Source organism: Agrobacterium deltaense RV3 (assembly GCF_900013505.1).
In the GTDB taxonomy this organism is placed as follows: Bacteria; Pseudomonadota; Alphaproteobacteria; order Rhizobiales; family Rhizobiaceae; genus Agrobacterium; species Agrobacterium leguminum.
The window spans coordinates 984,202-1,029,512 of sequence record NZ_LT009746.1; the positions used below are offsets into that span (position 1 = coordinate 984,202).

37 protein-coding genes (2 of these 37 only partly in view) are annotated in these 45,311 nt (G+C 59.7%); 13 read left to right on the plus strand and 24 right to left on the minus strand.

Annotated elements, in window-relative coordinates:
* The 11 genes from AGR7B_RS18880 to AGR7B_RS18930 all read right to left on the minus strand — a co-directional run.
* Positions 1-67: the 5' portion of a DeoR/GlpR family DNA-binding transcription regulator gene (locus AGR7B_RS18880; RefSeq protein ID WP_020812079.1), read on the minus strand. It extends 707 nt beyond the left edge of the window; the window shows 67 of its 774 coding nt (coding positions 1-67); it begins with the start codon at positions 65-67; its stop codon lies off the left edge, out of view.
* Positions 68-207: 140 nt separating this feature from the next.
* Entirely contained in the window at positions 208-1,668 is a 1,461-nt protein-coding gene (gene cysG, locus AGR7B_RS18885) for a siroheme synthase CysG (RefSeq protein ID WP_162934200.1), read from the minus strand.
* The gene (locus tag AGR7B_RS18890; protein WP_080857576.1) at positions 1,640-4,288 is read right to left on the minus strand and encodes a nitrate reductase; all 2,649 of its coding nucleotides are present in this window, start codon (positions 4,286-4,288) and stop codon (positions 1,640-1,642) included. The genes cysG and AGR7B_RS18890 overlap by 29 nt, the downstream gene beginning before the upstream one ends.
* Before the next feature lie 238 nt (positions 4,289-4,526).
* The gene (gene nirD / locus AGR7B_RS18895; RefSeq protein WP_003519747.1) at positions 4,527-4,862 is read right to left on the minus strand and encodes a nitrite reductase small subunit NirD; all 336 of its coding nucleotides are present in this window, start codon (positions 4,860-4,862) and stop codon (positions 4,527-4,529) included.
* Between the two features lie 5 nt (positions 4,863-4,867).
* Positions 4,868-7,315 carry a nitrite reductase large subunit NirB gene (gene nirB, locus AGR7B_RS18900; RefSeq protein ID WP_080857577.1) on the minus strand — a complete coding sequence of 816 codons (2,448 nt, stop codon included), beginning with the start codon at positions 7,313-7,315 and terminating at the stop codon, positions 4,868-4,870.
* Between the two features lie 5 nt (positions 7,316-7,320).
* Positions 7,321-8,118, minus strand: a complete 798-nt coding sequence (locus AGR7B_RS18905) for an ABC transporter ATP-binding protein (protein WP_078052189.1) — start codon at positions 8,116-8,118, stop codon at positions 7,321-7,323.
* 13 nt (positions 8,119-8,131) lie between these two features.
* Complete coding sequence (gene ntrB / locus AGR7B_RS18910; protein ID WP_080857578.1) at positions 8,132-9,025, minus strand: nitrate ABC transporter permease; 894 nt, start codon at positions 9,023-9,025, stop codon at positions 8,132-8,134.
* Positions 9,026-9,139: 114 nt separating this feature from the next.
* The gene (locus AGR7B_RS18915; RefSeq protein ID WP_080857579.1) at positions 9,140-10,432 is read right to left on the minus strand and encodes a CmpA/NrtA family ABC transporter substrate-binding protein; all 1,293 of its coding nucleotides are present in this window, start codon (positions 10,430-10,432) and stop codon (positions 9,140-9,142) included.
* A gap of 381 nt (positions 10,433-10,813) precedes the next feature.
* Positions 10,814-12,100, minus strand: coding sequence for a CmpA/NrtA family ABC transporter substrate-binding protein (locus tag AGR7B_RS18920; protein WP_080857580.1), 1,287 nt, complete (start codon positions 12,098-12,100; stop codon positions 10,814-10,816).
* Between the two features lie 34 nt (positions 12,101-12,134).
* A complete protein-coding gene (locus tag AGR7B_RS18925; protein WP_003519752.1) occupies positions 12,135-12,722 on the minus strand; it encodes an ANTAR domain-containing response regulator in 588 nt (195 codons plus the stop codon).
* A gap of 101 nt (positions 12,723-12,823) precedes the next feature.
* Positions 12,824-13,489 carry a GntR family transcriptional regulator gene (locus AGR7B_RS18930; protein ID WP_065656665.1) on the minus strand — a complete coding sequence of 222 codons (666 nt, stop codon included), beginning with the start codon at positions 13,487-13,489 and terminating at the stop codon, positions 12,824-12,826.
* Between the two features lie 266 nt (positions 13,490-13,755).
* On the opposite strand from AGR7B_RS18930, the gene AGR7B_RS18935 reads away from it, so the two are divergent.
* The 6 genes from AGR7B_RS18935 to amyA all read left to right on the plus strand — a co-directional run bounded on the left by AGR7B_RS18935 (position 13,756) and on the right by amyA (position 21,618).
* Positions 13,756-14,997: an NRAMP family divalent metal transporter gene (locus AGR7B_RS18935; RefSeq protein WP_065656666.1), complete on the plus strand. Its 1,242-nt coding sequence runs from the start codon at positions 13,756-13,758 to the stop codon at positions 14,995-14,997.
* A gap of 79 nt (positions 14,998-15,076) precedes the next feature.
* The gene (locus AGR7B_RS18940; RefSeq protein WP_078052195.1) at positions 15,077-15,844 is read left to right on the plus strand and encodes a LamB/YcsF family protein; all 768 of its coding nucleotides are present in this window, start codon (positions 15,077-15,079) and stop codon (positions 15,842-15,844) included.
* An 11-nt stretch (positions 15,845-15,855) separates the two neighbouring features.
* Positions 15,856-16,665, plus strand: a complete 810-nt coding sequence (locus AGR7B_RS18945) for a putative hydro-lyase (RefSeq protein ID WP_080857581.1) — start codon at positions 15,856-15,858, stop codon at positions 16,663-16,665.
* Positions 16,666-16,672: 7 nt separating this feature from the next.
* Positions 16,673-18,289 (plus strand): 5-oxoprolinase subunit B/C family protein, encoded by a 1,617-nt coding sequence (locus AGR7B_RS18950; RefSeq protein ID WP_080858171.1) that lies wholly within the window; start codon positions 16,673-16,675, stop codon positions 18,287-18,289.
* Positions 18,286-20,019 carry an acetyl/propionyl/methylcrotonyl-CoA carboxylase subunit alpha gene (locus AGR7B_RS18955; RefSeq protein ID WP_080857582.1) on the plus strand — a complete coding sequence of 578 codons (1,734 nt, stop codon included), beginning with the start codon at positions 18,286-18,288 and terminating at the stop codon, positions 20,017-20,019. Before AGR7B_RS18950 ends, AGR7B_RS18955 begins: the two co-directional genes overlap by 4 nt.
* 111 nt (positions 20,020-20,130) lie before the next feature.
* Positions 20,131-21,618 (plus strand): alpha-amylase, encoded by a 1,488-nt coding sequence (gene amyA / locus AGR7B_RS18960; protein ID WP_080857583.1) that lies wholly within the window; start codon positions 20,131-20,133, stop codon positions 21,616-21,618.
* A 30-nt stretch (positions 21,619-21,648) separates the two neighbouring features.
* On the opposite strand, the gene soxR is transcribed toward amyA, so the two are convergent.
* Both soxR and AGR7B_RS18970 read right to left on the minus strand, forming a co-directional pair.
* Entirely contained in the window at positions 21,649-22,104 is a 456-nt protein-coding gene (gene soxR, locus AGR7B_RS18965; RefSeq protein ID WP_078052237.1) for a redox-sensitive transcriptional activator SoxR, read from the minus strand.
* 159 nt (positions 22,105-22,263) lie between these two features.
* Complete coding sequence (locus AGR7B_RS18970; protein ID WP_080857584.1) at positions 22,264-24,372, minus strand: TonB-dependent receptor plug domain-containing protein; 2,109 nt, start codon at positions 24,370-24,372, stop codon at positions 22,264-22,266.
* A gap of 147 nt (positions 24,373-24,519) precedes the next feature.
* Between AGR7B_RS18970 and AGR7B_RS18975 the strand changes: the two genes are divergently transcribed.
* Entirely contained in the window at positions 24,520-25,989 is a 1,470-nt protein-coding gene (locus AGR7B_RS18975) for a glycosyl transferase family protein (RefSeq protein WP_080857585.1), read from the plus strand.
* Between the two features lie 7 nt (positions 25,990-25,996).
* On the opposite strand, the gene AGR7B_RS18980 is transcribed toward AGR7B_RS18975, so the two are convergent.
* From AGR7B_RS18980 to repA, 6 genes are all read right to left on the minus strand, one after another.
* Entirely contained in the window at positions 25,997-27,196 is a 1,200-nt protein-coding gene (locus AGR7B_RS18980; protein WP_080857586.1) for a low temperature requirement protein A, read from the minus strand.
* A 46-nt stretch (positions 27,197-27,242) separates the two neighbouring features.
* Positions 27,243-27,527 carry a hypothetical protein gene (locus tag AGR7B_RS18985; RefSeq protein WP_080858172.1) on the minus strand — a complete coding sequence of 95 codons (285 nt, stop codon included), beginning with the start codon at positions 27,525-27,527 and terminating at the stop codon, positions 27,243-27,245.
* Between the two features lie 98 nt (positions 27,528-27,625).
* Positions 27,626-27,808, minus strand: coding sequence for a hypothetical protein (locus AGR7B_RS18990; RefSeq protein ID WP_080858173.1), 183 nt, complete (start codon positions 27,806-27,808; stop codon positions 27,626-27,628).
* A gap of 463 nt (positions 27,809-28,271) precedes the next feature.
* Positions 28,272-29,549 carry a plasmid replication protein RepC gene (gene repC / locus AGR7B_RS18995; protein ID WP_080857587.1) on the minus strand — a complete coding sequence of 426 codons (1,278 nt, stop codon included), beginning with the start codon at positions 29,547-29,549 and terminating at the stop codon, positions 28,272-28,274.
* A 185-nt stretch (positions 29,550-29,734) separates the two neighbouring features.
* A complete protein-coding gene (repB, locus tag AGR7B_RS19000) occupies positions 29,735-30,748 on the minus strand; it encodes a plasmid partitioning protein RepB (protein WP_065656675.1) in 1,014 nt (337 codons plus the stop codon).
* Complete coding sequence (gene repA, locus AGR7B_RS19005) at positions 30,745-31,959, minus strand: plasmid partitioning protein RepA (RefSeq protein WP_026363408.1); 1,215 nt, start codon at positions 31,957-31,959, stop codon at positions 30,745-30,747. Before repA ends, repB begins: the two co-directional genes overlap by 4 nt.
* Before the next feature lie 434 nt (positions 31,960-32,393).
* Here repA and AGR7B_RS19010 point away from each other — a divergent pair, with 434 nt between their 5' ends.
* The 4 genes from AGR7B_RS19010 (at position 32,394) to AGR7B_RS19025 (ending at position 37,205) form a co-directional block, all read left to right on the plus strand.
* Entirely contained in the window at positions 32,394-33,779 is a 1,386-nt protein-coding gene (locus AGR7B_RS19010) for an FAD/NAD(P)-binding protein (protein WP_080857588.1), read from the plus strand.
* Between the two features lie 360 nt (positions 33,780-34,139).
* Positions 34,140-34,535 (plus strand): RidA family protein, encoded by a 396-nt coding sequence (locus AGR7B_RS19015; RefSeq protein WP_065656677.1) that lies wholly within the window; start codon positions 34,140-34,142, stop codon positions 34,533-34,535.
* Between the two features lie 31 nt (positions 34,536-34,566).
* On the plus strand, positions 34,567-35,655 hold the full coding sequence (locus AGR7B_RS19020; RefSeq protein WP_065656708.1) for a D-TA family PLP-dependent enzyme: 1,089 nt from the start codon (positions 34,567-34,569) through the stop codon (positions 35,653-35,655).
* 71 nt (positions 35,656-35,726) lie between these two features.
* A complete protein-coding gene (locus AGR7B_RS19025; protein ID WP_080857589.1) occupies positions 35,727-37,205 on the plus strand; it encodes a M81 family metallopeptidase in 1,479 nt (492 codons plus the stop codon).
* A gap of 58 nt (positions 37,206-37,263) precedes the next feature.
* Here the strand turns inward: AGR7B_RS19025 and AGR7B_RS19030 are convergent, their stop codons facing one another.
* From AGR7B_RS19030 to hutI, 5 genes are all read right to left on the minus strand, one after another.
* Positions 37,264-37,833, minus strand: a complete 570-nt coding sequence (locus tag AGR7B_RS19030) for a HutD/Ves family protein (RefSeq protein WP_080857590.1) — start codon at positions 37,831-37,833, stop codon at positions 37,264-37,266.
* Positions 37,834-37,894: 61 nt separating this feature from the next.
* A complete protein-coding gene (hutU, locus tag AGR7B_RS19035) occupies positions 37,895-39,568 on the minus strand; it encodes a urocanate hydratase (RefSeq protein ID WP_080857591.1) in 1,674 nt (557 codons plus the stop codon).
* 11 nt (positions 39,569-39,579) lie between these two features.
* Complete coding sequence (gene hutG, locus AGR7B_RS19040) at positions 39,580-40,380, minus strand: N-formylglutamate deformylase (RefSeq protein ID WP_080857592.1); 801 nt, start codon at positions 40,378-40,380, stop codon at positions 39,580-39,582.
* A 1-nt stretch (position 40,381) separates the two neighbouring features.
* On the minus strand, positions 40,382-41,926 hold the full coding sequence (hutH, locus tag AGR7B_RS19045) for a histidine ammonia-lyase (RefSeq protein ID WP_080857593.1): 1,545 nt from the start codon (positions 41,924-41,926) through the stop codon (positions 40,382-40,384).
* Entirely contained in the window at positions 41,923-43,182 is a 1,260-nt protein-coding gene (hutI, locus tag AGR7B_RS19050) for an imidazolonepropionase (RefSeq protein WP_080857594.1), read from the minus strand. The genes hutH and hutI overlap by 4 nt, the downstream gene beginning before the upstream one ends.
* 114 nt (positions 43,183-43,296) lie before the next feature.
* Here hutI and AGR7B_RS19055 point away from each other — a divergent pair, with 114 nt between their 5' ends.
* Complete coding sequence (locus AGR7B_RS19055; RefSeq protein ID WP_078052208.1) at positions 43,297-44,643, plus strand: formimidoylglutamate deiminase; 1,347 nt, start codon at positions 43,297-43,299, stop codon at positions 44,641-44,643.
* Between the two features lie 51 nt (positions 44,644-44,694).
* On the plus strand, positions 44,695-45,311 hold the 5' portion of the coding sequence (hutC, locus tag AGR7B_RS19060; RefSeq protein WP_078052209.1) for a histidine utilization transcriptional repressor HutC. Its footprint extends 109 nt past the window's final position; only the first 617 of its 726 coding nucleotides appear in the window; the start codon lies at positions 44,695-44,697; its stop codon lies beyond the right edge, outside the window.

The window sequence follows — 45,311 nt, forward strand, 5'->3', positions numbered from 1 at the left end:
CGACCAGCACCCGCCCGTTCGCTTTCGCCAGCGCAACGATTTCATCCTGACGCGGTGTGAGCAGCATTTCACCCTCCCTCCTCTTTCAATTTTTTCGTTTTATTGAAGAGCGAACGAAAAACCAATGTCAAGGGACGGTTTTGCAGCAGCGATAGTGGCGGGATGAAAACAGGTCGTGAACCCCACGACGCCATTTGACGATATTATTTAGCCGACTTTCTGAATGAGCGGGCTGGAACGGGACATCGCCGAAGACGCGGCACCAAATGCATCGCCGATGCCGATTAGCACCGGTTCGTTTACACCCAGCCTCTCAACGGCCGCAGCCAATTGCGTAAGCGAACCGCACCAGCGCTGTTCGTTTGAGCGACTGACGGAAATCATGATGGCAACGGGCGTTAATGCAGGCATTCCATGGGCAAGCAGGGCAGCTTCGATCTCGGCTGCGGTGCGCCCACCCATGTAAAAGACCGTGGTTACGGAAGGGTCAGACAGCGATTTCCAGTCGATATTCTCCGGCAGCCTTCCCTGTCGGGAATGGCCGGTGATGAAGCGTACCGACTGGGCATGGTCGCGATGGGTCAGGGACACACCCAGGCGCGAGGCCATGGCGCTTGCGGCGGTAATGCCGGGCACGATCTCGACCGGGATATTTTCAGCCTCCAGCGCAGCGATTTCCTCGCCGGCGCGCCCGAAAATCATGGGATCGCCGGATTTCAACCGCACCACCCGTTTGCCGGCCTTGGCGAGACGGATCATCATGTCATTGATATCTTCCTGCCTGCAGCTTTCCCGGCCGCCACGCTTTCCGACCAGCATGCGTTTCGCCTCCCGCCGCGCCAGTTCCAGCACTTCCGCCGAGACGAGATCGTCGAACAGGATGACATCGGCCGCCTGCAAAGCGCGCACCGCTTTCAGTGTCAGCAGTTCGGCATCGCCCGGTCCGGCGCCCACAAGAGTCACAAGGCCGCGCCCCGATCCTGCCCGCGCAGCCTGCATTCCGATATCCGCAACCAGCCGTTCCTCGCTGCCCTCATCCAGCCTTTCGGTAAAAGCCCGATCGACGAATTTTTCCCAGAAAGAGCGCCGCGACGCACCGGGAGCGAGCCGCAGATTGACGCGCTCGCGGATTGTCTGGGCAAGCGCGCCCCAATCCTTCAGCGAAAGCGGCAGCAATGTCTCAATGCGTCGGCGGATAGCCTGCGCCAGAATGGGTGCTGCGCCATCGGTGGAAATAGATACCACCACCGGCGAGCGATTGACGATGGAGCCGAACTGGAACTGGCAGAATTCCGGCTTGTCGATGACATTGACGGGAACGCCGGCCGCGCGCGCGGCATCGTAGAAGCTCGCGGCTTCCGCATCGGTCTCGCAATCCGCCAGAGCCAGTTCCGCGCCGCCGAAGATATCCGGACCCCACGGACGGTCATGCCATCTCAGCATCTGGCTTTTTGCGACAAGCACTGCAAAGCTTTCCGAAAGCCCGCTCTCCTCGCAATAAAGATGCAATTCCGCCCCGCAGGCCAGCAGCAGTTCCGCCTTCCAGGCGGCCCCGTCCGATCCGCCCGCCAGCACCACGCGCTTGCCCTCAAGCCCCCAGAAGACCGGCAACTTGGCTAATCTTTCCATGCGGGCCGGTTCATTCCGCTGCGGTTTTAAGGCATCCATCGATGATCCCCCTGATTTCAGCGCGGCAGGAGCCGCAATTGGTTCCGGCATTCAACGCCTTGCCTATGGCTTCGACGCTGCGGCAGCCTTCGCGGATGGCCGCGGTAATCTGGTTCACTCCGACGTTAAAGCAGGAGCAGACGGTGGCGCCCGGATCGGCGCGGCCGGCACCGGGGCGACCAGCGACCAGCGCAAAACGCATGCGCAGATCCTCATGACGCTCGGCAAGTTGCGAGATCGCCCAGTTGCGGGCGACGGCCACCGGCTGCCTGGCGACGAACAGCGCTGCCAGCAGGATATCGCCGTCGAAGAAGGCGAGGCGCAGGTCGCCCGTCTGCCGGTCACTATAACCCAGCGGCTCGACCCTGGCCTCGATGCCGAAGACCTGTCGCGCCCAGAGTGTCCAGTCCTGCGGCTCCTCGGCAAAGGCGAGCTCCATGCGATAACCGCCATCCGCTTTGGCCGTGGCCCAGTAAGCACAATCCGGTGCATCCGGCCGGACGCGGGAGATGGCGAAACCATAGGCTTTAGCTTCGAAGCGCCTTGCCCTTACTGCCACGTTTTTCGAGGCGGGCTGGCCTGAATATGGGTCCGTCACCGGCGCAACCACAACATCGATGCGCGCCTGCGAGGCGAACTGGTCGTTCCAGTGCATCGGCGCAAACACCGAGCCGCGCGCCTGCCTTTCGCTCACCAGCGCCCGCAGCAGAACCTTGCCATGGGGGCTTTCCAGTTCCACCAGATCGGCGCTTTCTATTCCCAGCGTCTGCGCATCGCGCGGATGAAGCTCGGCGAAAGGTTCGGCGATATGGGCAGTAAGGCGCGCACTTTTGCCCGTGCGGGTCATGGTGTGCCATTGATCGCGGATGCGGCCGGTATTCAGCGTCAGCGGATAATCCGCCGATGTTCTGCCCGTCTCCGGCAGGGTGGTGACAATAAACCGCGCCTTGCCATCGGCATGGTAAAACCGGCCATCGGCGAAAAAGCGGGTAACGACGGCGTCGCCCGGCCCGGCTTTCGGCCATTGAAACGGCGTCATCGCATCGTAGGAATTCCGCTCGACACCGCTGATATCGAAATCGCGACTGCCCGCGTTCTCAAAGCCGGAAAGAGCGGCATGTTCGGCAAAAATCTCCGATGGCTGGCCATAGGCGAAGGCCGTGCCGAAACCCATGCGCCGGCCCACTTCCGCCATTTGCCACCAGTCCGCTTTCGCTTCGCCCGGCACATCGAGAAAACCGCGCTGGCGGGAAATGCGCCGCTCGGAATTGGTGACGGTGCCGTCCTTTTCACCCCAGCCAAGCGATGGCAGAAGCACATGGGCATGGCGGGCCGTATCGGTACTCGCCATGACATCGGACACCACGACGAAAGGACAGGCCTTGATGGCCGCCTCGACGGTACCGGCATCCGGCATGGAAACCACCGGATTGGTCGCCATGATCCACAGCGCCTTGATGCGGCCATCGGCCACGGCCCTGAACATGTCCACCGCCTTCAGGCCGGGTTTTTCCGCAATTGCGGGCGAGACCCAGAAGCGCCGTACGCGGTCGCGATCCTCGGCATTTTCAATGGCCATATGGGCGGCAAGCATGTTGGCCAGCCCGCCGACTTCGCGCCCACCCATGGCATTCGGCTGGCCGGTCAGCGAGAACGGCCCCATGCCCGGCCTGCCGATGCGGCCGGTGGCAAGGTGGCAATTGATGATAGCGTTGACCTTGTCCGTGCCGCTTTCAGACTGGTTGACGCCCTGGCTGTAGCAGGTGACGGTTTTTTCGGTGCGTTCGAACAATTCGTAGAAGGAAATCAGTTCGGCGACTGTCAGGCCGGTGGCTTCGGCGATCTCCGGCAGGCTGTGTCCGGTTGCTGCCTGCATCGCTGCATCAAAACCGAGCGTGTGATTTTCCACATAACCGCGATCGATTGCGGGACTATCAGAAAGATGCGCCAGCAAGCCGGTAAACAGCGCCACATCTCCATCCGGGCGGATGGCGAGGTGCATGTCGGCAATATCGGCGCTCATCGTCCGGCGCGGATCGATAACGACGACTTTCATTTCCGGCCGCGCAGCCTTTGTCGCCGCAAGCCTTTGGTAAAGCACTGGATGGCACCAGGCGAGATTGGAACCGGTGAGGATCACCAGATCGGCAAGCTCCATATCCTCATAGGTGCCCGGCACCGTATCGGCACCGAAGGCACGGCGATGGCCGGCGACGGAAGACGACATGCACAGCCTTGAATTGGTATCGATATTGGCCGAGCCGATGAAACCCTTCATCAGCTTGTTGGCGAGGTAATAATCTTCTGTCAGCAATTGGCCGGAGACGTAAAAGGCAACGGAGTCCGGGCCGTGATCGGCGATGGCTTGAGAAAACCGGGAAGCGACGAGGTCAAGCGCTTCGTCCCATGACGCCCGCCTGCCGGCGATTTCCGGGTGGAGCAGGCGACCGTCGAGGTCGATGGTTTCGGCCAGAGCCGAACCTTTGGAGCACAGCCGTCCGAAATTGGCGGGGTGATCCTGATCGCCTCTGACGGATACCGCGCCATCGTCGTTGACGGTGGCGATGACGCCGCAGCCAACGCCGCAATAGGGACAGGTGGTTTTTGTTTCAACGGGCATGGGTTTGCCCCCTCAGTGGGTGGCGCTTACCCCGCCTCAGTGCGTGGCGGTTACCCCCCTCTGCCCTGCCGGGCATCTCCCCCTCAAGGGGGGAGATCGAAAAGCGGATGGCTCCCCGTTCCCTCTCCACCCGCAATGACGCCAGTTGTGAATGGAAGTTTGTGCCGCGAGTGATCTCCCTCCTTGAGGGGGAGATGTCCGGCAGGACAGAGGGGGGTAACGCCGCCGCCATCGCAATTCACTCCGCCGCAATCATCAGGGTTTCGAGCGCTATCGAAAGCCTCCCATCCAGATTACGCACTGGAATGGTCCGCACCTCGCCCTCATCCGCCCCCAGCGCCTTGCCAGTTTCCAGCGAAATGACCCAATTATGCAAAGGACACGTCACCGAAGCGCCATGCACGATGCCCTGGCTCAGCGGCCCGCCCTTGTGCGGGCAATGGTCCTCGATGGCGAAGACCTGATTTTCCGCCGTGCGGAACACGGCGATCTTGCCCATCGGCGTTTTTACGCAACGCGCGCCGCGAAGGGGAATGTCGGAGATATCGCCAATATCGATCCAGTTGCTGTCCATCGTTCTCACTCCGCCGCCTGATTGAAACCGATCGCCGCCATGGGCCTGAATTCGTGCTTGTCGTGGCCGGATACGCGTTCCGACCAGGGATCGACCTGCGCGAATTTTTGGCTGAAGACGAAGCGATCGAAATAGGCCTTGCGCTTTTCCGCATCGTCCATGATCTGGCGGCGGATTTCGTCGTAACCGATGCGCTTGGCCCATTTGTAAATGCGCTCAAGATAGCGGGCCTGTTCGCGATACATCTGCGTCAGCGCCACGATATGCTCCAGCGCCTCATCCTCGGTTTTGACGAGACCCAGAACTTCCGTGCCCTTGATATCGAGGCCGGCGGCACCGGCGAAATGGATCTCGAAACCGGAATCGACGCAGATCACGCCGATATCCTTGCAGGTCGCCTCCGCGCAGTTGCGCGGACAGCCGGAAACGGCAAGTTTCAGCTTGGCGGGCGTCCACGACCCCCACATGAATTTTTCGATGCGGATGCCAAGGCCGGTGGAATCCTGCGTGCCGAAACGGCACCATTGCTGGCCGACGCAGGTTTTGACCGTGCGCAAACCTTTGGCGTAAGCCTGGCCGGAAATGAAACCAGCCTTGCCGAGATCGGCCCAGACGGCGGGCAAATCCTCCTTCTCGATGCCGAGAAGATCGATGCGCTGGCCGCCCGTCACCTTCACCATCGGGATTTCGAACTTGTCGACCACATCCGCAATCGCCCTCAGTTCGGAGGAAGAGGTGACGCCGCCCCACATGCGGGGCACGACGGAATAGGTGCCGTCCTTCTGGATATTGGCGTGGACGCGCTCATTGATGAAACGCGACTGGTAATCGTCGGCATATTCATCCGGCCAGTCGCAGACGAGGTAATAATTGAGCGCCGGTCGGCATTTGGCGCAGCCGCAGGAGGTCTTCCATTCCAGCTCCTGCATTACGGCCGGGATGGTCTTCAGCCCCTTGGCCTTGATGAGACGGCGCACATCGTCATGGCCAAGATCGGTGCATTTGCACATGGACTGCACGGCAGCGGGATTGTAGCTGTCGCCGAGCGTTATCGTCATCAGCTGCTCGACAAGGCCTGTGCAATTGCCGCAGGAGGCGGACGCCTTGGTGTGGGCGCGCACATCGTCCAGCGATGTCAGCCCCTTGGACGTGATGGCCGATGTGATCTTGCCCTTGCAGACGCCGTTGCAGCCGCAGATTTCCGCATCATCCGGCAAGGCTGCAACGGCCGCCATAGGGTCCAGCGGCGACCCTCCCTGATAGGCCTGGCCGAAAATCAGGGTTTCGCGCATGGCGGAAATATCGGTCGATTTCTTCATCAGATCGAAGAACCACGAGCCGTCCGCCGTCTCGCCGTAAAGCACCGCGCCGATGATGCGGTTTTCCTTGAGGATCAGGCGCTTATAGACACCGGCGGTGGCATCGCGCAGCACGATTTCCTCGCGGTCGTCGCCTTCGGCGAAATCACCGGCGGAAAACAGGTTGATGCCGGTGACCTTCAGCTTGGTATTGGTGACAGAGCCGTGATATTCGGCCGAGCCGCCACACAGCCGGTCCGCCAGCACGCGGGCGGATTCATAAAGCGGCGCAACGAGGCCATAACACATGCCACGATGCTCGGCGCATTCGCCGAGCGCATAGATCGAGGCGTCGGACGTCATCATGCCGTCATCCACCACGATGCCGCGATTGACGGCGATACCAGCCTCCTTGGCGAGGCCCGAGGCAGGACGGATGCCGACCGCCATCACAACCATGTCGCCCTTGATGACGCGGCCATCTTCCAGCTCGATGCCCTCGACCTTCTCCTCACCCAGAATGCATTTGGTATTGGCCTTGGTGATGATGTCGATGCCGCGCTCGTTAAGCGCCTTTTCGAGAAGATAGGCCGCTGCCGGATCGAGCTGACGCTCCATGATCGTCGGCATCAGGTGGATGACGGTAACGTCCATGCCCTGGCGCTTGAGGCCATAGGCGGCTTCCAGCCCGAGAAGACCGGCGCCGATGACGATGGCGCGGCCCTTGCCCTCGGCGATTTCCAGCATCTTCGTCACATCGTCGAGATCGCGGTAGGCAAGCACGCCCGGCAATTGGTGGCCGGGAACCGGAATGATGAAAGGCAACGAACCGGTGGCGATCACCAGCTTGTCGTAGGAAACCGTGATGCCGTTTTCGCTGGTCACGGTCTTTCTGTCGCGGTCGATGCCGGTGACCTTCGCGCCCTTATGCAGCGTGACATTGTTAGCCGCATACCATTCGTCATTGTGGATGACGATGTCTTCATAGCTCTTTTCGCCAGAAAGCACCGGCGAGAGCATGATGCGGTCGTAATTGACGCGCGGCTCGGCGTTGAAAATGGTGACGTCGTAGAGGCCGGGAGCGGTTTCGAACAGGTTTTCCAGCATGCGTCCCGGCGCCATGCCATTGCCGATGATGACGAGTTTTTGCGTCATGGGCGTTACTCCGCAGCTTCGACGAAGCGGTGACGTTCGTAAAGGAACTTCAGCACGGCCTCGCGGCATTTGAGGTAGGTTTTGTCGGATGCGAGCTCGATGCGGTTGCGCGGGCGTGCCAGCGGCACCTCCAGCACTTCGCCGATGTGGGCTGCCGGACCGTTGGTCATCATTACGATACGGTCGGAAAGCAGCACCGCCTCGTCGACATCATGAGTGATCATGACCATGGTGTTGCCAAGCCGGGCGTGGATTTCCATCACCGCGTCCTGGAGATGGGCGCGGGTCAGCGCGTCCAGCGCACCGAAAGGCTCGTCGAGCAGCAGGATCTTGGGCTCCATGGCGAGCGCGCGGGCAATTCCGACGCGCTGTTTCATGCCGCCGGAAATTTCAGAGGGTTTCTTATCTCTGGCATGGGCCATCTGCACGAGATCGAGATTGCGCATGACCCAGTCATGCCGCTCGGCCCGGGTCTTGGTGTTGCGGAAGACCTTTTCCACGGCAAGATTGACGTTTTCATAAACCGAAAGCCATGGCAGCAGGCTGTGGTTCTGGAACACGACGGCGCGTTCCGGGCCGGGCTCGTTGACCTCGCGGTTTTCGAGCAGAACGGCGCCGGCAGACACTTTCGTCAGTCCGGCGATGAGATTGAGCATGGTGGATTTGCCGCAACCGGAATGGCCGATGACGGAGACGAATTCGCCTTTTTCGATGGTGAGATTGATGCCTTTCAGCACCTCGGCGCGCGAACCGCCCTTGTCGAAATATTTGTCGATGTGATCGAGCTTCAGATAAGCGTTCATGATCGTCGCCCTCTTAATTTGCCGCAGCGCCGCGGGTGATGACCTTGCCGAGCGCCGCCACCAGCTTGTCGAGCACGAAGCCGACGACGCCGATGTAGACGAGCGCCACGATGATGTCGGGCAGGCGCGAGGAGTTCCACGCATCCCAGATGAAGAAACCGATGCCGACGCCGCCGGTCAGCATTTCCGCCGCGACGATTGCGAGCCACGAAAGGCCGACACCGATACGCAGGCCGGTGAAGATGTAGGGTGCCGCCGAAGGCAGCATGATCTTGAAGAAGAATTCGAGCTGGTTGAGTCGCAGCACCTGCGCCACGTTGCGGTAGTCCTGCGGAATATTGCGCACGCCGACTGCGGTATTGATGATGACCGGCCAGATGGAAGTGATGAAGATCACGAAAATGGCCGAAGGATTGCTGTCCTGAAAGGCGGCCAGCGAAAGCGGTAGCCAGGCAAGCGGCGGCACGGTGCGCAGCACCTGGAAGATCGGATCGAGACCGCGCATGGCCCAGACCGACTGACCGACGACAGCGCCGAGAATGATACCGGCAATGGCGGCGAGGCCGAAACCGTAAGCCACACGCTCCAGCGAGACCAGCACGCGCCAGCCAAGGCCGATATCCTGCGAACCATTATGGAAGAACGGCGATACGATGAGATCGTAGCTCTCCTCGAAAACCTGGCTCGGGGGCGGCAGCGATGAGCCGGGGGCGGAACAGAGCAATTGCCAGACGCCCAGCAGAATGGCGAGGACGATGAACGGCGGTACGATGTTGCGGGCAGCGGCCGCACCCCATTTGCGCAGATCGATCCGCGGCGACTGTTTCGGCGCAAGCGCCACGACATTTGCCTTCTGCGCTACCGGCTGCTGCGGCTCTTCGTTGAATTTTCGGGCCAATGCGGACATGGGCGTTTCCTCTTGATTTCGGTTGCGGTCTGGGGCTCGCCCCTCATCCGGTCTTCACTCGCGCCGGTTGGGCAGCGCATCTGGCGGATGAGGGGCGATACCCCGGTCTCCTCCTCAGGAGGCCGCCTTGATGGACAGGCTTTCGAGATAGGCCGACGGATTTTCCGGGTCGAAGACCTTGCCGTCGAAGAAGGTTTCCTTGCCGCGCGAGGTGGAGGCGGGAAGATCGGCAACGCCGAGATCCTTGGCCGCCGCGCGCCAGATATCCTCACGGTTCACCTTCTCCACCAGCGCTTTCACATCCGTATCGGGTGCGAATTTGCCCCAGCGGATGTTTTCCGCGATGAACCAGCTGTCGTGGCTGCGGAAGGGATAGGAGGCATGGTCCTGCCAGAACTTCATCTGCAGGCCGGTATTTTCGAGCACGCGGCCGTTGCCGTAATTGATATTGCCCTTCAGGCGGCCAAGCACATCCTTCGGCGGCACGTTGAACCATTGGCGTTTGCCGAGGATGGTGGACATTTCCTCCTTGTTCGCCATCTCGTCGCACCATTGCTGCGCTTCCATCACCGCCATCAGCAGCGCCTTGGTGGCATTGGGGTTCTTTTCCACCCAGTCGGCGCGCATGCCGAGCGCCTTTTCCGGATGGCCCTTCCAGAGTTCGCCGGTGGTACAGGCGGTGAAGCCGATGCCCTGATTGACGAGCTGCTCGTTCCAGGGTTCGCCCACACAGAAGACGTCCATATTGCCCACCTTCATATTGGCGACCATCTGCGGCGGCGGAACGACGATGGTAGAGACGTCCTTGTCCGGATCGATGCCGCCGGCGGCCAGCCAATAGCGAATCCAGAGATCATGCGTGCCGCCGGGGAAGGTCATGGCGGCCTTGATTTCCTTGCCCTCGGCCTTCTTTTTCTCGAAAGCCGCCTTCAGCTTGGAGGCATCCAGCTGAACGCCGGTTTCGGCATATTCCTTGGCGACGGAAATGCCCTGGCTGTCGAGGTTGAGGCGGGCGAGGATGGTCATCGGCACCGGCACATTGTTCTGGGTCACCTTGCCGGTATGCATGAGATAGGGCATGGGCGTCAGAATATGCGCACCGTCGATGCCGTTCGATGCGCCGCCGAGCACGAGATTGTCGCGCGTGGCACCCCAGGAGGCCTGTTTCAGAACCTCGACATCCGGCATGCCGTGTTTGGCGAACAGACCCTTTTCCGCCGCAATGATGAGCGGGGCGGCATCGGTGAGCGCGATGAAGCCGATTTTCGCGCCTTTCACCTCGGGCTCAGCGGTGGCTGCGAAAGCACCGGACGGAAAGGCCACGCGCACGGCGCTGACAAGGGCGGCGGCGGCTGTCGTCTTCAGTATCGTGCGGCGGCTGACATCGCCGGAGAATATCTTTTTCATTCGCATGTTCCCCTTATTGAGCCACCTCTGCGGGTGACGCTTTCGCTTGCGAAAAAACCTGAAAATAAAAAAACGCCGCTCGGTGTTTGCGCCTGCGGAACGGGAGGTGTTCCGGGCAGCAAAACCTTGCGACGTCTGTGTCTTCTGAAAGCGCCTATGCCGCGCCTTGCTTTGCCCCGATCGCCGTTGACCGGTGCAAAAAACAAGAAGCAAGAGGCGTGCCAGTTTATAAAAACCAGATTATATTATTGAAAATAAAGGAGTATTTTTGAAAATCGATCTACTGATTAAATTTTAATCAGCGCGTTTTCTGTCTTCCATTTGTGCAAAGAGAAGAATCCCGCGCTTGAAATTTGCGCAGCCCGCAAGGCATGACGCCGCTTACGTCTCGCCTGAAGTCGGAGAAAACGGTGCGGCGGTGCGCACGGAAAAGGCGTTCACGTAGCCTGCAATGTCGGCGGGATCGAATATGAGGCCATCCACGAAACGGTCCTGCTCTTCCTGCCCTTCGATGCGGATATCGGCATCGTCAGGTGCATTGGCGTCGCCAAGCGCCGCCCGATAAATATCCGGCCGGTAGGCAGACAGGGCGGCCTCCACACCGGCCGGTGAAAACTCGGCCTGCCCCCAGCGGATCATCTGGCTGTAAATCCACAATGCCTGGCTCTGCCGCGGATAATTGGCGTGACCGCCGTGGAAGATGAAATAATTGTCGATCACCCGGCGGTTGCCCTGGCTGTCGATGCTGAATTCACCGGCAAGCACACGGCGAATGATGCCTTCCGGTGCGCCGATATAGCGGGAATCGGCAAGGGCGGCGCTGAGATCATCGTGATTTTCGGCTAGGTCGCACCAGCGCGCGGCGGCATCGAGCGCCTTCAGCAACCGTCCGACCGTTTCCTGCTGGTTTTCCGCCCATTCGGGTCGCATGCCGACGACTTTTTCCGGTGCGGAAGGCCACAAATCCTGCTTGGCCGCAACGATCCGGCCGACACCGCGCTCGGCGGCGACGATGTTCCACGGCGCTCCGACGCAGAAACCGTCAATGGCCCCTGCGGCAAGCGCATCCGAGGTCAATGGCGGCGGCACGACCACAAGCTTGACATCGTGATCGGGGTGAATGCCGCCGGCGGCAAGCCAGTAGCGAAACTCGTAATTATGCGATGAAAATGGATAGGTCATGCCAAGCGTCGGCGGCGGTTCGCCGCGGGCGCGCATATCATCGAGCACCCGCTTCAACGCCTCGGCATTTTCGAGCGCTCCGGCCGTTTCGGAAAGCCCGGTCAAAGTCTTCATCCGTGCAAACAGCCGAGTCGAAAGCGTGATCGCATTGCCGCCGCGCCCGAGTGAAAAGGGCGTGATCGTCGGCGACGGATTTGAGCCAAGCCCGAGCATGGAGGCGACGGGCATCGGCGACAGCATGTGGGCGATATCGAATTGCCGAAACGCCAGCCGGTCGCGCACATTCGCCCAGGAAACATCCTTGACGAGATCGAGCGAAAGGCCTTCGCGTTCTGCGAAACCGAATTCGGCCGCAGCAATCAGGACGGATGCGTCGACAAGCGGAATAAAGCCGGCACGCAGAATTTTCTGCCGGTCGCTGCCGACGATTGCCGGGGCTTGCGTTACGCCGCTGTCTGATCCGGCCGTTTTTTCCGGTGCCGCCATATCATTCACTCCACACTGTCCGACCGGCGGTTCGTTACATCAACAGACCGGCCGCGGTGACCACGCTTTGCGCGATCTCGGAAATCTTCTTCTTCTCGTTCATTGCGGTTTGCCGCAAAAGGGCAAAGGCCTCCTCTTCGGAAAGGCCGCGCATCTTCATCAGAATGCCCTTGGCGCGCTCGATGACCTTGCGTTCCTCAAGCGCCGATTTCGCTTCGGCAAGTTCCCGCTGCAGACGGCTGAAGGCATTGAAGCGGCTGACCGCCATGTCGAGAATGGGCTTGACCCGCTCCTTCTTCAGCCCGTCCACCACATAGGCGGAAACGCCCGCCTCTACCGCCGCCTCAATGGACGCGGTGTCGGAGCGATCGACAAACATGGCGATCGGCCGGCCGACCGTGCGGGTAAGCTGGAACAGATGCTCCATCATGTCACGATTGGGATTTTCGAGATCGATGAAGATGACATCGGGCTGCAGCGTCTCGATGGTGCGCGCCACCCCGTTCACCTCGTGGATGACGGTGACGCGATGATAGCCGGCCTCGCGCAGCCCCTCCTCGATGATGGAGGCGCGGATCGCGTTTTCGTCGATAACGAGAATGGTCAGGTCGCGAAGCGTCATGTCAGCATTGATGACGCAGCGCAGCAAACTTGGCAATCGGCTGCGGATGCAAAAAATGGCGGGAGCGGCAAGGGCCGTTTTTTCCCCTGCCGCCCGTCATGTCAGGAAGCGTGTTCGACGGCGCGTTCAAGCGCCTTCAAAACCGTCCGCTCGGACAGATTGAGATAGATTTCCATCTCGTCGCCGGCCTCTTGCGCCTTGCCCTCTTCCATCAGCGACAGGATCTTGCTGTTCATGTCCACGAAGGGAGAATGAAGCTGTTCGGGATCTTTCAGCAAACCGAAACAAAGCCTGAGTTCAGCGGCGATACGCTCGTAAAAATCGCTGAGGCGAGCGCTGTCGAGAAGATCGACGACGGCGGCGTGAAATTTCATGTTGGCGCTGCCCACACCCAGCCAGTCTGCATCTTCACGCTTGACCTTGGCGTCCTCGACCGCTGCCCGCATCGTCTTGATTGCGGGATGCTTGTGCCAGGCCTGGCGAAGTGCGCCGCATTCCACCATGCGTCGCACCCGATAAATATCGATGACCGAGGACATGGTGGGAACGGCGACGAACACGCCGCGATTTGCCTCGTGGCGCAGAAGCCCGTCCTTGGTCAACAACCGGAAAGCTTCGCGCAGCGAATTGCGCGAGACGTCGAAACGTTCACTGAAGGCTGCCTCTGATAGGCGCTGTCCCGGCATCAACTCGCCGGAGATCAGTAGGGTGCGAATACCCTTGGCCAATCGATCCGCAAGCGGCAGACCCTCTATCGTTTCGGTCATGGCGCTCCTTTCCTTAAGAGCAATGCAGCATCGGGAATTCCGTGACAGGCATGTTCGGACACGGCATGATTGCCCATAGCACAAAGCATTAGCAAAGCACGAAAAAAACGTGATTAAATCCTGCTCATTACGTCCAACAAATGGACAAAATGAAAGAACGATAACTTTATATTGTTGAACAAAGTTGACAATTTCGCAGAACAGGACAAGATCGTCCGCATAAAGCATCCGCGAGGGGCGGATTGCGACAGGAGCGGAGAAAATCCATGGAGCAGAAAAAGCTCACCCCGACTGCCGATATGAAAATGTCAAAACGCGCATCCCTGATGGGGGCGATCTTCCTGATGGCGACATCCGCCATCGGTCCCGGCTTCATCACGCAGACGGCGACATTCACGACCCAGCTCGGTGCCGCCTTCGCCTTCGGCATCCTTGCCTCCATCCTCATCGACTTCGTCGTCCAGCTCAACATCTGGCGTATCGTGACGCTGACGCGCATGCGCGCATCCGATATTGCCAATGCCGCTATTCCCGGTTCGGGTTATCTTCTGGCCATTCTCGTCATTATCGGCGGCCTGTTCTTCAACATCGGCAATATTGGCGGCACCGGCCTTGGCCTGAACGCCATTTTCGGGCTGGACCCGAAAATCGGCGGCGCCATCAGCGCAGTCTTTTCCATCGCCATCTTCGTTTCCAAACGCGCAGGCCTTGCCGTCGACCGGTTCATCATTTTCGCCGGCATCCTGATGATCGTGCTGACGCTTTATGTGGCCTTCGTTTCCGCACCGCCGGTGGGTGACGCCTTCCGCCAGACCTTCCTGCCGGATACGATCAATTTCGCGACCATCACCACCATCGTCGGCGGCACCGTCGGCGGCTACATCACCTATTCCGGCGCGCACCGGCTGCTGGACCGGGGCATGGTCGGCATCGAAAACCTGCCTGCCGTCAACCGCGCGGCGCTGACCGGCATCGCCGTCACCGGCGTCATGCGCTATGTGCTGTTCCTCGCCATTCTCGGCGTCGTCGCCAGCGGCGTCATCATCGATACGTCGGGCCAGGCCGCCAATCCGGCCGCACAGGCCTTCCGTTCGGCCGCGGGCGATCTCGGCTTCCGGCTCTTCGGCATCATCTTCTGGGCAGCGGCCATCACCAGCGTCATCGGCGCGGCCTATACCTCGGTTTCATTCCTGCCCGTCTTCAAGCAGGACATGACCGAACGTGCCCGCAACATGGCGACGGTCGTTTTCATCGCCGTCTCGCTTGTCTGCTACCTGCTGATCACCACGCCGCCCGCCGCCATGCTGGTCTTCGTCGGCGGCCTGAACGGCCTCATCCTGCCCATCGGCCTCAGCATCTTCCTGTTCGCCGCATGGAAACGCGAAGACCTGATGGGCGGCTATCGTTACCCACGCATCCTGCTTGTGCTTGGCGTTCTGACCTGCGCATTGACATGGTACATGGGCTACAAGTCCGCCGGCACCATCTTCGGCCTGCTCGGCCTGTAATAAACTAGTGTTTTTAAGCATTTTCCGGACGCAAAACCGCTACGCACTTTTGCTGGAAATGCTCTGAAGGGAGGCAAACATGGCCGCTATCGATCTCAACAGCGATCTTGGCGAAAGTTACGGCGCATGGCGCATGGGAGACGACGAAGCGATGCTCGCTATCGTTTCAAGCGCCAACATCGCGTGCGGATTTCATGCCGGCGATCCGGCCGGTATCTACCGCACCGTCAAGGCCGCCGCCGAAAAAGGCGTGGTCGTTGGGGCCCATGTCTCCTATCCGGACCGCGTCGGCTTCGGCCGCCGCGATCTGGACGCGACCTCGGAAGAACTGATCGCCGATGTCATCTACCAGATCGGCGCACTGAAAGGCGTCGCCGCTGCTGCCGGCACAACGGTGCGTTACGTCAAGCCGCATGGCGCGCTTTACAACCGCATCGCCAACGATGCGAAACAGGGGCAGGCCGTCATTGACGGCATCAAGGCCGTCGATCCTTCGCTGGTGCTGATGGGTCTTGCGAACGCGCCCATCCTCGATCTTGCCCGCAAGGCAGGTCTTGCCGTCGTCGCCGAAGCTTTCGCGGATCGCGCCTATACGCCTCAGGGCCAACTCGTCTCCCGCCGCGAAGCCGGTGCCGTGCTGCATGACGCGGCCAAAATCGCCGACCGCATGGTGCAGCTTGCCCGCGAAGGCACGCTGGAGGCCATCGATGGCAGCATCATAAAAATCGAAGCGCAATCCATCTGCGTGCACGGCGACAGCCCCGGTGCCGTCGCCATCGCCCAGGAAATCCGCCGCCGTTTCGAGGCTGATGGCATCGACATCCGCTCTTTCGCATCCAATCGTTGAAAGGATAGCCGATGACGATACCGACATCCTATCTCAACCACACCAACGCGGACGCCGCACGAAAGGCCCGTGCGACCTATCGCGACGGCCTCGTCGCCCCAACTTCCGGCATTGCACCCGGCTTCACGCAGGCGAACATGATCGTGCTGCCGCGCGACTGGGCCTTCGATTTCCTGCTTTACGCGCAGCGCAATCCCAAACCCTGCCCGGTGCTGGACGTGTCCGATCCCGGTTCGCCCACCACGCTGCTCGCGCCCGGCGCAGATCTGAGAACCGACCTGCCGCTCTACCGCATCTGGCGGGACGGCAAGCTCGTCGAGGAAACAGCGGATGCAACCGCCGCCTGGGCGGAGCGCGATGATCTCGTCGCCTTCCTGATCGGCTGCAGCTTCACCTTCGAAACGCCGATGGTGGAAGCGGGCATCGAAATCCGCCATATGACCGACAAGAGCAATGTGCCGATGTATCTCACCAACCGACCCTGCCGCCCGGCCGGTCGGCTGAAGGGCAATATGGTCGTTTCCATGCGGCCGATCCCGGCCTCGCGGGTCGCCGATGCTGCGACCATTTCGGGACGTTTTCCGGCCGTACACGGGTCGCCCGTGCATGTCGGCGCACCGGAAGAGATCGGCATCACCGATCTTGCAAAGCCTGATTTCGGCGATGCGGTGCGGATCGAGCCGGGCGAAGTTCCGGTGTTCTGGGCCTGCGGCGTCACACCCCAGGCCGCCGTGATGGCGTCGGGCGTACCCTTTGCGATCACCCATGCGCCGGGGCACATGTTCATCACCGACATTCCCGATTCAGCCTATCACGCGTGAGGACATGATGCGTTTTCTCCCCGTCAGCCTCACCACCATTCTTGTCGAACTTGCCGATCTCGATGAAACGCTGGCGCTTTTCGCCTCGCTTCAGAACGATCCGGTCGAAGGTATCGAAGAGACCGTGCCGGCTGCCCGCACCCTGATGATCCGCTTTCGCCCTGAGAAAATCGGTGCCGAAGCGCTGGCCGCGCGACTGGCAAGCCGCGATCTCTCGGCAAAAATCGCGCCTTCGGACAATCTCGTGGAAATCCCCGTCCACTATAATGGTGAGGACCTTGCCGATGTTGCCGAACTGACCGGCATGAGCATCGAAGAAGTCATCCGCCGCCACACCGAAAGCGAATTCACCGTGGCCTTTTGCGGGTTCGCTCCCGGCTTCGGTTATCTGGTCGGCGGCGATCCGGCGCTGCATGTGCCACGCCGGCAAAGCCCGCGCACCCGCATTCCGGCAGGTTCGGTGGCGCTGGCCGGCGCCTTCAGCGGCGTCTACCCGCAAAACAGCCCCGGCGGCTGGCAGATCATCGGCACCACGCCGGTGAAGATGTGGGATATAGACCGCGATCCCGGCGCGCTTTTCCAGCCGGGTTACCGCGTGCGTTTCTTCGACATGGACAAGGCCGGCAAAACGGTCGACATCCCCGTCTCGGAACCGCGCAGCGCCGGGAAAGACCGGGCAAAAGCAGGCCCGCATTTTGAGGTGCTCGCAGCCCCCATGCCCGCCATCTTTCAGGATCTCGGCCGCTTCGGCCAGACCGGACAGGGCGTTTCGGCCTCCGGCGCACTGGATCGTGGCGCGTTCAATGCCGCAAACCGCATCGTTGGTAACCCCGTCAACACGCCCTGTCTCGAACTGACGCTCGGTGGATTTTCCTTTAAAAGCACGAGCCGCGCCGTCATCGGCATTGCAGGCGCCCCCTGCCCCGTCACCATCACCACGGCAGATCGCAGCTTCGCGGCAAAGACCCATGGCCCGGTGCCGCTCGAACCCGGTGATGTGGTCACTTTCGGCCAGCCGCCAAAGGGCATGCGCTGTTATCTTGCGGTGCGCGGCGGCTTCGATGTCGAGCCGGTGCTCGGCAGTTTCGCAACGGATACGCTGGCAGTCGTCGGCCCAGAGCCGGTTGGTACAGGCGCCATCCTATCCCTCAAAGGCGAAAAGACCGGCCTTTCCAGCGTATCGATCGACGAGGTTCCGGCCTTCGAAGCGCTGGCAATGGGTGAGGTCGTCACGCTGGACGTCGTTCTCGGCCCCCGCACCGACTGGTTCACGCAGAAGGGCGTCGAGACGCTGACCGGCCAGCTCTGGCAGGTCACGCCGCAATCCAACCGCGTCGGCATCCGCCTTGCCGGCGACGTGCCGGTGGAGCGCAAGGACAGCGCCGAATTGCCGAGCGAAGGCACGGCGACAGGGGCGATCCAGATTCCCCATAGCGGCCAGCCGGTTCTCTTCCTTGCAGATCACCCCCTGACGGGCGGTTATCCCGTTATCGGCGCTGTCGCCGAATATCATCTCGATCTTGCGGGACAAATCCCCGTCAACGCCAAAATCAAATTCCGCCCGATCGGCCCCTTCGCCGAAATCGCGGCCAAGAACACAGAATTCCGAGGAGAAGAGCGATGAAAAAAGTGCTGATTGCCAATCGCGGCGAGATCGCGGTGCGCATCATCCGCGCATGTCGCGATTACGGCGTGCAATCGGTCGCCGTTTATGCCGATCCCGATCAGGAAGCGCTCTTCGTCCGTCTGGCGGATGAGGCCTATGCGCTGGAGGGCGTGCGTCCCGCCGAGACCTATCTTGATATCGCCAAGCTGATTGCGATTGCCAAACGCGCCGGCGCGGATGCCATTCATCCCGGTTACGGTTTCCTGTCCGAACGCGCCGAATTTGCGCGTGCCGTTCTCGATGCCGGCCTCATCTGGATTGGCCCCGACCCGCATGTCATCGAGGCACTGGGCGACAAGGTAGAGGCACGGCGCATTGCCACCGGCGTCGGCGCACCGCTGGTCGCCGGCAGTGACGGCCCGGTTTCTTCCGCTGCCGAAGTCACGGCCTTCGCCGAAGAACACGGCCTGCCCGTCGCCATCAAGGCGGCCCATGGCGGCGGCGGTCGCGGTCTGAAGGTTGCGTGGAAGATGGAAGAGATCGCCGATCTCTACGAATCCGCCGTGCGCGAGGCAACGGCCGCCTTTGGCCGCGGCGAGTGTTTCCTTGAGCGCTTCCTCGACCGGCCGCGCCATATCGAGGCGCAGGTTCTGGCCGACAAGCATGGCAATGTGCTCGTCCTTGGCACCCGCGATTGTTCGTTGCAGCGCCGGAACCAGAAGCTGATCGAAGAGGCTCCCGCCCCGTTCCTCTCCGACGAACAGCGGCAGAAAATCCATGCGGCTGCAAAAGCTATCTGCGCCGCTGCCGGTTATTCCGGCGCCGGCACGGTGGAATTCCTGCTCGGCGTCGATGGCACGATTTCTTTCCTCGAGGTCAATACGCGCCTGCAGGTGGAACATCCCGTTACCGAGGAAACCACCGGTATCGATCTCGTCATCGAGCAGTTCCGTATCGCCGAAGGCCATAAGCTGCGGGTTCTCGAAACGCCGGAACCGCGTGGACATTCGATGGAATTCCGTATCAATGCCGAAGATCCCGGCCGAGGCTTCCTGCCGACCCCCGGGTCGATCTCGCTTTTCGACGCTCCCTCCGGTCCCGGCATTCGCGTGGATAGCGGCGTCGTCAGCGGCTCCAGCGTGCCGGGCGTATTCGACTCGCTGATGGCGAAACTGATCGTCACGGGTGCCGACCGCGAGCAGGTCCTGCGCCGCGCGCGCCGCGCGCTGAAGGAGTTCCGCATCGAAGGCATCGCCACGGTGCTGCCCTTCCATCGGGCAGCAATCGAAACCGAAGACTTCGTCGGCACCGACGGTTTCAAGGTTCACACCCGCTGGATCGAGACCGATTTCGCCGCCATGCCGGATGCCATGGAGCGCCCGGCACCGGCCGACGACCCTTCCGTCACCCGCACTTTTCTGGAAATCGACGGCAAGCGTGTATCGGTCGGTCTGCCCAGCCTGCTGCTCTCCAGCCTCGGTGCGGTTAGCGGCGGCGGCGCGATTGTTCACGGCACCGCCGGCCCCAAGGAAAAGGAAGGCGAACTCACCGCCCCGGTTTCCGGCACCCTGCAGTCCTTCAAGGTAAAAGACGGTGATGCGGTGTCGCAAGGCGATCTTCTGGCCGTTATGGAGGCCATGAAGATGGAGACGCAGATTGTCGCCACCAAGGCGGGCAAAGTTCGCCTCATTGTCAAGGAAGGCGACTATCTGCAGGCGGGCGCGGCCCTTCTCGAGATAGCCGGCTAATATACGGACAGGCCACCGGCCTCACAATTGCAGATCGCGCATGGCCGGCCGCGGAACCCTTTCGCCGCCGGGCCGTTTATGGCGCGACCTGCTAACGACTGTGAGGGAAATATGGCCGGACGCACCTTGCTTCAGTTCTTCCATTGGTATTATCCGGACGGAGGGAAATTATGGAGCGAGGTGGCCGAAAAGGCCGAAAGCCTTGCCAAAATGGGCATCACCGATATCTGGCTGCCACCCGCCTATAAGGGTGCTGCGGGCGGTTATTCGGTCGGTTACGATACCTACGATCTCTTCGACCTCGGTGAATTCGACCAGAAGGGCACCGTCGCCACCAAATATGGCGATCGCGCCGCCCTCGAACATGCGGGCCGGACGCTGAAGGAAAACGGCATCCGCGTCATTCATGACGTGGTTCTCAATCACAAGATGGGTGCGGATGAAAAGGAAAAGGTACGGGTTCGCCGCGTCAATCCCGAAGACCGTACCGAAATCGACGATGAAGACTTTCAGGCGCTGGCTTTTACCCGCTTCACCTTTCCCGGCCGCAACGGCAAACACTCCAAATTCATCTGGGACCTGAAGTGCTTCAGCGGTGTCGATCACATCGAAGAGCCGACCGAAGACGGTATATTCCGCCTCGTCAATGAGTATGGCGACGGGGAATGGAATGAGGAAGTCGATCAGGAAAACGGCAATTTCGATTATCTGATGGGTGCCGATGTCGAGTTCAGGAACCGGGCGGTTTACGAAGAGCTCAAATATTGGGGCCGCTGGCTCTCCGAGCAGGTGCAGGTCGATGGCTTCCGCCTCGATGCCGCCAAACATATTCCAGCCTGGTTCTTCCGCGACTGGGTCGGCCATATGCGCGAAACGGTCGATCCCGATCTTTTCGTCGTGGCGGAATATTGGCACCCCGATCTCGAGGCGCTGAAAAGCTATCTCGAACTCGTCGACAAGCAGCTGATGCTTTTTGATGTCGCCCTTCACCACAGCTTCCATGACGCCTCGAAACAGGGCGGCGAGTTCGATATGCGCAGCATCTTCGACGGTTCGCTTGTCTCCGCCGTTCCAGACCATGCCGTCACGCTGGTCGACAATCACGACACGCAGCCGCTGCAATCGCTGGAAGCGCCGGTGGAGCCCTGGTTCAAACCTCTTGCCTATGCGATCATCCTGCTGCGCGAAGAGGGTGTGCCCTGCGTCTTTTATCCCGATCTGTTCGGCACGAGCTATACCGACACCGGCAATGACGGCAACGAATATAAAATCGATATGCCCGCCATTGAATGCCTGCCGAAACTCATCGAGGCCCGCAGCCGTTTCGCCAACGGAGCCCAGACGGATATTCTCGACGATGCAAGCTGCATCGCCTTTATTCGCCACGGCGCCGCCGATGCGCCGGGATGCGTGGTGGTGATGTCGAATGGCGAGCCCGCAGAAAAGCAGATCGATCTCGGTCCCGATCACGCCGGGGCGGTCTGGCGCGACTTTCTCGGGCACCGTGAAGAACGGATTACCCTCGATGAGAGCGGCAAGGGCGTCTTTCCCACCAATGGCGGCAGCGTCAGCGTCTGGGTTGCCGCCGATTCCGAGTGAGAAACAAGCGTTCCGGTTCGGAAATCCCGTTCATTCCGCAGAAACGAGGCGGCGCGGACCTGCGCCGTCATCGGCCAGAACATCGTTCGGATTGCGCAACGGACAATCATCCAGCGAAAGGCACCCGCAACCGATACAGCCGGTAAGCTGATCGCGCAGCATGATCAGGCTGTTGATGCGAAGCTGCAGCATTTCCCGCCAGGATTGGGAAAACCTGCGCCAATCGGCCGTCGTTGCCACCCGATCCTGCGGCAGATCGGCCATCGCATCCCGGATGATGCTGAGCTGTATACCCGCTCGTTGCGCGATGCGGATGATGGCGATACGCCGCAGGACGGCGCGATGATAACGACGCTGGTTACCGGCAGTTCGCCAACCTTCAATCAGCCCCTTCGCCTCATAAAAATGGATGGTGGACACGGCAATGCCGCTCCGGCGGGCAACCTCCCCAACCGTCAGGCTGTGCTTGAATACGGTACTTTCCATTCTGGCTCCTGCTTCCGTCACGATTTCCGCTCGGAAACGCGGAAACATAGTAAAGAGCAGCCGGTATAATTCCTCAACCATAGTTGAGGTCAATAGGCGATAGCCCAAAAAAAAGAGGCGCCCAAAGGCGCCTCCAAATTTCGTGAATGTGGCCACGGATCAGAACTTCGCTGTCATGCTGATCCAGAAACGGCGGCCTTCCATGACGGTGTTGAAATCGTCGGTGCCGACATCCTTGTCGAAGACATTGTAAATGGCGGCATTGAGGTCGACATTTTCGGCAACCGCATATTTCGCGCCGATATCGAGGGTCGTGTAGGCGTCATATTTACGCCCGGCCTTGCCGTTGATCGTCACAGGCGTGCCGTTGGTGCCGATGCGTGGGCCGGCATTGATTTCCGACCCGTGGTAGTTCAGCGAGGCCCAGGCTTCCAGACCGTCGATTGGGGTCACCCAGTCGCCGCGCAGATTGGCCATATGTTCCGGCGTGCGCGCCAGCGGGAAACCTTCATAATCGCCGGTTTTCTGTTCGGAATGGGTATAAGTATAGTTGCCGCGCAGCGTCAGGTCCGGCGTCGCATACCATGTCGCCGTCAGTTCCACGCCCTGAATGACCGCATCGTCGATGTTGTAATTGTACCAGAGACGATAGTTGCGGTCTTCGCTCCAGCGGGCAGGCGTTCCATCCGGATTGAGCACCAGCGCGTTGGAAATCTTGTCCTTGAAATCGGTATAGAAATAGGTAGCGCCGAGAGCGACGTCGCCATTGTCCCAAAGCGCAGCCACTTCATAGCTCGTGCTCTTTTCCGCTTCGAGGCTAGGATCGCCGATGATCACGCCGCAGGTGCCGCTCGGGCCATAGGTGCAACCGCCACCACCCGTCGTATAGGCGTAACCCGGTGCGATCTGGCGGATTTCCGGGGCGCGGAAACCGGTAGAGATGCCGCCCTTGATGGTCAGTTCCTCGGTCGCGCTCCAGACGCCATAAAGGCGCGGGCTGAAATGATTGCCGTATTTCTCGTGATTATCGAGACGAAGACCGCCCGTCAGCGCAAAATTATCGACAATGCGCCATTCATCCTCAAGGAAGAGCGCCCATTGCGTCGCCGAAAATGTCTCGTCGCGGCCGGTGCGGCGTCCCGGGTTCTGGTCGGTCAGCCGCGCCTCGAAATATTGTCCGCCTGTGACCAGCGTGTGGTTGCCGAACAATTCGAACGGCGTCGTGAACTTGCCATCGAGAACGGTGTTGCGCACTTCCGGCGAGCGCGGGTTTTCTGTCACGCGGCCGGTGCGGATATTTCTGGTGAAGTTGGTACGCTCCGCCCATTCCTGCTGGAACGAGAATTCGGATGTGGTCGGCCCCCAGCGGCCGGTATGCGACAATGACCAATGGTCGCGCGTATTGGTATTGTAGGTGCCGTTGGCGTCGGTTGCCGCCAGCGTGTCGCCGGGCTCGGCGCTGCGGCGCAGCCGCGTCTTGCCGCCTTCGAGATAGATGTCGTGATCTTCGTTCGGTGTAAACGTCAAACGACCGTTGAAATCATATTCCTTGGCACCCGTGGTGCCGCTCAGAATACGGTCTTCACCGCGTGTGAAACCCCTACCCCAGAGCTGCAGACCGAGCTGGTCCTTCAGGATCGGTCCGTTGGCGTACCAGGAGACCTGGCCGCTATTGCCGAATTTTGAATGCTGCTGAACCGTGCCTTCGGTGGTGACGGAACCTGACCAGACATCGCCGACCTTGCGGGTGATGATGTTGATGACACCGCCCATGGCATCCGAACCATAAAGCGAGGACATCGGTCCGCGCACCACTTCGATGCGCTCGATCGCCGAAACCGGCGGCACGAAACTCTGTTCGAAACCGGAATTGCCGTTGGTGCGTGCATCGCGCGTGCTCTGCCGCTTGCCGTCAACCAGAACCAGCGTGTAAGCACCGGGCAGACCGCGAATGAAAATATCCTTTTCATTGGCAATGCCGGTGACGGATACGCCCTGAACTTCCCGCAGGGCATCGGTCAGATCGCGATAGGACCCCTTTTCCAGATCTTCCCGCGTCACAACCGTGATGCTGGCCGGAGCGTCCTTCACATTCTGCTCGAAACCGGATGCGGTGACGACGATCTGCTGAAGAACCGTGTTCCCCTCAGACGCCTGCTGCGCAAAAACGGGCAGAGCAATGCTAAGGGCCGTTCCCGCCATTGCTGCCGAAAGACCGGCCTTTATTACCGTCGCGGACTTTTCGTGGCCGCGGTACTTCAATTCCATGTTATGCCCCCGCATTTAACTTGAGAATTTAACCCCACTTATTTAGGAGGGAGTGCGGGCGCAACGCGTTTGTTTTCGAACAGTTCTAAATTCCAGAAATTGCAAAAAGGGCTCCCCGGACGAGCGGCGGAGTAAAAAAATCGCAAGATGACAACCGGCAAGAGAAAAGATGAACCCGCTTCCACGACAAGGCCAGACAGGCTTGGGCAGCTGAAACTACTTGTCGCTTTTGATGCGTTGTTGCGGGAAGGCAGCGTCAGCCGCGCGGCGGCGGGCATGGGACTGCCGACATCTTCCATGAGCCGCATCTTGCAGCAGCTGCGCGAAAGATACGGCGACCAGCTTTTTCTGCGCACCGGTCAGGGCCTGCGTCCCACCCCCTTTGCTGAAAACATGCGGCTGCGAATTCGCTCGCTGGCGGCGGAGGCCGAGAACCTGATCGACTATTCGCAGGAAAAACCCGCCGCCCCGGCCAACGCCAGTGCAAGCGGCTGGGAGCAGCCCGTGCTGATGAAGGCGCCGCCGCTTTCGCTTCGCCCCAGCGTTCTTCTGGAAGGTCAGCCGACACCGGAAAACATCGCCGACCGTCTTGCGCGCATCGGCCACAATGCCGATCCGCAGCAGAGGCTTGCCAAATATATCGCAACCTGCGCGATGGGCATCGGCAACAGCCGCCCGCTCAGCCAGGTGGAAGCGATGGATGCGCTCTCGATCATTCTCGACGGCGATGCCGACCCTATACAGATAGGCGCGCTGCTCGCCACCATGAATTATCGCGGCGTGACCGCGGCGGAGCTTGCCGGTTTCATCGAAGCCATGTGGCGACATATAGAGAGGGACCAGCAAGGACCTGCATCGGTGGATCTCGACTGGCCCGCTTATATGTCGCCGAAACATCGCGATGCGCCCTGGTTCCTCCATTCCGCGCGTCTTGTCGCCATGGCGGGATACAGCGTCCTGCTGCACGGGCATGTGGGGCAGGGAGAAAACGGCGGCAAGCTTGAACTTGCAGCACAGGCCTGCGGCATTCCCCTTTGCCACTCGCTTTCGCAGGCGGCGAAAGCCACAGCCTCGGAGCGCATCGCCTACCTGCCGATCGGTGGTCTGTCCCTGCAGTTTCAAAGCCTGCTCGGCCTGTACGGCATTCTGGAGATGCGCCTGCCGCTCAACACGGTCGTGCATCTTCTCAATCCGCTTCGCGCCAGGAGCACGATCATCGGCGTCGCCCGCCCGTCCTCTCAGGAACTTCATCGCGATACCGCGCGACTGCTTTCGGTGGAAAACCTCGCCATTCTCGGCAATACGCGGGATTTTGCGCAATTCACGCCGTTTCGCAGCACACGGATTTTCGGTCTTTCGAAGGGCAGGGATGTGGAATTCATCGTTCCCGCACGCGAAACGCCGCCCGCCGAAATGCCGACCATGTTCACAACCTTCGAATATTGGCGGGCGGTCTGGACGGGCGCCGCAAGGGACGAAAGGGCAGAAACCATTATCATCTCGACGGCAGCCATCGCGCTGATGCTGGTCAACGATATGGCGCTGCCCTTCGAGGAAGCCTATGCCCGCAGCCTTCGGCTTTGGAACGACAGGGCGCGCAATCTGGTCAACGCCTGATCAGCGATCAGGCATTGGCGACCGCCCTTTTCAGCGCCAGATATTCCCAAAGGGCGACAAGCAGAAGAATTGCCGTGCTCACCAGTTGCAGCACGAAAAGCGGAATACCCGGCACCGGCAAAAGCAGGCAGAGCGCCGCCACGCCGGCAAAATGCGAAACCGGTCGCTGATAGGCGGCGGCGATCTTGACGCCGATATTGCCGGCCAGAAACAGGACCGGACCGCCGAGAATGGCGAGCGCCTCGCGCATCGTTGCGCCATCCCGCGCATGGGAGAGGCTGAAATCTTCACCCACCGCCGTCAGGATGATACCGGCCACGATGGGCAAATGCCCGTAGTTAAAAAGATTATGGGCGATCTTCGCCTTTTCTTCGGCATTCTCGGCTTTTCTCGACGCCTCTTCCTGCCCGTGATGGAAATAAATCCACCACATCGCCACGGTACTGACGAAAGCGGAGCAGAAGACGATGAACGTCAGGCCCGAATTCATATATTCGGTGGCCGTGCGTCCCGTGGTCAGGATCGTTTCGCCAAGGCAGATGATGACGAAGAGCGCACATCGCTCCGCCAGATGCTCGCCGGAAAGATGCAGCCTGTCCTCGTCGCTCGAGGCTACGCCCGGCACGACATAACGGCAGGCGGGGCCGGCATATTCAATTGCAAGTGCGATGCCCCACAGGAGAATGCGATCCGCCAGATCGACAAGCCCACCGGCCAGCCAGAACAGGCTCGATACCACGAGCCAGATCGTCACGCGCACGAAGACCAGATAAGACTGCCGGTCTTCACCCCTGAACGCATAGAGGGCGAACAGGCTTCGACCGACCTGCATCACGCTGTAGATCAGGGCGAAGACAAGGCCCTGTTCCGCAAAAGCCTCCGGCAGCGCGATGGCCAGCAGAACGCCGCCGAACATCAGCACGAACAGCAGGATCCTGACTGGCTCCTTTTCCGTGTTCAGCAGGTTTGTGATCCAGGTGGTGTGTATCCATAGCCACCAGAGCGACAATATCAGGATGCCAGCCTCAAGCGCAGCCGTCGGCCCAAAATCCTTGGCCAGCGCGTGGGAGAGCTGGATCAGCGCGAAAACAAAGACCAGATCGAAGAACAGTTCGGGGAAACTGGCTTTGCCGGCGTCCTGGCCCTCCTGCCTTATCCAGCTTTCCGCATCCGCTTTGCGTCGTTGAAGCTCACCCCCGGTTCTCATTCCACCTCCGCCGCAAGATTTCGACCGGTCTTCTCACCACGCCCCCTCACCGTTGCGATAAAGCCTCTTCGCTCCCCGATACAACCGGGTTCGACCTTCGGCCGGGAAACTCCAGCGCCCGCGCATTGTCGGGATAAAAGCGCGGCCCAACCAGACGGACTTTCTTCCCAGAGACGTCGGTAATGTAGTTCGGGGTCACAGCCTTGGGCGAAAGTGGAATGCTGTCGGCGCTGGAAACCGCAAGCGTGCTGACCTCGAGAGGCTGGGCAATTGCAGGCAGGCTCGTCATCGCGGTGAGTGCGGCTGAGATAATAAATGATCTGGGAAACATGGGGCGCATATCCTGGCACAGTTAGTTGCGCCATAAACAGCCCTCGCCCGCTTTGGTTCCGCCGCTCGTCAGCGATCCCCATCAAGGTAGGAGCTATATTAAACATAGTCGGCGCTCGGTTTCCCACCGACAATCTCCGGCGGTCGACCTTCACCACCGGGCAGATGGCCAGTGTTTTCGAGCTCCGCTCTCAGGAGCTTTTCGATAGCCCTTTCCCGCGGCAAGGCGTTATCCGCCATGTAGAGGGCGACGGCCAGTTCCATGTCATCCGGAAAATTCATCAGCTCAGCCATCCGTTCAAGCAATCAAGCCCAAACGCAGGACCTTGCAGAAAGTTCAACTTCGCCGCCCTCGGCGCGAGGCTTTGTCAATCCCCCGTCCAGTCACTTCCGATGGGGCCATATCCCGGTTTTGTGGCGCTCGGGCATGGACTTCCATTCAGTACCCAACACGTGTTTTGCCACGTGCTTCTTGCATACAGATTGCACTTTTCCGCTCTTCTCGTCGCCATTTCGACGAAAAACAGCCTCGACTCAAGCGATTGAAACCAATCAGGGAAAAACGCAAACGAAAGCTAAATAGAACTTAGTTTTCATTACTTTGCATTAACCATAGAAATCCACCGGCTGCACTGTTGCTACAGCACCCTCATGCGAATCTCTTTCTACTTGCGGAAACGGCGTTAATGTAACTTCCGTCTGCTTTTTCCGCAAGCGATGACCATTTCGCGCGGCCCGTGAGAACTCACGAAAGCATGTTCGCCTCCATGGTGTCCTTACGCCCTCGCAACTGCGCCAGAAGCATTGTCTGCACATCGAAGCCGCCTTCCTGCGCCTTACGGGTCAGATTACGCAGATATCCGCCGAGCGAGCTTATCTGGTCCGCTTTCTGCAAAAGGCATGCGAGAATGGCTGCCGTTCCCTGTCGGCCGAATGTGAGGAGGGCATCCTGATACGCTGACTGGCTGATGTTGAACATGGTTTTGATGACGGATGTCGCCACTTCGAGATCGCGCCATCCGGTAACCGCTCCGCCTGGGGCATAGAGCGAGATATCCGGGCAAGCCTTCAAAACCAAAACAATATCAGGAACAAAAAATTGCTTATGAAGAACAGGCTTTGCTGACTGCGGCGAAGCTTTTGTACTGACGGGCGAAACATATGCGGGCTGGGTGCTTGCCGTGCTGGCGGGTGCAACGGTTGCCGGTTCGCGCAAATCTTGCCGTTCAGATATGGATTCGGATTCTGAATTCTTTATGAGGCGCTCATTTTGGCAGTCATTGCCGCCCGTTTTTTCCGATTTTTCAATATTTTCCAGATAGTTGGTCACTTCCGCGCGCAACGAGGCCAAAAATCCGGCGATTTCCCGAAGCTCCGCCGGCTTGGAATTGCGGCCGAGAGAGCCGGCAATGGCATTGTAGCGGGTCTGAAACCCTTCGAAGGTTTCGACTTCACCGCTCGCGGCAATCATCTCGCAGAGTTTCTGGATATCGCGGCGGCAAAGGCTGATATTTTCACGAAGCCGCTGAAGATCGAGCCGCTCGCTGACGATGCGTTCGGCCAGTTCCTCGATTTCCGCTTTGCGGGCAAGAAGCGGCGCCAGCGAAAAACCGTAAGCCTCGCTGATTTCCCCTCCCCTGTGCTTGCGGGCGTATCGTTTTCCGTTCGGGCTGTCCTTGCGAATGATAAGACCGGCCTCGACAAGAGCCGAGAGATGCCGCCGCAACGTCTGCTCGGCCATGCCATGGGCCCTGAGTGACAATTGCGTATTCGACGGGAAGACGACCAATCCGGCTTCGCTGGAAAGCTCGTTCTTCGGATAAAAACTCAAAAGCGCGTTCAGAACCGCGAGCGAGCGATCAGTCACGCGGAGCAATGGCCTGGCTTCGCAGACCGAACGATAGAGTTTCCATTTATCGACCGCTTCGATTTTCTTGTTTTTCTGCGCGGCAAACTGGGTTGCGAGGACGCCAAACGACATCGCTCGCCGCCCAAAGGGCGTCGTTACACATGTGCTGTCCATGTCTTTCACCTTTCACAAGGCAAAAGAAAATCGCTCACCGAAAAATTCGATGCCAAGACTCTTGACTATGATTCGCGGAAATGAGATTCTTCGGGTGCTTAAATCAAAGAAAGGCTTCCGCGCGGCAACGTTCGGGGGCTTTTTTCTTTTGTGATGCGTCTCCTGTTAGTCGTTCGAGTTAAAAATCACTGCTTGGACCGGTATTCGGCAAACAGCGTCTGAAGATGTTCGAGAACGAACTCGGCAAATTCCGGGGCTTCGTTCTTGTCGATGGAGATATCCAGCTTGCGGTCGCTTTCGACCACCTTTGCCAGTCGACCGCCGGTTTGCGATGACCAGACGCCGGTTTTTTTCGCCTGCGCCTTGGGCTTCAGAAAATCCAGAAGCGACTTGAAACGTTCTTCCGATGGCAGGGCGGCAACCGATGCGTCCTTGACATAGGCGCGGGCTGCTTCCTTGACCTGAGAGGAGGAAAGCTGATCGGCAAGATCCATCCAGTTACGACGGCCGACAGTCGGGGCCGGGCCAATCAGATCGACCAAATCTTCGGGAATACGGCCGACAACCGAAAGCATGTTGGAGAGATCGCCCTTGTGCAGCGACATGGCGGCCATGATCGTATCGCGAGGAAACCGCATTTGCAGTTTCTGGGCAAAACGCGCCTTTTCGATATAGGTGAGGTCGCGGCGCTCGTTGTTTTCCTGTCCCTGGGCAACGACAAGCTGCTCGTCGCTGAGATCACGAACGACCGCCTTGACCGGAATACCGAGGCTGGAAACGGCGCGCAGGCGACGATGGCCGAAGGCGACCTGATAACGGCCGGGGAATTCGGGATGCGGGCGCACCAGAATGGGAACCTGCTGGCCCTGTTCACGAATGGCCTCTATCAGGCCAGCATCCGCCTCTTCCGAGGCTGGCATGCGATCCGGTATGAAAGAGGGATCGATGTCGGCAGGGTTGAGCGAAACGATCGTAAGACCTTCGGCGAGCTGCTTTTCGATCTCTTCTGCCCGCTTGGCGCGTTCCGATACTTCGTTGAGCGACTGGCCGATCATGCCGACCGGGGAATTCAGAACATCCGTCACGAGTTCAGGAGAACCGAGGATGGGCCGGATACGCGGACGCGACCGCTCGGTGGCAGCCTCGTTGCTGTCGGCGCCCGGCGTACCGAGATTGGCGAAAATCTGTTTTCTGCTCATGCTGCCCTACCCCACGCTTTTTTAATCAGTCCTTCGATTTCAGCGTTTACGTTGTTCATGGCTTCCAGTGCGCGGTCATAGGTGGACCGGGTGAACTGGGTTCTTTCCACTTCAAAAAGTGTCTGGTTGGTCAGTCCGGCATCCGAGACGGCCGTGCTCTTCAGCATCGGGTGGATGAGGACGTTTTCACCGAAAATCGAGCGCAGGAACGCGACCATCTGGTTTTGCGGCCCATCGCTCGGTTCAAAACGGGTGATCAGGTAACGCATCCAGTTGTAGTCGGAACGCGCGCCCGCCCTGCCGATTTCAGCGAGAAGATCGCCGGTCATGGCAAGGAACTGGTTCATCGACATCACATCGAGCATTTGCGGATGAACGGTGACAAGAACCGATGTGGCAGCCGTCAGCGCCGAAAGTGTCAGATAACCGAGCTGTGGCGGGCAATCGATGACCACAACGTCATAGAAGTTCTGCGCCTGGGCTATTGCCTGGCCGATGCGGGCAAAAAACAAGGTATCTCCCGGTGCGCGACGCATCAGCGCGCGGGGCGTGTCGTGTTCGAATTCCATAAGTTCCAGATTGCCCGGAACGATATGGAGATTGGGAATATAGGTACCACGAACGATCTCCGCGATCGGTCGGCGTTCATCGTCGTAGCGGATCGCGCCGTAAAGCGTTTCATTCGGACCGACATCGATCTCCGGCTGATGACCGAAGAGAGCGGACAGACTGGCCTGCGGATCGAGATCGATGGCAAGTACCCGGTAACCGCGCAGCGCCAGATATTGCGCCAGATGCGCAGATGTCGTGGTTTTGCCCGAACCGCCCTTGAAGTTCATGACCGCAATGACCTGCAACTCTTCACCGTCACGGCGATGCGGCAGATAACGGCGTGTGCCACGCGCGCCCTGATCGAGGAATTTTCTGATCTCGTCCATATCCTCGACGGAATAGGAACGACGGCCGGAAGCCTGCGCCGCATCGAGCTCCGGACGCTCGGCGGCGATCTGGCGAAGATAGGCTTCGCCGATGCCGATCAACCGTGCGGTTTCCGCCGGTGAAAAATGGCGCATGCTCTTTTCGGTGTGCGGTGAAAATGTATTTGCATTATGAGCCTGCAATTGGGCTGACAACGCAGCCGAATGCTGTTGTATAAGACTCGTCAGGTCGGGTGCTCCTGCGGCACGTCTTAAATCGGCACTCTGTGTCATCGGTCTTCTTTCGCTCGAAATTGCAGTAGCGGTTTTTTTCGAAAAAGGCGGTTTTTTCCGCAACTGAGATATAAGCGCCGATTCTCTTTTTGGCGCAATAGGCTTTTTTCTCAGGTTGGAAAGTGCCGCTAAAGCATTGTGGAAGAATCACATTTGCTTTTTGTGACCGTTTGACGGTTAGCCGCGGCTAACTTCTCGTTGTTGATCATAAAGAAGGGCATTGTCGCGTCGTTTGGTGCCCGAATATCCGCCCCCGTGCGGAAGTTTGCCGCGGCTAACTTTTGGGTTTGATCTTCTATGCCTCCGATAATCCCGGCGCCAGAAAGTGAAGGGTGGACATTCGCATCTGTTTAATCTCTACTCGTTGACTAGAGTATCATTGGGTTCGGCACCCGTCGTCTGGCTGTTCAAGCTGTCGCAGGTTGGAGGAATGAATGTCCTATGATGTCGCTCTCGTCGGGTCGGGTTTTTCGGCAATCTGTACCGCTGCCCATCTTCTATCGTCACTGCCCGCGGAAGCCTCTATCGCTATCGTCGGCGATGAGTCGGATTTCGGGCGCGGCACCGCCTATCGCACGGAGCTGCCCTATCATCGTCTGAATGTGCCGGCCGGGCGAATGAGTGTCTTCCCTGACAAGCCTGATGACTTTGTCGACTGGTTGGCGGAAAACGGGATCGCGGACAATCCCCTGCTGTTCGCCTCGCGCGGTGATTACGGTCTTTATCTTCGCGACAGGTTGGCCGGCCTGCTCAGAAGCAGGGAGCAACGGGCCCGGGTGGACTTCGTTCGGGCCAAGGCTTCTGCCTGTCGGCCGGATGGTGCAGGCGGGTTTTCTTTTGCGCTGGAAAATGGTGAGCAGCTGCGCGCGCAGAATGTCGTTCTGTGTCTGGGTGTCGGCGCGGCGAGTTTGCCGGTGCAAACTGTCGCAAGGGAAGAAGAGGGGCCGCAACGTATCATTGGCCACTGCTGGCAGCCGGGATGGTTGTCCAAAATCAAAGCCGGGGATCGCATTTGTATTCTGGGGTCGGGCCTGACGATGATCGATCAGGTTTTGATTTTGCGGGGAAAAGGACATCAAGGGCCAATCCATGTCCTGTCCCGTCGTGGTCTGGTGCCGCATCCGCATGTCAGCCCTCCGTCACCGCCTGTGGAGCCGAATTTACCCGAAGGCTCGACGGAGATTAGCTGGTTGCTGCACGCTCTGCGCAAGCAGGTGCGCGATGGTGCGCCATGGCGCACGGTCATGGATGGCTTGCGACCGCAAACTCAATCGCTTTGGCAACGTCTTACACCTGCGCAACGCGGCCGGTTCCTTCGGCATGCCTTGCCGTGGTGGAACATCCATCGGCACCGTATCGCGCCGGAAGTGTCTCGCGCCTTCGGGAAGTTGCTTTCAGATGGTGTTCTTGAAATTCATGCAGGTTACCTTCGCTCCATGGAAGAAGGGGAGGAGGGGATCGCCGTGCGTTACCGCCGCAGGCATACGCAGATATTGAAGGAGCTGCAGGTCGATTGGGTCGTCAATTGCACGGGAATGGAGCGGGCCGGCATCCGCCATTCGCGGCTTCTTGAAACGATGCGTGGGGACGGTGTTATTTTGCTCGATCCCTTCGGGCTCGGTGTAGAAGTCGATCGCCAGTCTCGTTTGCTGCGGACTGACGGACGAAGCTGGCCCGGTCTTTTCGCCGCCGGTGCGTTGACGGCGGGCCGCTTCTGGGAAATTACCGCCGTTCCGGATATTCGTGTGCAGGCGCAGAAGATCGCGCAAGAGATCACGGACAGAGTGACAGCGAGCGATCGGCTTTCCGCACGGGGATGAGCTGGTGAAGGGCCGGCCGCAGTCAGACGTGCCTAGTACCTGTCCTAAGAGGTTAGCCGCGGCAAACTTGTTCTCTGAATAATGTGCTGGAAATTCCATGGATGCCCAATTGGCGAGTGGAACGCAGCGCGAATGCCGATGGGAACCGCAGGATAAGCGCGCTGTTCTTACTTGAATCATGGCATATATCGACCATAAGCCGTATATTTCCCTGTAATCAACAGCAGAAAGCGTGGCGGCGGATTTCGCACGTAATGTGCCCGATTGCTAAATAATTTACATTGCTTATGGAAATGCGCCATGAAATCGGCTACAAATCGCGAAAATTTCTGAAATTATGAAAATAATTTGCGAGGACTTATGCAAAAGCCGAAACTGATACGATATGAGGCGGCGGACAATCAGGCTGGTGGACAGCGGCGACCATTTGCCAAGGCCGTCCGGGCCGGCGATTTCGTTTATGTTTCCGGGCAGGTGCCGACCGTCGATGGCGAGGTGGTGACCGGCGGAATCGTGGCGCAGACCGAGCAGGTGGTTGCGAATATCAAGGATGTTCTGGCGCTTGCCGATTGTACGCTTGCGGATGTGGTCAAGGTCAATGTCTGGCTGGACGATGCCCGGGATTTTTCGAGCTTTAACGCTGTCTTCCAGAAATATTTCATCGATCATCCGCCCGCACGCTCCACCGTGCAATCTCCGTTGATGGTCGATGCCAAGGTGGAAATGGACGTTATCGCCTATAAGCCGCTGACCTGAAGCCCAATTTGCCGATGTTTGAGAGTAGATGATGACCTATCCCTGGCCTGATGCGGGCACACCCCTCAATGCGATTTCGACGCCGATGCCTGTCATCGACGAGGACAGGCTCGCCGCCAATATCCTCAGGGCGCAATCTTATCTGGATGACCACGGCAAGGCCTTTCGGCCGCATATCAAGACGCACAAGATACCCGCCGTCGCAAAGCAGCAGCTTCAGGCCGGTGCCATCGGCATTAATTGCCAGAAAGTCAGTGAGGCGGAGGTTTTTGCGGATGCCGGTTTTGATGACATTCTGATTACCTATAATATTCTCGGTGCAGCAAAGCTGTCGCGGCTGAAGGCGCTGAATGCGCGCATCGGCCGGTTGAGCGTGGTTGCCGATAGCGTGGTCACGATTGCCGGCCTTGCCGATACATTCGATGCGGCAAGGCCGCTTGCCGTACTGATCGAATGCGACACGGGCGGTAAGCGCTGCGGTGTGCAGACGCCGGAAGCGGCACTGGCGCTTGCGGAAAAGATCGCGGCGGCACCGGGCCTCACATTCAAGGGCATTTTGACCTATCCGGCACCGGGAGGCGCCGCGACGGTGGAAAATTTCCTTCGCGAGACCATGGCATTGCTGGCGGCAAAGGGCATGGATTGCCCGGTGCGATCCAGCGGCGGTTCTCCGGATTTTTACGCCGCGCATCTCGTTCCTTCCGCCACCGAACATCGGGCCGGCACCTATGTTTATAATGATCGCGCCATGCTGCGCGCCGGACATTGCACAGCGGGCGATCTCGCCATGCATGTTCTTGCCACCGTCGTATCGCGACCGACAGCCGATCGGGCTGTGCTGGATTGCGGCTCCAAGGCCCTGACCTCGGATCTTCTGGGTTTCAGCGATTACGGGCTGCTCGAAGGCTATGACGGTGCGAAAATCATCTCGCTTTCGGAAGAACATGCGGTCGTCGATCTATCCGGCTGCGCCTCGGGCCGGCCTGAAATCGGCGATGTGGTCAAGGTCGTTCCGAACCACACCTGCGTTGTCAGCAATCTTTTCGACAGGATGGTTTTCCATCGAAACGGTGTCGTGACGCGGGTTGAGCAGGTCGCGGCGCGCGGTACAGTCTGGTAAAATTACCCGGCTAATTAAATCCTGAAATAAAGCTGCCGAAGGGCAGATTGCGGTAACGAGAATCTAGAGACATGCGCATCTTCACGGCGTCACTCGCCACCGAAACCAACACGTTTTCACCTGTCCCGACGGATATGGACGCCTTTCGCGCGGCTTTTTATGCCGGGCCGGGGGAACATCCCGAAACGCCGACGCTCTGCTCGTCGCCAGTGCCGATCTTGCGCCGTCGTGGTAAGGCGGAAGGGTTCACGGTAATAGAGGGAACTTCCTGCTGGGCGGAACCGGCGGGCCTCATCCAGCGCCAGACCTATGAAACGCTGCGGGATACGATTCTCGCAGAACTCAGCGCCGCAATGCCGATCGATGCGGTGGTGCTCGGTCTGCACGGCGCCATGGTGGCACAGGGTTATGACGATCCGGAAGGGGATTTCCTGTCGCGCGTCCGCGCATTGGTCGGACCGGATGTGCTGGTTGCGGCGGAATTCGATCCGCACAGCCATCTGACGCCGCTTCGGGTCAAAAATCTCGATATAATGGCGACGTTTCTGGAGTTTCCACATACGGATTTCGAAGAGCGCGGCGAGCATGTAGTGGAAATGGCGCTGCGCACGCTTCGGGGGGAGATCAAGCCGGTCATCTCCACTTTCGATTGCCGCATGATCACCATTTATCCCACCAGCCGCGAGCCGATGCGCTCTTACGTCGACCGACTGAAGGCGATGGAAGGCAGGGATGGCATCCTGTCGATCTCCGTCATTCACGGTTTTATGGCGGGCGATGTGCCGGATATGGGAACGCGCATCGTTGTCGTGACCGATAATGACAGGGCAAAGGGCGATGCGCTGGCCGAAAAGCTCGGCCATGAGCTTTATGCCATGCGAAAACTGACCGCCATGCCGATGCTGGATACGGAATCGGGTCTCGACCAGGTTCTTGCCATTCGCAGCAACAATCCGGACAGGCCGGTCGTCGTATCGGATATCTGGGACAATCCGGGCGGCGGCGTCGCCGGTGACGCGACCCATATTCTGCGGCGCATGGTGGAGCGCGGCATGGACAATATTGCCGTCGCGACGATCTGGGACCCGATTGCGGTGTCTTTCTGTCACGCGGCGGGCGAGGGCGCCGAGATCGATCTGCGCATCGGCGGCAAATCCAGCCCGGAAGGCGGCGAGCCCCTTGATTTCCGCATAAAGGTGATGCGCACGGCAGAGGCCGGCTGGCAGAGTTTCCGCAACAGCCGCGTAACGCTCGGCCGTGCCGCTGTTGTCCGGCCGCTCGGTACGCAGATCGATATCATCCTCATCACCAGCCGCACGCAAACTTATGAGCCGGATATCTTTTCCAATCTCGGCGTGGATTTCGCGAAGAAAGACGTGCTGCTGGTCAAGTCCACCAACCATTTCCATGCGGGGTTTGCGCCGGTTGCCTCCGAGATCGTTTATATCGCGGCCCCGACGTCTTATCCGACCGATCCGGCGAAAACGCCCTATCGCAAGGCGAGCCTAGAGCTTTGGCCACGGGTGGCCGATCCGCTGGGCCTGGACTGAGGCGGAAGCGGTTTGAGCATTATCCGGACGGAACTTGTGAAGCCTTTTCCGGAAGGCTTCAGAGACGCTCGAGGGTGATCAGGAAAAACGCGCTTTCGCTTCGATCTCCTTCGACGGTGAACGGTAAACCGCCTTCGATCAGCAGACCATCCAGCTTCCCCAATCGTTTCTCGCCTTCACCGGTTGAAATCGTCAGCGGGTCGAGCGCCAGAACAAGCGTCGTGTTTCCGGCGGCTTTTCCCGAAAACGGGCCGGAATGTCTTTTAACGACATGACGAAAGCGCGAGCGGCGGGTCATGACGTTCAGATCGGTGATCGCGCCATCGGGTAGGGTCGCATTCACGGGAACATCGGCCGGAAAGGGCAGGGGTGGGCTTTCCATTGTCAGCAACAGCGGATCGCCGGCCGCAATTGCCAGCGCCATGCCGTTTCCCTCAAGAATGGAGAGGGTGCGGTCTATGCCGGGGAAGATCGAAAACGGCCCGTCGCTCGTCACCGTCGCCATGCTGATGCGCCAGTCGAAATTCTCGACGGAAGACGCGGGTGGGAAGATGGCGATTTCCACCGTCTCACCGCCGCCGTTTTTCCAGGGCATTCGCTTGTAATCGCTTGCGCGCAGCAGGGTCATGGTTTTCCACCGTTGAGAGGGATCGGCCGGAAAGGTGTTTCTCTTTCCGGCCGAAAGAGGATCAATTGCCGAGAATGCCGGGCAGGCGCAGGCCCTGTTCCTTGGCGCATTCCACGGCGATGTCGTAACCGGCATCGGCATGGCGCATGACGCCGGTTGCCGGGTCATTCCACAGCACGCGCTCCAGCCGGCGAGCGGCATCGTCGGTGCCATCGGCGCAGATGACCATGCCGGAATGCTGCGAGAAGCCCATGCCGACGCCGCCGCCGTGGTGCAACGACACCCAGGTCGCGCCGGATGCGGTGTTGAGCAGCGCGTTCAGGAGCGGCCAGTCGGAAACGGCGTCCGAGCCATCCTTCATGGCCTCGGTCTCGCGGTTGGGCGAGGCGACAGAGCCGGAATCCAGATGGTCGCGTCCGATGACGATCGGCGCCTTCAGCTCACCGTTCCTCACCATTTCGTTGAAGGCGAGGCCGAGACGGTGGCGGTCGCCAAGGCCGACCCAGCAAATACGCGCCGGCAGGCCCTGAAAAGCGATGCGCTCGCGCGCCATGTCCAGCCAGTTGTGCAGGTGCTTGTTGTCTGGCAACAGTTCCTTCACCTTGGCGTCGGTCTTGTAGATGTCTTCCGGATCGCCGGAAAGGGCGGCCCAGCGGAACGGGCCGATGCCGCGGCAAAACAGCGGGCGGATATAGGCCGGCACGAAGCCCGGAAAGGCGAAGGCGTTTTCGAGGCCCTCATCCTTGGCGACCTGGCGGATATTGTTGCCGTAATCGAGCGTCGGAACGCCGGCGTTCCAGAAATCGACCATGGCCTGCACATGCACCTTCATCGAGGCGCGAGCGGCAGCCGCAACGGCCTTCGGGTCGCTTTCCTGCTTGGCGCGCCATTCGGCAACGGTCCATCCGGCCGGAAGGTAACCATGGACGGGATCGTGCGCCGAGGTCTGGTCGGTAACGATATCGGGACGAACGCCGCGACGGACGAGTTCGGGGAAGATTTCCGCCGCATTTCCGATCAAGCCGACGGATTTCGCCTCGCCCGCCTTGGTCCACTGGTCGATCAGGGCCAGTGCCTCATCGAGCGTATGCGCCTTCGCATCGACATAACGGGTGCGCAGGCGGAAATCGACGCGGGTTTCATCGCATTCGACGGCGAGGCAGCAGGCGCCGGCCATGACGGCGGCGAGCGGCTGTGCGCCGCCCATGCCGCCGAGACCGCCGGTGAGAATCCACTTGCCCTTCAGGTTGCCGTCATAGTGCTGGCGGCCGGCCTCGACGAAGGTTTCATAGGTACCCTGCACGATGCCCTGAGTGCCGATGTAGATCCACGAACCGGCCGTCATCTGGCCGTACATGGCAAGGCCTTTCTTATCCAGCTCGTGGAAATGATCCCAGTTCGCCCAGTGCGGCACGAGGTTGGAGTTGGCGATCAGCACGCGCGGCGCATCCTTGTGGGTGCGGAACACGCCGACCGGCTTGCCGGACTGCACGATGAGGGTTTCGTCCTCGTTCAAATCCTTCAGCGTCGCGACGATGCGGTCGAAATCGTCCCAGGTGCGGGCGGCGCGGCCGATGCCGCCATAAACGACAAGCTCATGCGGGCGCTCGGCGACGTCAGGATCGAGATTGTTCATCAGCATGCGCAGCGGGGCTTCCGTCATCCAGCTTTTGGCATTGAGGTCAGTGCCCTGCGGCGAGCGGACATCGCGAATATTGTGGCGCGGATTGTTCATGTGTTTTCCCCTTATCGTTTCGTGTCGAGCGCAAATTTTTCCATGCGCGTGAGAATGGTTTTGAGATGGGAGCGAAGCCGTTCGGCCTTGCCCGTGTCATAGGCAAAAGGCGGCGTCTCGCTTTGAAGATGGGTGGATTGCGCCAGCTCCATCTGAATGGCGTGCACGCCGCTCTGCGGTTTTCCGTAATGGCGCGTCGTCCAGCCGCCCTTGAAACGACCGTTCAGAATGCTGTCGTAGCCCTCCGCTGCGGCGCTCACCTCGACGGCGATCTTTTCGATGGTCGGATCGCAGGTCTTGCCCATATCCGTGCCGATGTTGAAATCCGGCAGCTTGCCTTCGAACAGGAAGGGAATATGCGAACGGATCGAATGGCAATCATAAAGAATTGCGATGCCGTGGATGGATTTGACCCGCTCGATTTCCGCCGCAAGGGCCGCGTGATAGGGCGCGTGGAAGTTTTCCACACGATAGGCGATATCGTCCGCTGCGGGTTCCTGTCCTTCATTCCAGATCGGCTCGCCGTCGAAATCGGTCTCCGGAACAAGCCCGGTTGTGTTCTGGCCCGGATAAAGGCTTACCCCGGCCGGGTCGCGGTTGGCGTCGATCACATAACGATGGAAGGTCGCCCTTACCGTTGTCGCATCCTCGAGAAGGCCGGCATAGAGCTCATGGATATGCCAGTCCGTATCGGCGAGAATCTTGCCGTTATCGTTGAGACGATCCCAAATCTCAGCCGGAACATCCGTGCCGGTGTGAGGTAGTCCGAGGATGATCGGCGAGGTGCCTTCTTTGACGTCCAAGACTCGCATCTCAAACCTCCAGCTTCGGCAGAATGCCATCCGAAATCGTCGCGACCAGCGCGCCGGAGGCAATCAATTCCGCCGCAGCCTTCAGGTCCGGCGCCATATAGCGGTCTTCCTCCAGCGAAGGGACCGCCGCGCGCAATGCGGCAATCACCTTCTGCAGTTCGGGGCTCGTTTTCAGCGGCCCGCGCAGTTCCACGCCCTGCACGGCCGAAAGCGCCTCGATGCCGAGAATAGCGAAGAGATTGTCCGTCATCGGCAGCAGGCGGCGCGCGCCATGGCAGGCCATGGAGACATGGTCTTCCTGATTGGCGGAGGTCGGTGTGGAATCCACCGAGGCCGGATGCGCCATCTGCTTGTTCTCGCTCATCAGCGCGGCGGAGGTGACTTCGGCGATCATCAGGCCGGAATTCAGCCCGGGCTTTTTGGAAAGAAAGGCCGGCAGACCATAGGAGAGGGCCGGATCGACCAGCAGCGCCACGCGTCGCTGGGCGATTGCGCCGATCTCGCAAATGGCGAGCGCCGTCTGGTCGGCGGCAAAGGCCACCGGTTCGGCGTGGAAATTGCCGCCGGAGACGACGGAATTGTCTGAAAGCACCAGCGGATTGTCGGTCACGGCATTGGCTTCGATTTCCAGCGTGCGGGCCACCTGCCGCAGAAGATCGAGGCAGGCGCCATCCACCTGCGGCTGGCAACGAATGCAATAGGGATCCTGCACCCGCTCGTCACCTTCGATATGGCTGACGCGGATTTCCGAACCTTCCAGCAGATTACGAAGCGCCGCTCCGGCGTCGATCTGGCCCTTATGGCCGCGCAGGCTGTGAATATCGGGATGGAAAGGTGCGGAAGACCCCATGGCGGCATCTGTGGAAAGCGCACCGGTAATCAGCGCCGCCTGTGCTGCGCGATGGGCGCGGAAAAGACCGGCGAGCGCCAGCGCCGTCGAAGTCTGCGTGCCGTTGATCAGCGCAAGCCCTTCCTTGGCGGCAAGCACCACCGGGGACAGTCCGGCTTTCGCAAGCGCTTCGCCCGCTGGCAGAAGCGCGCCCGCATAAAAGGCCTCGCCTTCGCCCATCATCACCGCCGCCATATGGGCAAGCGGCGCGAGATCGCCGGAAGCCCCAACCGAACCCTTTTCGGGAATGACGGGGATGACGCCCTTCTCCAGCATGGCTTCGATCAGCCGCACAAGTTGCAGCCGCACGCCGGATGCGCCGCGACCGAGCGAAACCAGCTTCAGCGCCATGATCAGCCGCACGACATTTTCAGGAAGCGGTGCGCCGACCCCGCAGCAATGCGACAGGATGAGATTGCGCTGCAGCGTCGCCACATCGGCCGCGTCGATCTTGATGGAAGCGAGCTTGCCGAAACCGGTATTGATGCCATAGACCGGCGCATTGCCGGCAGCGATCTCCGCAATGCGGGCCGCCGCCTTTTCAATGCCTTTATCGAAGCTGCGGTCGAGTTTGGCGCTGCCGTTCTCCCAGTATATCGCGGCGAGATCGGCCAAGGTCACATTGCCGGGGTGAAGCGTGATGGTCTTCATGGTCATGGGCAAACCTTCTGTCCCTTGAAAATGCGGGCGTGGAGCGGATTGAAACCGATGCGGTAGACGAGTTCTGCCGGACGCTCGATGTCCCAGATGGCAAAATCCGCGGATTTTCCAGCCTCCAGCGTGCCGGTTTCGCTAAGCAGGCCGAGCGCCTTTGCCGCGTTGCGTGTCGTCGCCGTCAGGCACTCTTCCACGGTCATGCGGAAAAGCGTTGCGCCCATATTCATGGTCAGCAGCAGGGAGGTGAGCGGTGAAGTGCCGGGGTTGCAGTCCGTTGCCAGCGCAATGTCGGCCCCGGCATCGCGCAGGGCCTGCACCGGCGGCAATTGTTTTTCCCTGAGCGCGTAGAAAGCGCCGGGAAGAAGCACGGCCACGGTTCCTGCTTTCGCCAGCGCCTTCGCACCGGCCTCATCAAGATATTCCAGATGATCGGCCGAAAGGGCGTTATAGGATGCCGCAAGCTCGGAACCGCCAAGGTTGGAAAGCTGCTCGGCATGCAGTTTGACCGGAAGGCCATACTGTCTTGCAGCCTTGAAAACCCGATCGATCTCCTCGACGGAAAAGGCGATGCCTTCGCAAAAACCGTCAACCGCATCCGCCAGTCCGTCCGCATGGGCTTTTTCCAGCCCAGGCAGAACGACATCGCCAATATAATCGGCGTTGCGCCCCTTATAGTCTGCAGGTGTCGCATGCGCGGCGAGATAGCTGGTGACGATGCGCACCGGCCGCAATGTCTCGAGCCTGCGGGCGACGCGCAGCATTTTCAGCTCGGTTTCAATGTCGAGACCGTAACCGGATTTGATTTCGACCGTGGAAACGCCTTCGGAAAGAAGCGTGTCGAGGCGCGGCAAAGCCTGCGCCACCAGAGCATCTTCCGAAAGCGCGCGCGTGTCGCGCACCGAAGAAACAATGCCGCCGCCCGCTTTGGCGATCTCTTCATAGGTTGCCCCATTCAGCCGCATCTCGAATTCCATGGCGCGGTTGCCGCCGAAGACAAGATGGGTGTGGCAGTCGATCAGGGCAGGGGTGATCCAGCGGCCGCCGCAATCGTGGGTCTCATCGGCCGTTGACAGATCGGCGGGCAGATCGCCTTCAGGGCCGGCAAAGGCGATGCGGCCGTTACGCACGGCAATGACGGCGTTTTCGACGGCGCCGATGCCTTCCATGGCGGGATTGAAGGTTGCCAGCCGGGCGTTGCGCCACAAAGCCGTGGCGTTCCCCGTCGCCGTTCCGTTTGCAGATTTGTTCCCTGGCATTTGCTTTTCGCCTTTCCTTTGTGAGTTAAATGTATATACATAATAACCGGCTTGGCAAGCTGCAATTTCGTGTTTGAAATGGCCTTGCCGGACAGAACCAAAGGAGAGGGTGGCATGACGGCAATTCACGCGGGCGCAGCGCTTCTGGTGGATGGATGGGCGAAGGATGTTCGCATCGTCTGCGACGAAGGTGCTATTTTATCCGTGGAAACCGGTGTTTCCCCGCAGCCGCAGGATGAGCGACATGCCGTCATCGTCCCGGCCATGCCAAATCTTCACAGCCACGCCTTTCAGCGCGCCATGGCCGGGCTTGCCGAAATCCGTGGTCCCGGCGATGACAGTTTCTGGAGCTGGCGCACCGTCATGTATAAATTCGCGCTCTCCATGACGCCTGACCATGTCGAGGCCGTTGCTGCCCAGCTTTATATGGAAATGCTCGAGGCTGGTTTCGGGCGGGTTGGAGAATTTCACTATCTGCATAATGACAGGGATGGCTCGCATTACGGCAATATCGCCGAAATGGCCGAACGGATCGGCGCGGCCGCCTCGCAGACGGGTATCGGCCTCACATTGCTGCCGGTCTTTTATGCCCATTCCGGTTTCGGCGGCCAGGCGCCAATCGACGGGCAGAAGCGTTTCATCCATTCGCTCGACAGTTACGGAAAGCTGATGCAGGGTGCGCAGGCCGTGGTGGACAGGCTGCCGGGCGCCACGCTCGGGATCGCGCCGCACAGCCTGCGTGCGGTGACCGGCGACGAGCTGGCAGCCATCGAGCCGCTGGCAAAGGGCGGGCCGATCCATATTCATGTGGCGGAACAGACGAAAGAAGTGGAAGATTCGCTCGCCTTTTCCGGTGCGAGACCGGTGGAATGGCTGCTTGAAAACGCGCCGGTCGATGGCCGCTGGTGCCTTATTCATGCGACGCACATGACGGAAACCGAAACGCGAGGCATGGCAAAAAGCGGTGCTGTTGCCGGTCTTTGCCCTATCACGGAAGCCAATCTCGGCGACGGCATCTTTCCGGCTCCGGCGTTTCTCGCTGAAAACGGCCATTATGGCGTCGGATCGGATTCCAACATTCTGATTTCCGTGCCGGAAGAATTGCGAACGCTCGAATATTCGCAACGCCTCTCGCATCGGGCACGCAATGTCATTGCCGATGCCGGCCATTCCACGGGCGAAAAACTCTTCCGGCAGGCTCTTGAGGGCGGCGGCAGAGCTCTGGCGTCGCGAAATGGTCTGGAAAATGGAAAAAGCGCCGATTTCGTCTCTCTTGATGTTTCGGCCGTTTCTTATCTTCCGACATCCCAGATTCTCGATCAGTGGATATTCGCGGGCGGCATTTCTGTCGATTCCGTTTGGGTGCGCGGCGAAAAGCGCGTGCAGGCCGGCCGGCATATCCACCGCCGCGAAATATCCGATCGTTTCAACAAGGTCATGGCTGAACTTCTCGATAGCTGATATGGGCTCGGCGGAAACAGGAAAAGGCCAGCGGGGAAGGGCATTGCGGACGTGACGAAAGCATCAGCCGGGCAGACCCTGCACCAGCGTATCCTCACTGAGATCGAGGGCCGGATCGTTTCGGGAGAATGGCCGCCGGGCCACCGGTTGCCTTTCGAGGTCGACCTAGCCGATCAATATCACTGTTCGCGCATGACCGTGAACAAGGTCATGGGCCAGCTCGCCAAGGCCGGTTTGATCGAACGCCGCAAGAAATCCGGCAGTTTCGTTCGCCAGCCGCAGATCCAGTCCGCCGTTCTTCAAATTCACGATATCGGGGCGGAGGTCGAATCCCTTGGCCTCGACTATGGCTTCAAAATACTGAAGCGCGAAAGGCGTAGCGCGAAAAGCGCTGATCGTGAGCGGCTCGACGTTTCCGTCGGGACACCCTTGCTCGACATTCTCTGCATCCATTTCGCCGGTGCACGCGAATTCTGTGTCGAACAGCGCCTCATCAGTCTGACGGCAGTGCCGGACGCGGCTGAAACCGACTTCACCGAAGTTGCGCCCGGCCCCTGGCTGCTCGGCCATGTTCCCTGGAGCACTGCCGAACACCGGATCAGCGCCGAAACACCGTCGAAGGAGATCGCGCGCCTGCTCGGTATTTCGGACAGGCAGGCGTGTCTTGT

What these genes read in the sequence shown, in the direction of transcription:
- cysG (WP_162934200.1), bottom strand. Translation starts at nt 1,668, where the DNA reads ATGGATGCCTTAAAACCGCAGCGGAATGAACCGGCCCGCATGGAAAGA.
- AGR7B_RS18890 (WP_080857576.1), bottom strand. Translation starts at nt 4,288, where the DNA reads ATGCCCGTTGAAACAAAAACCACCTGTCCCTATTGCGGCGTTGGCTGC.
- nirD (WP_003519747.1), bottom strand. Translation starts at nt 4,862, where the DNA reads ATGGACAGCAACTGGATCGATATTGGCGATATCTCCGACATTCCCCTT.
- nirB (WP_080857577.1), bottom strand. Translation starts at nt 7,315, where the DNA reads ATGACGCAAAAACTCGTCATCATCGGCAATGGCATGGCGCCGGGACGC.
- AGR7B_RS18905 (WP_078052189.1), bottom strand. Translation starts at nt 8,118, where the DNA reads ATGAACGCTTATCTGAAGCTCGATCACATCGACAAATATTTCGACAAG.
- ntrB (WP_080857578.1), bottom strand. Translation starts at nt 9,025, where the DNA reads ATGTCCGCATTGGCCCGAAAATTCAACGAAGAGCCGCAGCAGCCGGTA.
- AGR7B_RS18915 (WP_080857579.1), bottom strand. Translation starts at nt 10,432, where the DNA reads ATGAAAAAGATATTCTCCGGCGATGTCAGCCGCCGCACGATACTGAAG.
- AGR7B_RS18920 (WP_080857580.1), bottom strand. Translation starts at nt 12,100, where the DNA reads ATGGCGGCACCGGAAAAAACGGCCGGATCAGACAGCGGCGTAACGCAA.
- AGR7B_RS18925 (WP_003519752.1), bottom strand. Translation starts at nt 12,722, where the DNA reads ATGACGCTTCGCGACCTGACCATTCTCGTTATCGACGAAAACGCGATC.
- AGR7B_RS18930 (WP_065656665.1), bottom strand. Translation starts at nt 13,489, where the DNA reads ATGACCGAAACGATAGAGGGTCTGCCGCTTGCGGATCGATTGGCCAAG.
- AGR7B_RS18935 (WP_065656666.1), top strand. Translation starts at nt 13,756, where the DNA reads ATGGAGCAGAAAAAGCTCACCCCGACTGCCGATATGAAAATGTCAAAA.
- AGR7B_RS18940 (WP_078052195.1), top strand. Translation starts at nt 15,077, where the DNA reads ATGGCCGCTATCGATCTCAACAGCGATCTTGGCGAAAGTTACGGCGCA.
- AGR7B_RS18945 (WP_080857581.1), top strand. Translation starts at nt 15,856, where the DNA reads ATGACGATACCGACATCCTATCTCAACCACACCAACGCGGACGCCGCA.
- AGR7B_RS18950 (WP_080858171.1), top strand. Translation starts at nt 16,673, where the DNA reads ATGCGTTTTCTCCCCGTCAGCCTCACCACCATTCTTGTCGAACTTGCC.
- AGR7B_RS18955 (WP_080857582.1), top strand. Translation starts at nt 18,286, where the DNA reads ATGAAAAAAGTGCTGATTGCCAATCGCGGCGAGATCGCGGTGCGCATC.
- amyA (WP_080857583.1), top strand. Translation starts at nt 20,131, where the DNA reads ATGGCCGGACGCACCTTGCTTCAGTTCTTCCATTGGTATTATCCGGAC.
- soxR (WP_078052237.1), bottom strand. Translation starts at nt 22,104, where the DNA reads ATGGAAAGTACCGTATTCAAGCACAGCCTGACGGTTGGGGAGGTTGCC.
- AGR7B_RS18970 (WP_080857584.1), bottom strand. Translation starts at nt 24,372, where the DNA reads ATGGAATTGAAGTACCGCGGCCACGAAAAGTCCGCGACGGTAATAAAG.
- AGR7B_RS18975 (WP_080857585.1), top strand. Translation starts at nt 24,520, where the DNA reads ATGACAACCGGCAAGAGAAAAGATGAACCCGCTTCCACGACAAGGCCA.
- AGR7B_RS18980 (WP_080857586.1), bottom strand. Translation starts at nt 27,196, where the DNA reads ATGAGAACCGGGGGTGAGCTTCAACGACGCAAAGCGGATGCGGAAAGC.
- AGR7B_RS18985 (WP_080858172.1), bottom strand. Translation starts at nt 27,527, where the DNA reads ATGTTTCCCAGATCATTTATTATCTCAGCCGCACTCACCGCGATGACG.
- AGR7B_RS18990 (WP_080858173.1), bottom strand. Translation starts at nt 27,808, where the DNA reads ATGAATTTTCCGGATGACATGGAACTGGCCGTCGCCCTCTACATGGCG.
- repC (WP_080857587.1), bottom strand. Translation starts at nt 29,549, where the DNA reads ATGGACAGCACATGTGTAACGACGCCCTTTGGGCGGCGAGCGATGTCG.
- repB (WP_065656675.1), bottom strand. Translation starts at nt 30,748, where the DNA reads ATGAGCAGAAAACAGATTTTCGCCAATCTCGGTACGCCGGGCGCCGAC.
- repA (WP_026363408.1), bottom strand. Translation starts at nt 31,959, where the DNA reads ATGACACAGAGTGCCGATTTAAGACGTGCCGCAGGAGCACCCGACCTG.
- AGR7B_RS19010 (WP_080857588.1), top strand. Translation starts at nt 32,394, where the DNA reads ATGTCCTATGATGTCGCTCTCGTCGGGTCGGGTTTTTCGGCAATCTGT.
- AGR7B_RS19015 (WP_065656677.1), top strand. Translation starts at nt 34,140, where the DNA reads ATGCAAAAGCCGAAACTGATACGATATGAGGCGGCGGACAATCAGGCT.
- AGR7B_RS19020 (WP_065656708.1), top strand. Translation starts at nt 34,567, where the DNA reads ATGACCTATCCCTGGCCTGATGCGGGCACACCCCTCAATGCGATTTCG.
- AGR7B_RS19025 (WP_080857589.1), top strand. Translation starts at nt 35,727, where the DNA reads ATGCGCATCTTCACGGCGTCACTCGCCACCGAAACCAACACGTTTTCA.
- AGR7B_RS19030 (WP_080857590.1), bottom strand. Translation starts at nt 37,833, where the DNA reads ATGACCCTGCTGCGCGCAAGCGATTACAAGCGAATGCCCTGGAAAAAC.
- hutU (WP_080857591.1), bottom strand. Translation starts at nt 39,568, where the DNA reads ATGAACAATCCGCGCCACAATATTCGCGATGTCCGCTCGCCGCAGGGC.
- hutG (WP_080857592.1), bottom strand. Translation starts at nt 40,380, where the DNA reads ATGCGAGTCTTGGACGTCAAAGAAGGCACCTCGCCGATCATCCTCGGA.
- hutH (WP_080857593.1), bottom strand. Translation starts at nt 41,926, where the DNA reads ATGACCATGAAGACCATCACGCTTCACCCCGGCAATGTGACCTTGGCC.
- hutI (WP_080857594.1), bottom strand. Translation starts at nt 43,182, where the DNA reads ATGCCAGGGAACAAATCTGCAAACGGAACGGCGACGGGGAACGCCACG.
- AGR7B_RS19055 (WP_078052208.1), top strand. Translation starts at nt 43,297, where the DNA reads ATGACGGCAATTCACGCGGGCGCAGCGCTTCTGGTGGATGGATGGGCG.